Genomic DNA, 57671 nt, shown 5'->3' on the forward strand with positions numbered 1-57671 from the left:
GTTGCGCCGGTGAGAGCGACTCGAACTCGTCGAACACACGCATACACGACAAGAAGTCCGTAATCGGCATCATCCGTCTTCGCTACTGCCTATGTCACGCTCCAACTTCAACGTTCAAAGCTGAGTAGCTTAGAAAGCCGTGCACTTGGTGCACGGTGCGTTGAAATGTTCAGAGTGTACCTTTTCGTTTCCGAATTATGATTTCTCTCACTCGTTCAGCGTGATTTGACTCGGATTGAACGAACGCTGTGAGGATGGCCTCGACGATCTCGGAGCGGCTGGCTCCGAGATCGTCACACTCAGCAACTAATTCGTCCACTTCTTGTACGATCTCTTCGTCAACAGCAACGCCGAATTTCTCTTTGCCCATGTCTATAACCCACTAAAAATGGCGTGCACCAAGTGTACAGCGTTTTGAGGAAGTCAACGAAACCATGAGAACCGTTCTATGACACCCTCCATCTTTGTTTTAGGTCCTTGACGAAAATTATATATATAGTCCTAACGCAACGAAGAATGGATCAACAATGGGGGAAGATCCGGTAATACACAAACGAGTTGCGGGGAGTAGCCTACCACGTGTCACCAAGTCACGTGTCGCAAAGACGGGGGTACTGATCCTCTTTTTGACGGTTCTCGGCCTCGTTGCGGTACAGACGGCCGCCGCCCATGGAGCACCGTCGGATCCAATTGGCCAGGGGTTGGCCTGTTACGAGGAGGTCAAGAATGAGGGAGAGACAAACGAGATGTGTGAGTTTGCACGCGAGCAGAGCGGACAGGCAATCTACAACTGGCAGGGAATTCGCGACGGTGATGCGGGCGGCGATCACCAGGAGAACATCGATGACGGTGAACTCTGTAGTGCCGGAAGCGAAAGATACGCTCCGTACGATGAGCCAGGAGACTGGCCTTCGACGACGATCGAGCCCGGTACGCAGACGTTTACTCTCGATCTGACCGCGCCACACGAAGCCGAGTACTTCAGGTTCTACATGACCAAGGATGGATGGAATCCAGACACCGCGCTTGCGTGGGACGACCTAGAACAGATCCACGAAACGGGTCCAATGAGTCCCACTGAAACGACGGAGATCAGTGGTGTGGACGTCCCCGACCGCGATAACAAGGAACACGTCATCTACATGATCTGGCAGCGATCCGATTCGCCAGAAGCGTTCTATTCGTGCTCTTATGTTGACATTGCCGGCGCTGATGATGGCAACGATGACACGCCAGATCAGCCCGACACGCCAACTGACACGCCAGATCAGCCCGACACGCCAACTGACACGCCAGATCAGCCCGACACGCCAACTGACACGCCAGATCAGCCGGACGTGCCCGCGTGGGACTCCGGAGCCACGTACACGAGCGGCGACCAGGTGACCTACAACGGCAAAACGTGGGAGGCCAACTGGTGGACGCAGGGTGACGAACCCGGTTCCTCCGAGTGGGGTCCCTGGGAGCAGGTCTCAGGCGATGACACGCCAGATCAGCCCGACACGCCAACTGACACGCCAGATCAGCCCGACACGCCAACTGACACGCCAGATCAGCCCGACACGCCAGATCAGCCCGACACGCCCGATCAGCCGGACGTGCCCAAGTGGAATTCGAGTACGGCCTACACAAGTGGAGATCAGGTGAGCTATGACGGCGAAACGTGGGAAGCCAACTGGTGGACTCAGGGTGACGAACCCGGTAGCTCCCAGTGGGGGCCGTGGGAACGAGTAGAGTAGTGAGAAGGTAACATTTCCACCGGAAGAAGCGAATCGACTCCTTTTTTACAGTTGCTGGTCGGGCGGCGAGCGGAAAATCCTATGACTGACTGCCAGTCCCTGTGATTCACGACGGTATCAGCCAGACTTGTCTCTCGATGGATCGACGGTGCGTTCGACGCGTTTGAGCTCTGTTCTCCGGCGTGTGAAGCGGGCCGTCGTTCGTGTGCACAATCGTCCGCTGTGATCCAAATCGATGACGAGCAGTATTGGCTGTACGCCGCTGTCGATCCAGACACAGCTGACGGCTGACTCAGATCGTTCAGCTTTGCATGGAATCAGCGTATCTGAACACTACCTCGACGGGCAAGCAAACGCGGATTTAAGGAGGGCGCGGAGCAAACATGCGGTATGGCTGCTGGACTTTCCGACCGCGTTCGCGAAATCGCCGAGGCTCGGGGCCTTCCCGAGTCCGAGGTTTTCGAGCGCGCGCTCGAACGCGGTCTCGAAGATCTGTGGGAGGATCTCGCACTCGCACAGTACTTCGACGGAGAGCTCAACCGCGAGGAAACCATCGAACGCGTCGGTCGGACGAGGGTCGAGCGTGCCGAACGGGAGCGTGAGGTCGTCGAGGAAGACGTCGACTGGGGCCTGAACGCGTGACGCTCGCGGCCGTCTCGGATGCCGGGCCACTCATTCACCTCGCCGAAATCGACTCACTCGACCTACTGTCAGCGTTCGATAGGCTCCTGATTCCGGAGACGGTCTACGAGGAAGTCGAGACGGGTGGCGTTCCCGAGGGAGTATCCGAATTCTCGTACGAACTCGTCGAAGCAGACGAGACGAGAGTCACATCCGAAGAGCTGGATGCAGGAGAACGTGCGGCGTTAGCAGTCGCACAAGAGTGTGAAGTGGTGCTTCTGACGGACGACTTCGCTGCTCGGGAGGCTGCTTCCGACGCGGGCGTCGAAGTCCACGGTTCCATCGGAGTCGTCGCACTGGGATACGGCCGCGGATTACTGGACAGGAGCCAAGCGGCGTCACTCATGCGAAGACTCCAGCGTGAGACGAGTCTCTTCGTGACCGAGGCGGTCGTAGAGCGCGGCATCCGGATGCTTGACGAGCAGTAACGAAACGAGACGACTCTATAGCCGCGCTAAACACAGTCATCGTGGATAGATTGTGAGTCGTGAGTGCCGGTGCCACACTTCGGTGTCGAGACGGGGACCGCCGTCGTCCGGTCGACTGATACCGTCGACCGTCGCTTCGTGAGAGCCTTCGCCACCGTCGAGTGACGGCGTCGCTCACAGAGTTCTGTCACTGAATGCATAAAATAAATGCTGCCCCCCGTCCGACACACCGACAATGGTCCTCTCGGACGTTTTGCTCGCCCCTCTGGGACTGGCGGCCCTCCTCCTGGCAGTGCCGATCGTGGTGTTGTATCTCGTTCGCCCGGACCCACAGGAGCTCACACTGCCGACGTTCCGGTTTCTCGTCGCCGGTGAACGCCAGCAGTCGTCGACGCCGTTTCTGGAACGGATTTCACGGAGCCTCCTCCTGGTGTTGCAGGTGCTCGTCGTGCTCGTGCTCGCGGTCGGACTGGCGACGCCGTACGTCACCGTCTCCGAGCGGGCGACGGTCGAAGAGACGGTCGTCGTCGTCGATACGAGCGCGTCCATGCAGACCGAGGCCGACGGCGAGACACGCTTCCAGCGGGCCGTCGCGGCCGCCCGAGAGGCGGTGACGGGGTCGACCTCTGTCGTTACCACGACCGACGGGGGAGAGGTGCTGCTCCAGCGGGGCACGCCGACGACGGCTCGGGAGACGCTGGCGGGGCTCGACCCGACAGATGCACCGGGGACGCTCGGCGGCGCTGTCTCACAGGCCGCATCGCTCGCCGGTGAGAACGGCAGGATCGTCGTTCTGAGCGACTTCGCGGGCGAGGAGTGGACGACCGCAGTCACGACGGCGCGGGGACGGGGCCTCTCCGTCGACCTCCGGCAGTTCGACCGCGGCGGCGAGGGGAACGTCGGCTTCGTCGACCGCCGGTTCACCGGCTCGGAGGTGACGCTGTCGGTGAAAAACTACGGCGACTCGACCGTCACGCGGACCGTCCGGCTCGGCGACGCCCAGCGCGACCTGCAGCTCGGACCCGACGACGTCGGCTCGGTGACGATGCCGGTCCCGGCCGGCGGGAGCGAGGCCCGGCTCGGTCCGGGCGACAGCTTCCCGACGGACGACAGCGTCTACGTCGCCGCGCCGCCGGACGCGGCCGTCGACGTACTGGTGGTGACCAACGACCGGAACCGGTATCTCACCACCGCGCTGTCGGTGGTCGACGCGGTGAACGTGACGGTCAGGCAGCCGCCGACGACGATCCAGGCCGAGTACGACGTCATCCTGTACAGCAACGTCGACCCGAACGCGCTGTTGCCCGGCAACGTCGAAACCGGGCGCGAACTGGTCGAAGACGGTGGCGGCGTGGCGGTGCTGGCACAGGACGATCTCCCACAGCGGTACCGGGACCTCCTCCTCGTCGACCCCGGCGAGACCCGAACGGGCGCGACAGTGACGCGGACGGCACAGACACAGCTCACCCGCGGCATCGACTTCCAGCCCCCACAGGAGTACGTTGCGGGCTCGCTGCGCTCGGGCTCGGTCCAGGTGGGGCTGAGCGACGGGACGCCCCTGATCGCGACCGACGACCGAGACGGTGGCCGCGTCATGTACTACGGCTACATCGAGGATCGGTCCAGCTTCAAGTTCAACTATCAGTATCCCGTGTTCTGGAAGCGGGCAGTGTACTACCTCGCGGACAGGGAACCGCTGCCGGCCCTGAACCACGAGACCGGCGAGACGGTGCGGTTCGGAAACACCACCGTGGAGGGGCCGGACGGCCCCGTCACCGGCAACGCAGTCTCGCTCCAGCGAGCCGGCCACTATCGGAGCGAGAGCCGGCAGGAGAGCGCGTCGCTGCTGGACGAGAGCGAGTCGAACACCGCCGTCGAAGCGTTCGATCGGCGCACCGGGACGGCCGGGAACCTCACCCGGACCGAACGGCGGTCGGTGCCACAGCCGTTGACCGAGTACTTCGCACTGGGCGGGCTGGTGCTCGTGCTGGCCGAGATCGGCTATCTTCGCCGACGGGGTGATCTCTGATGAGAGTCTCCGCCACCATCGCGGACGGACTCACCGTCGGCGTCGAACACCTCTGGCCGCTGCTCGTCCTGCCGATCGCGGTCGGCGTCCTCGCGTCTCTGGTCCGGCGTGGGAGCGGCGGGCCCCGATCGGCCTCGAACCGGAGCCGTCGGCTCCTGCTGGCCAGTCGCGTACTCGTCGTCTGCCTGCTCGTCCTCGGGGCGATGGGACCGTACACCGTCCAGACCCGCGAGACGCCGGGCGAGCCGGGCGTGACACTGCTGACAGACGAATCCGCGAGCATGGGGATCTATCCGAACACGACCGACGAACTGGTACGGGACATCGAAGACGAGGGCGTCCCGGTGACGCGAGTGACGGTCGGCAGCGAGTCCGAGTCGCGGATCGGTGACGCCGTGGCGGCGAACCTCCGGGAGAACGGCACGATCGCCGTCGTTTCCGACGGTCGCGCCACGGCGGGCCGGAGCCTGTCGACAGCCGCCGCCGACGCCGACGCGCTCGACGCGACCGTCCACGGCGTCACGCCTCGGTCGCCACGCACCGAGCGAGCCGTGGCGATAGCTGGGCCATCGACTGTGAGCCGCGGCGTCCAGACCAAATACACCGTCTCGATGCGGGGTGTGAGCGTCTTCGAACCCGTGCCCGTGACGGTGACGATCGACGGCGAGACGGTCACTGAGGGCGAGCTTCGACCGGACGGAACGCTCACCGTCGATCACACGTTCGAGGAGCTGGGGGCACACCGCGTGACCGCGACGCTGTCTGGCGAGGACGAGTACGCCCGAAACGACGTGTTCTACAGGAGCGTCCGGGTCGTCGAACAGCCCGACGTGCTGTACGTCTCACGGGGCGAGTACCCCCTCCGGAACTACCTCGACTCGCTGTACAACGTCACGACGGTAGCGTCGGTTCCGTCGGCGCTCGACGACTACGCCGCCGTCGTCGTGCAGGACACGTCGGCGAGCGACGTGGGGAACGCCACCGCGCTCCAGGAGTTCGTCGTCAACGGCGGCGGGCTGGTCGTCGCAGGCGGTGACAACGCCTACGAGAACGGCGGCTACGAGACGTCGCCGATCGGCTCGATGCTCCCGGTCCAGGTCGGGAACGCGACCGGCGGCGAGTCGAACATCGCCGTCCTCGTCGACGTATCCAGTAGCGCCGAGAGCGGGCTCTCGATACAGAAGGCCGTCGCCCTGGACGTGCTCGATCAGCTCGGCGACGAGAACCGGGTCGGCGTCGTCGCATTCAACCACAACGCGTACCGCGTCTCGGAGCTGCGAACGCTCGGCCAGAACCGGGCGGAGACCGCCGAGAAGATACGGCAACTGGAGAGCGGCGGCGCGACGGACATCGCCGTCGGCCTCCAGGGGGCCGACGAGCTGCTGGGCGACCGCGAAGGGACGATCATCCTCCTCAGTGACGGCCAGGACCGCCTGGGCCCGCCAGCGGCCGTCGCAAACCAGCTGGGCCGCGAAGGGACGCGCGTCGTCTCGGTCGGGGTCGGCAAGCGCGTCGGCGTCCCGACGATGCGCCAGATTGCCGACGAGTCGGGGGGCTCGTACTTCGCCGCCGACGAGACCGAGCGGCTGCGACTCCTCTTTGGCGGCTCCTCGCGGCGCTACCGGGGAGAGAACCTCACCGTCGTCACCGAGGACACGTTCATCACTGCCGGCGTCGAGCTGACGGCCGATCCCGGTCGAGCCAACAACGTCCGCGTCAAGCCCGGGGCCGACTACCAGGTCGCTACTGCCGACGGGAAGCCGGCGATCGCCTCCTGGCGGTTCGGTCTCGGCCGCGTGGTCTCTCTGACCGCCTACGACTCGGACAACACGATGGGCGGTCTGCTCGACCGGCCGGACTCGCTGGTCGTCACGAAGTCGGTCAACTACGCCGTGGGCGATCCCACGCGTACGCAGACCGGCGTCACGTCGGTCGACGACGCCCGCGTGGGGCGGCCGACGACACTGACCTACCAGGGCGACAGCCGCCCGGACGCGGCGAACGTGTCCGTCCGACAGGTGGGCGATGGTCGGTATCGCGGCGAGTTCACGCCCCGGAACGCGGGGTATCAGACGGTGCTCGACACCGAGTACGCGGCCAACTACCCCGTCGAGTACGCGTCCTTCGGCCCGAGCGACAGCCTCGACGCGCTCGTCGAACGGACGGGGGGCCAGACGTTCAGCCCGGACGAGGGCGAACAGATCGCCAGACAGGCCCGACAGAAGTCCACCCGCGTCCGCACCGTCCGGGAGAACTGGGAGTGGGTCGCCCTGCTCGGCGCGCTCCTGGTGTTCACCGCCGAGGTCGTCGCCCGGCGCGTTCAAGTGTACCGCGGTCGCACCACCCTGGAGAGTGGTCTCCCGTGAGCGCAATCGGCCGCCGTCTCAACCTCGGGCTCGTGGCGCTCGTCGTCCTCTCGACGGTCGGCACCGGCGCGACGACGGTGCTGTACCAGGACTCCGCGAGCGAACTGCGATCGCAGAATCAGGAACTCAGACAGGAAAACGCCGAACTCCGTGAGAACCTGGACGACACCAGAGGTGAACTCGACTCCACCCAGGCCCGCGTCGACGAACTCGAAGCGCGACTGGAGACGCGATCGAAAGACGTCGATCAGGTCGCGACGAACCTGAACCGGACCGAAGCACAGTTGAACGCCACGGAAAGCCAGCTGGCAGAGACCAGGCAGTCGCTGCGCGAGAGCGAGGACCGCGTCGAAGAGCTGGAGGGGACAGTTGGCTACCTCCGGAACAAGCGGGACTCTCTCCAGACGGAAGTCGACGAACTCGAATCGACGGTCGAGGATCTGGAGACGGAAAACGAGGAGCTGGCCGACGAGCGCGACGAACTCGAAGACCAGGTGTCGGACCTGCAAGCGGAGATCGAGGACCTGGAGTCACAGATAACGACGCTCGAAACCGAGGTCGCGGAGCTCGAAAACCGAAACCGAGAGCTGCGAGACGACATCGAGACGCTCTGTGACCAGCCGGACAATCAGGACAAAGCCACCTGCGAGGACTACTGATGGACGGACTCGACACCGACACCGGCGAACGGAGCGGCCAACCGCCCACAGAAGAACGGGAACGAGCACGCGAGCGCATGGCCGCAGCCATCGCCGAGGTCAGATACGAGGGCAAGAAGGCCGCGTTCGTCTACGCCGTCGTCGACGCGGTGCTGGTCGCTCTCCTGGCGAACGTCGTCCTGACTGCCCTCTCGCCGGCCGGACTCCCGACACGGGTGTCGGTTCCGGCGGCGATGACGGAGCCGATCGGAGCCGCCGTCGGCCGGTCGATACCGGCGCTCTCGCTCCCCGCGGGCGCGGTCGTCGGCATCGCTCTCGGAGGGGGCTGGCTCCTCGGCGAGTACCTGTACCGGGTCCGCCAGCCTCTCGTCGAGCAGTTCGAGGCGGCCAACGCGAACGTCACCGACGCGCTCCGTACGGCCCGAGACGCCGTCGAAGACGGGGCCGAGACGCGGATGGCGGCCCGGCTCTACGAGGACGTGCTTGCGGGTCTGAAACAGAGTTCCAGCACTGCACTGGTCGATAGCCGGCGGCTGGCCGGGACACTCGTCGTCGTGCTCCTGGTGAGTCTGGCGACAGTGCAGGTGGCCGTCGTCGACGTCAGTCTGCTCGACCGCGACCCGGTCGAGACGGAATCGACGGACGACGGACCCGACGAGTACGGGGGGCTCGAAGACGGTGACGCCATACTCGGCGACAGCGAGGACGTCCAGGCGGGCGAGGAGAACCTCACCGCCGAGATCGACTCGACTGGCGGCGACCAGGAGGTGGATCGAAGCCAGGAGTTCTCGTCCTCGGACACCGACGGACCGGGGAGCGCAAGCGGCACGGTCGACAGCCGGCAGGCCGGGTTCGCCGGCCAGGAAGAGATCGAGGACGCGGCCCTCGTCCGCGAGTACAATCTCAGAATCAGAGAACGAGACGCTGACGACGGAGACACCGACCAATGAGCTCAGAGCAAGACATCGACGCACTACAGCGGAAGATCGCGGACGCACGTGAACAGATCGGCACGCGAATCGTCGGACAGGAGGAGGTACTGGAGCAACTGCTCGTCTGTATCCTGGCCGACGGCAACGCCCTGCTCGAATCGAACCCCGGGCTGGGAAAGACGACGATGGTCCGGACGGTCGCGGCGGTGACCGACCTCCAGTTCTCCCGGATTCAGAACACCCCCGACCTGATGCCGTCCGACATCACGGGGACCGAGATCATCCGCGAGACCGACAGCGGACGCGAGTTCGTCTTCGAGAAGGGGCCGGTGTTCGCCAACGTCGTGCTGGCCGACGAGATCAACCGGGCGACGCCGAAGACACAGGCCGCCCTGCTGGAAGCGATGCAGGAGAAGCAGGTGACCGCCGCGGGCGAGACCCACGAACTGCCGCGCCCGTTTTTCATCCTCGCGACCCAGAACCCCATCGACCAGTCTGGGACCTACGCGCTCCCGGAGGCCCAGACCGACCGCTTCATGCTGAAGCTGCTGGTCGATTACCCCGACTACGACGAGGAGCGCACGATCGTCGACATGAACACCGCCGGGGCGGAGCAGGTGCCCGTCGAGCGCTCGCTGACCCGCACGGAGATTCGAGCGGTCCAGCAGCTGGTCCGCGAGATGCCCATCGCCGACGACCTGCGCGACCGAGCGGTCCAGCTCGTCCGCCGGACCCGCGAGGCCGACGACATCGAGTTCGGGGCCAGCCCGCGAGCGAGCATGGCGCTCGTACAGACGGCGAAGGCGCGGGCGTTCCTGCACGGCCGCTCACACGTCGCGGGCGAGGACATCGAGGCACTGGCCGCTCCCGTGCTCCGCCATCGGATCGTCGTGGACTTCCGGGCCGAGCGGGAGGGGCGGACGGCGGACGACCTCGTCGCGTCGCTACTGGAATGAGTTCCCCGGGAATCGCAGTTCCGCGGACGGGCCGGCCACTTCGGGAGGGCGAGCCGTGACTATCGAACCGGACTTTCTGGACGAACTCGGGCGGTTCAGCGCCGCGCTGAACCGCCAGACGACCTCGATTCGACAGGGCGACCAGCGGTCGCCGCGGGTCGGTGACGGCCTCACCTTCAGCGATTACCGCCGCTACTCGCCGGGAGACGACACGCGACGGATCGACTGGAAGCTGTTCGCCCGGACCGAGGAGTACTTCATCAAGCAGTACGAGGAAGAGCGGAGCCTGACCGTCCACCTGCTCGTCGATACGAGCGCGTCGATGGACTACGGGGACGCGTCGAGCCACAAGTTCGAGTCCGCCGCCAAGCTCGCGCTCGGTTTCGCCTACCTCACGGCGGCGGAGAACAACGACTTCCGCTTTTGTACGTTCCGTGACCGGGTGGACCGTATCGACACCGGCCAGTCGAACCGGGGGGAACTGCTCTCTCTTATCGACCAGTTGAACGAGTCGACCCTCGCCGGGCAAGCGGCGTTCGAGTCGTCGCTGGCGGCCTACGCCGAGCGCATCCGCTCGCGGTCGCTCGTCGTGGTGTTCAGCGACTGTTTGACCGAGCCCGAGGAACTGGAGGCCGGCATCGCCGCACTCGCACGCAACGACGCCGACGTGCTACTGGTCCGCGTCGTCGCCCCGGAAGAACGGGACCCCGGCGTCGTCGGTGACGTGCTGTTCGCCGACCCCGAGAGCGACGAGACGCGCCGGTCGTACTTCAGCGGCTCGCTGGCCGAGAGCTACCGGTCGCGCCTCGACGCCCACGTCAATTCGGTGTCGAACCGCGTTACGGCACTGGGTGGAGACCACGTGCTGGTCGAGACCGGCGAGGAGTACTTCGACTCGTTCGCGAGCGTGTGGCTACAGTAGCCAGATGGCGGCAGGGTCGAGACACTCGTGTGGACGCGTTCCGACGGTGTCAGTCGCCACGGACGAGGCGGAGCCCGCCACCGACGGCAATCCCGACGCCGCCGAGCAGCGACACGACGACCCCGATCCCGGCCCCGTCGAGTCCGGCCACGAGGGCGATCCAGTGGCCCGCGACCAGCGCCGCGACCAGGCCCCCCGCGAGTGCCACCCGGCCGGCGGTCGCCGAACCGCGCATGACGGCGACCGTCGCCAGGACGGCGAAGGCCGCGAGGACGGCGACGAAGCCGTTGGCTCCGAGGCCGACCGTCGTCCCCGCGGCGGTGACCTCCCACGGGAGGAGCGCCCCGACGACGACGGCGGCGACACCGAGGACGGTCAGTGCTTCGGGTGCGGGGAACTCGTCGCTCACGATCCCATCCACCTCGGTCGGGTCGGCACGTCGAAGCGGTCGGTCACGACCAGCCCCAGTCCCAGCACGGCGGCGATCCCCACCGGGAGCCAGTTGCCGAAGACGGCGTTGATGGCCCCCCAGAGGATGACGAAGCTCACCATGTCGTCGAGCATGAACGCGCAGGACCGCAGTCGCTCGCCGAGCGTCTGCCAGTCGAACCCCCAGTCGAGCAGCAGGACCGCCACGGTGGCCGAGAGGATCCACCCCTCGTAGTTCGAGCGGGGCACACCGTAGTAGCTCCCGCCGCCGTACTCCCAGAAGCCGAGCGCGACCGCGCCGGGGTCGAGCACCAGATCGATCGCCAGCACGGTCGCGATCACGGCCGGCAGGCGGAGCCACGGGTTCGTCGCCTGCTCCCCGAGCAACAGCGTACACAGCAGGTAGCTGTTGACCACCAGCGGGACGAAGAAGATCGGCAGTCCCAGCGGCACCTCGCCGGCCAGCATGGGCCCCAGCGAGACGCCGTAGGCGAACTCGCCGTAGGGCCAGCCGGTCGCGATACCGACGAACTCGATCGCGTAGGCGTAGGCCGTCAGCAGCGCCAGCGCGACGCCCGCCCTGCGGTCGACGAGGGGCGCGAGTCCCGCCCCCAGCGGGAGCCGCATGACGAGCGTCCCCAGCAGGATCAACAGGGGGTGAAAGGCGAGCGCGTCGGGCAGCCACGGCGGCTGCAAGGCGCTGGCGGTCAGCAGGACCGCGCCGGTCACCGGGAAGACGACGGCGATGGTGAAGCGGTTCTCCAGCACCAGCTCGTCGAGGCGATCAAGCGCCCGCTCGCGGGTCGGCGTCGCCAGCAGGTCATCCATGCAGCATCACCCACAGGCCGACGAGCGTGAACGACATGCCCACCAGCGTGTTGATCGCGGGATACCACCAGTAGGCTCGGTGGACGTCCACGCCGGCCAGCGTGATCCCGAAGATCAAGACTGGGTAGAGTCCGAGCAATGCACCGAAGACCGGGTGGACGAGGCCGAACGTGGCCGCTGCGGCGGCCCAGCAGGTACCGCAGTAGTAGTAGGTTCGGCGCTCGCCGAGCCACGTCGCGGTCGTCCGGATCCCGGCCTCTCGGTCGGGTTCGATGTCGGGGATCGCAGAGAACGTGTGCATCCCCATCGACCAGAGCCACGCACCGACGACCGCGAGCGTCGGCGGCAGCGCGCCCTCGATAGTGGCGTAGGCGATCACCGCCGGCAGGACGTACAGCCCGTTCGACAGCGAGTCCAGCAGCGGCGTCGTCTTGAAGCGTGCCGGCGGGGCGCTGTACTCGACCGAGAGGACGGCCCACGCGGCCAAGACGAGCAGCGCGACGGTCGGCAGGAAGGGGACGAACGCCAGCGCGGCGAGGCCCGACAGCGCGATGGTCCCGAGGACGACCGGGTCGCGCTGGAACCGCACTTCTTTGCCCTCCTCCTCGTCTTTCTTCGGATTGTACTCGTCGACGTCGGCGTCGAAGGCGTCGTTGACGCCGTAGAGGAAGACGTTCGCGGGGACCAGAAAGTACGCGAACAGCGCGACGGCGATCGGCGCGAACAGCTGGGCCGAGGAGTCGGCGGCGTAGGTCACGCCGATGATGACCGGCCCCGCGAGGTAGAGCCAGAAGCGGGGCCGCGAGAGCCACAGGAGATATCCCAGGCGCGACTCCTCGGAGGGGAGCAGGGTCGCCAGCCGGTCGCTGAGAGCGGCGCTCATGGTGGAGTGGTGTCGGGGCGGGGTCTTAGCGCTGGTCCTCGATCAGTTCCGTGGCCGTGTGTTCGCCGCTGATCAGACACATCGGGACGCCGACGCCGGGCCGGGTGAAAGAGCCGGTGAAGTACAGCCCGTCGACGGCCGACGAACGGATCGGCGGGCGCAACAGCGAGGTCTGACGCAGCGTGTGTGCGAGTCCGAGTGCCGTCCCCTCGGTCGCGTTGTACCGGTCGGCGAAGTCAGAGACGGCAAAGCCCTCCTCGAAGACGATCCGGTCCCGGAGGTCGACGCCGGTGTTCTCGGCGATGTCGTCGAGGATCTGCTCGCGGTACTCGGCCCGGATCTCGTCGCCGTCGTGGAGGTCCGGCGCGATCGGGACCAGCACGAAGAGGTTCGAGTGGCCCTCGGGCGCGACGGTGTCGTCGGTCTTCGAGGGGACGCACAGGTAGTAGGCGGGATCGTCGGGCCAGCGCGGGCGGTCGAAGATCGCGTCGAAGTGGTCCGACCAGTCCGTCGGGAACACGAGCGTGTGGTGTTCGAGCGGTTCCACGTCGCCCTCGACGCCGAGGTACATGAGATACGCGGAGGGTGCAAGCGTCCGGTCGTCCCAGTAGTCGTCGTCGTACTGGCTCTCGTGGTCGGGCAGGAGGTCGCGCTCGGCGTGGCCGTAGTCGGCGTTGACGACGGTCTCGTCGGGCCGGTACACGTCGCCGTCGACCGTCTCGACGTGGAAGCTGTCGCGTCGCTTCGTGATCTCGTCGACCTCGCTGTCGGTGACGTACTCGACGCCGAGTTCGCGGCCCAGCTCGACGAACGCGTCGATCACGACACCGATCCCGCCCTCGCCGTCGTCGCCGACAGGGTAGTAGACGCCGAGGTTGAAGTCGACGTGGCTCATGATGTTGTACAGCGCCGGGGTGTTCTCCGGCGAGCCGCCGAGGAAGACCAGCGTGTACTGGACGATCTGTTGGAGCTTCGGGTGCTCGAAGTACTCTTCGACGTGACCCTGCATCGAGCCGACCAGGGAAAGCCCGATCGGCGCGGCCCGCATCACGCTGGGATCGATCCAGTCCCGGAGGCGGGGACGGTCCGTGTAGACGAAGTCCTCCATCGCCGTCTCGTAGTGGTGCTTGCTGGTCGCGAGGTAGTCGTCGAAAGCCTCGCTGGCACCGGGCTCGTAGGACTCGAACGTCGACCGCATCGCGTCGAGATCGCCCGAGATGTCGAGCCGGTCGCCGTCCTTGAAGAAGATCCGGTAGTGTGGATCGAGCCGTTCGAGATCGTAGTAGTCGCCGGGCTCGCGGTCGAAGTGAGCGAAGAAGCGCTCGAACACGTCGGGCATCAGGTACCACGACGGCCCCATGTCGAACCGGAAGCCCTCGGCCTCCAGTCGGCTGGCACGCCCGCCCAGCTGCTCGTTTTTTTCGAGCAGGGTCACGTCGGCACCGGCGTCGGCGAGGAAACAGGCGGCAGAGAGCCCGCCGACGCCGCCACCGACCACGACGATCTCCTCATCAGACAGATCACTCATTACACGAACGAAAGACGGCGTCGGTGTTAAATTGCGGCCCAAACCTGTAGGGGCCTGGTCGGCGAACCGGGACCGCCGGTCGACCGGTGACCGACGGAGTTATTAACGGAGATATTTGTGTTACCAACGTGGCTGCAAACGAAGTATCAAGGTTCACAACGATCCGGGATCGATTCTCGATTCCCGGGATCGCGGGCGTCGTCGCGCTGGCAGTGCTCTCGCCGCTGGCGGTCGCGCTGAACGCGGAGAAGGTCCTGGTCATCGGGTGGGTCGCGTTCGTGGCGATGGCCGTCGGCGCGTGGTTCGGCGGCCGAAGTGAGACCACCAGCGCCTACCGGCTCGTCTGGGGGTACGGACTGGCCAGCGGTGCGATGGTCACGAGCGCGGCGATGTTCCTGCTCCCACAGGCGATGGGGCTGGGACAGGGTGCCGGCTCCGCACGGCTGGGCGGGATCGGCGTCGCCGCCGGCATCGCCGTCGGCTACAGCTCGCACACGATCAGTCACCGGCTGACCCACGTCGAGACCTCCTTCGACGTGACCACGCTGGAGATCACGGCCCACGCGCTGTCGGCCGGCCTGATCATCGGCCTCGTCTACGCCTCGATGCCCGATCCGGGCTACCTGCTCGGGCTCGCGATCGTCTCGCACAAAGGCCCCGCCGGCTACGCCGCCGCCCGGCGACTCGCCCGCGCCGGCAAGTCGACGACTGCGCTGTTGCTCCCTGCGGCGGGCGTCGGACTGACGGCGATCCCCATGGCGTTGCTGTCCGTTCCCGACGCACCGGCGGTCAAGGCGATCGTCTTCGGCTTCGCCGCCGGGATCTTCCTCCACATCGCGATGGACTTCCTCCCGAAGTGCGAGGCCGGCAGCGAGATCGACGAGGTCGTCCAGCTACAGGAAGGCGCACACCACCTGCTGGACGAACTCCGGACCCACGCCGTCGCCTCGACGATCGTCGGCGTCGTCGCGGTCGTGGCCGCGTGGGGACTGGTCTAACCGTCGCCCGCCGATTCACCGTTGCGACGATCACTGCGACAGTCACAGAGACCGCGCCACTGTCGTCGCCGGGAAGCGCACGTTCACAGCTCTCGGTAGGTCTCGGGGTCGTCCAGCTCCCAGAGCAACTCGGGTAAGAATCCGTCGAGGTGCTCGATCACGAGGCGCTCGGAGACGTTCAGCCCCTCGCAGTGCTCGTGGGCGGTGTCGCGGATCGAGACGTGCATGTCCCCGCCCTCGCGAGCGGTCGCGTCGCCCTCCTCGACGGTGACGTGGAGCGGGAACACCGAGCAGCGGGCGGGCTTCCAGTCGTGTTCGTCGTGCAGCGCACAGAGGCCGTCCTCGCGCAGGAAAAAGCAGGCCTGGCCCGCCTCGTCGACGTGCTCCTCGCGGTCTTTCTGTTCCTGGCGGACGAAGTCCTGCCCGCGAAACTGGGTCGTCGACTCGTTGAGGTTCTCTCTGGCGGCCAGCTCCATGAGGTCCTTCTCGTACAGGAGGACGCCGTGGTGACAGCACCACGTACACTCCTCGACGCACTCGAAGGTCAGCGCGGGGTCGAAGTCGATCACGGCCTCCTTGCCGGGGTAGACTTCGACTGTCGTGGGCTGGGTCGACACTGCCGGCCCTTGGCGGCCGGCGAGCAAAAGGGCGACGGCTCAGGACGACGGGGACACGTCCTCGCGGACGCGCGCCCCGGACACGACGATCTGCGACCCCTCGCCCGTCCGCTCCAGGGCCACCTCCCAGCCCTGGACTCGCACCAGCGTTCGCACTTTCGGTAGCGCGAGCCCGGTCTTCGTGTCGGTCAACCCACCGGAGTACTCGAACAGCTCGTCGTCGGCCAGTTCCTCGGGCGGAACCCAGTCCGTCTCGACGACGAACCCGTCCGGTCGGATCGCGACGCGTCCGTCCGTGCCGCCGTTGTGCGAGAGGAACCGGAAGATGCTGACGAACAGTTCGTGGAGCCGCGTGCGATCGGCCTCGATAGTCGTCGCTGGCGGAACGTCGACAGCGACCCCGTCCGGCTGGGCCGCGTCGCGAGCGTCGGCGACGACTTCGTCGAGACGAATCAGCGCCAGTTCGTCGACGGTCCGGCCGTGGCGAGCCAGCGTCGACAGTCCGTCGACGACGGTCTCCATCTCGCGGGCGCGCCGCGAGACCGTCGACAGCGTCTCGCGAGCCTGCCCGACGTTGCCCGCTTCCAGTGCCGTACCCGCCGCCGAGACCTGGCCGCCGACGACCTGCAGGGAGTTGAGCAGTTCGTGTCTGATGCCTGCAGAGAAGTCCTCCAGCTGTTCGTTGTGGCGTTCGAGCTCCTGGCGCTGGCGCTCCAGTCTGGTCACGTCGACGAACACGAGCATCCGACAGATGTTCGACTGGACGCTGGTCAGCGGACTCGCGTTGACCAGAAAGTACCGCGTCTCGTCGCCCTCGACGGCGACGATCTCCTGGCCCGAGAGCTCCTGACCGACCGGGAGTGCGGCCGTGACCGACCGGCCTCGCGTCCCCGACAGCGTCGGGAAGAGCCGGGCCGCGGCGTCGTTGTACTCCCTGATCCGATCGTCCTCGTCGAGGAAGACGACCGGCTCGGGGATGTCGCCGGTCAACTGGATCGCGAGGAACCGGTCGCGAGCGAAGAACAGCACGCCGACGGCGAAGGCCGCGACCCCCAGCGGCGCGTAGATGATGTCGATCAGCGCCGTCGACTCGAAGGCCACCAGGTCCAGCGCGATCGGCAGCACCGTCAGCGCGGTCAGCCCGCCCAGCGACCGCGTGTCGTACCCCGCGTTGGCGAAGGCCTCGAACAGCATGAACAGGCCGACGGCCGCGAGGACGTACGCCAGCCCGGTCGCCAGCCAGTGGACCGTCCCGTGCTGGATCGCGAGGTGCGTGAACGGCTCCTGCACCATCTGGGCCGTGAAGTATCGCTCGTGGATGGGATTGGTGAGTTTGATCCCCACGACCAGGGCGTACAGCCCGAGGCCGACGAGTTGCATCGAGCGGGCCTCGTGGTAGGTCCGGTCGGTGTAGGCCGAGCAGAAGTACAGCCAGGCGAAGACCGTCCCGAAGCCGACGACGAGCCCGGCGGTGTACCACGCCACCTTCAGCGCCGTCGTGGGACTGTAGATGATGCCCAGATACGTCAGCGCCCACAGTCCCGAGGTGAGCAACAGTCCGATCAGTCCGTACCGGGTGTCTCGGTCGTCGACGGTCCGCGCTCTGGCGAGACTCCCGAGACAGGCGAGTGCAGCGACCAGGAAGAAAACGCCGTACACGGCCTTCAGTGAGAACCCAAGTAGAGCCGACATTCGGTCGTTCGACGCTAGTCCGCTCGCAAATAAATAGCCGCGGTTCCAATATCAGAATCTAATAACTACCGGCCAGAGAGAGTGTGTGTCGTCGCGATTCGTATCAGTTGTACTCGCGCCAGCGGTTGCCACAGTCCTAGCGCTTGGCGAAATGATTTAGCGTAAGCACTGCATAAGCTTTATTGGGCACTGTCTAGTTCTGGACCACCTCAGCTGGCGTTCGTCCGTTGAGTGCTTGATTGGGCCGTTCGTGGTTGTAATGGTGTCTGAACCGTCGTAACCACTGTCTGGCACTCGATTGACTGCCCCGCCAGTACGTATGGAAGCGGTCGATTCGCATGGTGACGGTCTGGAACCATTTTTCGATGTGGTTCCGAGTTCGATAGTCAAGCCGACCGCTCAATTTGTGGCGTGCGAGGGCAGTCAGATAGCCGCCAGAATCAACGAGAAACTCTGTGTCGTCGAGATCGTGTTTCTCAGTGAGTCGATGCAAAAACGCCGTCCTCAGAAATCAGAGACTTCTGATGTGCGAACGAGAGCAGCGCTCTCGTTAACGCCGCGGGATCGGTCCCGCGGCGGCTGAATACATCGATTTCGAGCAATAACTTTGAGTTGGTGTCGATCGCAGCGTAGAGCCACTGTTTCTCACCGTCAACCTCGATCTGCTTCTCATCAACCGCGACCCGCGACGGCGACGCCGTCGGCGGGTCGCTCTGTGCTTCAGACGGCTCTATTGAATCGCCATAGGGCAGTCGATTCTATCGAGATAGACGATCAATAGTCGGATTTTGACCGGGAGAGCAGTTGACCAGCTGGGGAGTATATCAACGTCACCTGCGATCTGATCGTGTCGATGTCGATTTCCGTGAACGAAATCAATCGGATCAGGCCATCGAACACCGGAAAATCGACGCTACCCCGACGCTGTCTAGTGATTCAATGGAGCCCTTCAGACAGTGTATGCACCCAATTCCAGACCGCGCCGTGAGAGCGATCGACACCCAACAATGCTAAGATCGCCACCGTCTCCCTGATCGACAGCCCCGCCGTGTGGAGACGCACCCCAAACCGCCGGACGGGTGTCGGGGTGCGCTCGTTCTCCCAAACGTCTTGGCTGTCCATTTCCAACGTCGCTCTTGCTCAAGCTAGCGAAAAGACTCCGTTGTATGGAAAGCATCCCGTCTCCTGCTATCAGCTGTGACCAAACAACCAGCATTCGGCGGGATGCTTCAGCAACTTGTATCGCTTGGCGCTTTGGAGTTTCGGCCCGAGCCGCTCGACGCCATCGTCGAGCGGCTCGGGCCGAAACTCCAAAGCGCCAAGCGATACAAGTTGCTGAAGCATCCCGCCGAATGCTGGTTGTTTGGTCACAGCTGATAACAGGAGACGGGATGCTTTCCATACAACGGAGTCTTTTCGCTAGCTTGAGCAAGAGCGTACTCTCAACTATACCAGTGGATTTCTGGGAGTGCCGACAGCATTGCCACTCAGAGAATCGGCGTTAGCCCAGACTGAGCGGCTATCTACCCGATTCCGGTCTCCTTCTTTAGCAGCGTGAGCGTATTGTCGGCCGTCACGATCGGTGAATGCTCGTACTCGCCGGTCAATACGATCTAGACGAGCAAATCAACCGCTCGCCAGATTGAGTACAGCAGACAGGCGAACGCGAAGTAGAAAAACCGGAGTCCGAAATGCTTCGAGGTTGTCGCGGCCATGAACCGCTTGATACTCTTGTAGCCGCTCTCAATCTCCCACTGGTAACCGTACTCAGTGAGGTGCCCGCTCCCCAGATTCGTCATGAACACCGAGTATTGCCGGTGGTCCTCGTGTTCAGAGTCCTCTTTCCGTCGGTTGATTAGCGTTGTCTCGTGCCACTCGTTCTTCCCGAGGTGGAGCTTCCGATCAGTCTCATATCGATCTTGATCACGGTGGAGCAATCGCTTCGCCTGCGCTTTCTCGCTGGTCTGCATCCGTTTCGGAACGACGTAGGAAAGCCCGCGCTGGCTGAGTATCTCCAGAACGTGTTGGCTATCGAACTCCCGGTCCATCAGGACGTTATCGACATGAATGAGGTCCTCAGCCGAATCCAGCAGGTCCTCGACGATCTCCTTTCGTGACTCTCTTTGCCGTACCGGGCGCGCGTCCATCACGATTGGGACGGCGTTCCCGACCAACTGGACCGTCGCCCACTGATAGGCGTACTCGTCGATCTGCTCTTTCGTCCCGATAATCTCGTCTTCGTGGCCCGTTCGATCGCCCGTGAACGGATCGGCTTCGGTGATGTCGATCGCGACGATTCCAGCTCGAAAGAACGCCTCAGCCTCTGCAACCTCTTCCAGCAGCCCGGCCTCTCGGTACATCTCCCGAACCGCTGGTATCGAAAGACCACGAATGTGGTCGCGATGGGCATGCCCGAGTGGTGTGCGATCACGCGTTGATTCGTGGATGAAACTCCGAGCGCCCTCGTTCGCAGCGAGGTTCTTTTGAAGTCCGAGGTAGGTCTGTAACCCCCAGTACGCGTTCTCGTGAATCTCACATCCCTCACCGCGATTCAGTGAGAATGCAGGGAAGACTATACAACTGAAGTGGTTGGTGATTTTCTTGGTCCGCTTCAGAACGGTCTGATCGTCCGGTGCTGAGTCATCTTGATCATCATTTCTATAGCTGAGCTTTCGGTCTGGTTCTCGTGGAACTATGAGACCCGCATCCTGGGCCTTGATCAGGATCGTTCGAGCTGCCGTTTCGACTGTCTCGCGGAGTTCGGTCGTGAATCGGTGGTGCCAACTGCGCCATAGAGTCGATTGATCCGGCATACGCTCGAAACCGAGATCGCAACGGAGTTCGGGTCGCGTCGAAGGAACGTCAAGAGTGCCGTTTCGTGGTCCCAACCGTGGATCTCTTTGAGCAAGAACAACCGCACCAATTGCGGCATCTGGTACCGCGTGGAGCCAGAATACTCGTCATGCGACCCGAAATAGACGTATTCCAGCGGGTACTGAGAAACGAACTCTCCAATCGAGTCGTGGATGTCGTGTTCGAACCAGACTCCGGCGACGGTTCGAATGTCTGATTGGAGAGCAGATACCGAACTGCGGTCGTACAGCGGTGTCGACCCGTATACAGGCCACTCGACGTGCTGTAACTGTGCAATGGTTCGAAAGACGTCCCGTCGTGATTGCTCTGTTGATGGCATTAGTCGAGAATATTCCGTCCGAGAGACGCTGTAAGGTCTTCTCAGTCAGGAGAGACAGCTATGCTTCGAAGACAGCTAGGGGACCACGTTGCTATGCGGAACGCGGTCGGATGCTACCAGTCGAGGGGACCCCCGCTCTGGTATTCGGTCACCTGCGTCTCGAAGGGATTCTCTTCCTTGCTCAGGTTAACTTACTCGAACATCCATGGGAACGGATTGTCAGTCCCGTACTGTTCCGGTAAGTCGAGCTGTCCAGGGCGCCGGTCGACGATGTGTTCGACGTACTCGGCGAACTGCTCGGTACTCATGCCAAGTATTTCGTCAGGACACATCTCGTAGGTGTGATTTTCTCTAACTCGACCGCTTCGGTGATCAGGTCGACTACCTCGTCGCCGAACTCGTCGATCCACACCCTGGGATTCTCCGACCAAATCTGTTTGATGAAATCCACGCCGAAGCCGTCAAGGACCGAGGCACGCATACACCGAGGGGTAGAGTGGCGTAGTTTACATGGACCACTCTATCATACCGGCCGATGGGAGATCAGCTCTCACAGGCCTTGCATTCGAGGATGTCTCGGCTGAACTTCTGTGCGGCGTTGACACTGTGTTGGTAGTAGAGACTCTTCACCCCTTTCTTCCAGGCCTCGATGTAGAGCTGGTTGATCTCCTTGACGCTCACTTCGCTCGGATCGATCGAGACGTTCAGGCTCTGTGCCTGATCGATGTGTTTCTGCCGCTGGGCTGCCTGGTTGATGATCGCCTTCTGTGGGATCTCGGCGAAGGTCTTGAACACCTCCTTCTCCTCGTCGGTCAAGCAGTCGAGGTGTTGCACGCTCCCGTCGTTCTGTGCGATGCTGTCCCAGACCTCGCGCTCGTCTCTGCCTCGCTCTTTCAGTATCGCCTCAAGGAACCGGTTCTTCTGCGTCGACTTCAGCTTCGCACCGTCGCGGACGAAGTAGTTCGATTTCAGCGGTTCAATGCTCGGACTGACCTGCCCCAGGATGACACTGCTGGATTTCGTCGGGGCCACGCTCATCGTCGTCGCGTTCCGGCGACCGTAGCCCTCGAGCACCTCCGGCTCGCCGAACTCCTCGGCGAGCCGACGACTCTCCTCGTAACTTCGCTCCTCGATGGTGCGGAAGATTGCCTCGTTTTTCTCCATCGCCTCCATGCTGTCGAACGGAATCATCTCGCTCTGGAGGTAGCTGTGCCAACCGAGGACGCCGATACCGATCGCCCTGTGCCGTTTCGCAAACCGCACTGGGCGTTCCATAAACTGCGTCCCCTCCGCCTCTTGGATGAACTCCTCCATGACGGCGTCGAGGAACCGCGTCAGCGTCTCTACTGCGTCGGTATCCTTCCACTCGTCGTAGTGGAGGGCGTTCATCGACGAGAGACAACAGACGAAACTCTCGTCTGGCGTCGCTGGCAGCGCGATCTCGGTACACAGGTTGGAGCCGTTGATCTCGTAGTCCTTGTCCTTGTAGACCTGTGGCTTCCCGTCGTTCATATTGTCCCGGAAGATGATGTACGGGACACCGATGTTGATCCGCGTCTCGATGATTTTTGCCCACGTCTCTCGCTTCTCCTCGTCGCCGTCAACCATCGCCTGGAACCAGTCGTCACCGATGATGACGCCGTAGTAGATGTCCTGTACGGGGTCGCCCTCGGTCTTGATATTGAGCCACTCGTCCAGGTCGTCGTGTTCGACGTCGATGTACCCCGCGAACTGGCCGCGCCGCGTCTCGCCCTGGCTGACGACGTTGATGATCGTGTCGAACAGCTCGGTGAAGCTGTAGCTCCCGTTGCTCTTGCCGTTATTCGTGATCGGGCTGCCTCTGGGCCGGATCTCGCCGAAGTACGCGCTGGTCCCGCCGCCCAGCTTGGTCATCTCGCCCACTTCGGCCTGCGTGTAGAGGATGCTCTCCATATCGTCCTCCATGTAGCTGCCGAAGCAGCTGATGGGCAGGCCTCGGTCCAGACCGAAGTTCGACCACACCGGACTCGCGAGGCTGTAGAAGCCCCGACTCATGTAGTCGTAGAACTTGTCCGCGAAGCCGTCGTCGTCCAGGATCTCCTCGGCCCGCTCCGCGATCTCCCTGACCCGCTCCTCGGCCGTGACGCCGTCGAGCAGGTATCCCTCGTCGAGGAACGCCCTGCTGTCCTCGTTCAGCCAGTAAAACGGTTCCTCGTGCTGCTGGTTGACCTCGTCGAGTGCTGGTTCTGTTTGTGCCATTGTTAGAACATGTCCTCCGCGGTGACGCTCTGTGCATGTTTGTTGTACGTGGTCGACCGCTTGCTGAAGAAGTCGTTGTCCTTCGTCATCATGATGTCCTCGTCGAACCACCGCGTCTCCTCGAGCAGGTCATCGTCCGGGTCGAATATCGGCTCGACACCGACGTTCTCGAGGCTCTGGTTGAACCGGTCCCGCAGGAACGCGTCGACGTGCGCCCGGGGAAGGAACTCCAGTTCGCCCTCACCGAAGATCCAGTCCAGTATCTTCATCTCTGCCTCGAACGCCTGCTGACAGGCCGTTTGGACCTCTTCTTCGAAGTCCTCGTCGAAGAGGCCCGGATTCTCCTCGCGAATCGTCTCCACGAGTTCGACACCGAACAGTCCGTGAATCTGCTCCTCCTTGCTGGTCGCTTCGACGGCGTTCGCGATCCCCTTGAACTTCTTCTCGTGTTTGTCGAAGCTCGTCATGATGAGGAACTGCGAGAACAGCGAGACGTGCTCGACGAACGTGGAGAACAGCAGGAGACTCATCACGTACTCCTGTGTGTCGTCGCTCTCGCTCTTCTCGAGGTACTCGTCGAGGTAGTCGATCCGCTCCTCGATTGCGGGGACATCGGTCACCTCCTCGAAGTCGTCCGTGATCCCCAGGATGTCGAGGAGGTGGCTGTACGCGTCCATGTGTCTGACCTCGCTCTCGGCGAAGGTCATGCCGACGTTCCCGATCTCCGCTTTGGGCATCTCGTCGTAGATGTCTGCCCAGAAGGTCTTGACCTGGACCTCGATTTGCGCGATGGCCAGCATCGTCCGCTTGATGACGGTCTTCTCGGCCGGAGTCGTGTTGACCTTGAAGTCTTGAACGTCTCCTGAGAAGTTGAACTCCGTGTGAACCCAGTAGCTGTTCCGTATCGCGCCTTTATACTCGAGGACATCGGGGTACTCGTACGGTTTGAGCTGCGTTCGTTCGGAGAAGATATCGGTCTCGTGATCTCCGCCCGTGGTTTTGTTTTCATTCATTGGCACGTACTCGGGAGGAATCGTCCTCTGTTGGTTGGTTTCTGTTTCCGTCGTTTTCTGTACGTCTGGACGTGAGTTATGCTCGCCCGGTCAAGGCTTGACCGAACATTCGTTTGATATGCGTATGTTTGTATCATAGTGAGCTGTCCGAGGCATCGAAGTCATCGAGTTCTGCATCCAAGACTGCGTCAAGTTCTCTCAGGAATTCCTGCGGCTCAGAGAATGCTTTGTAAACGGAGACAAATCGAATGTAGGCTACCTTATCGAGCGTGCGGAGGTTCTCAGAGACGAGTTCGCCGATGAGACTCGAAGAGACGATACGTGCCTCTCGACCTTGCAGTTCGCTCTCGATATCGTCGACGAGAGCAGTCACTGTTGTCTCGACCACATCTCGCTTCTCAACGGCTCGCTCGATCCCTGCGCGGAGTTTCTGTCGGTCGAACGATTCGATGGTTCCGTCGCGTTTTTTCACCTGGAGTGACTCCCACTCTGGACGTTCGTAGGTCGTAAAGCGGAACGAACAGCGTTGACATTCGCGGCGCCGTCGGACGGAGGTTCCGTCAGCACTGGTCCCTGTATCGATGACGTGTGTTCGCTCGTTCCCGCAGTCCGGGCAGTTCATAGTTGTCACTACTTAATTCTCCAGGATCTTAACCCCAGATGTGGGACCTCTCAATTTTGACCGCAATATCTGGTGGTGGGGACTGTCACATAAAACTTACCCAATAGGATTGATGTAGTACAACTAAACTTGATTAATGGGCGTAGATGATTGGGATCATATGCATTGAGTGACCTGGTCTCAACTACTGTCGGACCTCGTTCTGTGCGGCGTCACTCCTCGCCGAGTTCCGAAAGTCGAGCTTGGATTTCCTCTGCATCCGCCTCAGAGAGCGCTTCGACACCGAACTGGACGAGGAGCGGGTAGAAGTGGCGGTTCTTCTTGAACTCGTCCTGGCCAGCCTTTCGGAGCTTTAGCTGGGATTCGAGGTAGGTATCCTCCATTTCGTTGAGGACACCATCGGGAATGTAGATCGTCCGCCCGTTCCACTCGTCTTTGATGTTGGTCTTCGTTTTGCTCGTTTCGTTCGTTTCACTCGTTGATATCGATTCGGTCGATGAACTGGTTTCCACCGTTTCACTCACCTCACTCGTTTCGCTGGAATCAGCCTCATCGTCCTCCTCTTCGTAGTTGCCCTCGATGCCGGAAGCATCGCCCCAGCCGTCAGTCATGCTTCCACCTCCTCAGGCGCAGTCTTCTCGAACGTCTCGTCGAACAGGTCGGCGATCTCGTTGAACAGATCCCGAGCGTCCTCGACGCGCTTATTCTCCTTTCCGAAGCCGAAGACAGACACGCCTTCCCCGATTGATTGGGAAAGGTCCGTACGCTTCGGAATCTCGAACACTGGAAGAGAGTACGCCGATTTGATCTCCTCGATGGTGTCGCGGTGTTCGGTGTTCTGCTCGACACGGTTACAGACAATCGCGAGCCGATTGATGTCTCCGTACGCCTGTTCGAGAGAGCTCAGCTGCTTGGCGAAAATCTGGAGGCTGTTGGCGTTGAGCTTCTCGGGAATGACGGGAATGACGACGTTGCCGGTCGCGACGAGGGCGTTGTCAGTAAGGACGTTCAGGGATGGCGGCGTGTCTACGATGATGTAGTCGTAGTCGTTGTCGAGCTCGTCGAGCGTCATTTCCAGCCGCTCGCGGCTCTTCGGCGCCTCAAGCAGCGTCTGGATGTTCTTGTTGTTCGCGAGCTTCTCGCTGGCGGGAAGGATGTCGAATTCCTCGTGCTCGACGATGATGTCGTTCACCGACTCCATCTGATCGAAGTCGAGGACGTCGAACAGCGTCGTGCGATCGGTGTCGTAGTACAAATCGTTGTAGCCGAGCGAGCAGGTGAGCCCTCCGTGATAGTCGATATCGACCAGGAGGCCGTCGTGGCCTCGAGCGGCGAGTGCGCCGCCAGTATGAATGACGTCAGTTGTCTTCCCCGCGCCTCCCTTCTGATTCGCCACCGTGATTCGTGCGGTATTGGTGTCTGGCATTGTATTCGTTTCGTTCGTTTTGGTCGTTTAGTTCGGTGCGTTCGGTGCGAGTGTTTCGCTCGGTGAATGGAAGACTATCCTCTTAAAGCCCATCTTTCGTTCCACTCGCTGAACGAAACAAGTTCATTTCAGTCAATGCGCTCGTTTCGCTAATTTTGTTCATTACTCGGTTGGAGTCCTCGAACCCCGTCGCGGAGTTCACCGAACTCGTTTATTTCAATTAGTTCATTTCGTTCATTTCGTTCGTTTTTTTCGGTGCATTCGTTTTGGACGACATGGCGGCCAAGATCATCCAAGCCATCGCGAGTGGCGATTCTATCTGTCGCGACGCACAGCGTCTTCACACCTTGAGAGACGGTTAGGCAGGTAGCCAACAGACCCGAAAGCGTGGGACAGGCCCGGTACGACCGGCCTCAGCGGTATCATTGTTCGCGTGCGCAACGCAACGCGCGAGCGAGTCGCTATGAGCGCTGGCGTCAGTTCACCATCGATCGAGAAGGCGTACATCATCCCTAGTTCGGTGACTGGTCGTTCGCATTCAAACGAATCGACGCTATCTATGACTGGACCCGCAGTAGCTACCAGGTCGCTCGCGACCCAGAGAATCATACGCTGTTCAGCACTGTTCGCGAGCAGGATGTCGGCGCCTAGGAAACGTTCTCCACCCGTTGGGGCTACCGACCGCCTTCGAGCGCCACCCAGAGACGAACTGGCTGATCCGCTGTAGATTGTCCCCGGTGGCCGCTCGCGATGCTCGGCCGCTTGTACGAGGATCTCTATCTCAGTGTCGCCTACCGAATTCGAGGACATGAATTTCAGGGGCGTGTTTAGGGTAGTGTTCAGATAAGCCGCTGCATTTGCTGAGTTGGGCCGTGTTTAGACGCTCCTCGATCGGCGAGTCACGGACCGTAGCGGTTGTCTAAAATCTGTCCTGAGTGCCTCATTGTGTCGATCTGTTCGCGGAGCATACGCCGCAAGAGCCGATTTGTACTGCGTCTAAACAAGGCCCTGAGTTGTAGACACCGAAAGCCCTCGGCACGCTCCGGGGTTCTGTGGCGGATATCCTCACTCCGTTCGGATAGTGCCACCGCAGAACCCCGGACCGCGCCTCGCCCTTTCATCCGCCAGGGTTCAGACTGTGCGGCAGCCGAAACCTGGCGTCTGTGCAAACGGCGTGAGCACAGGCTCAGGAGAGCGTGCTCTCCTGGCGGATGGAGGGACGAGGCTCGGTAGCCCGATCTGGGGCGGCACTATTCGACCGGAGAGAGAGAGAGAGAGAATATCCGCCACAGATCGGGCTAGCGGGCCGAGGGCTTTCGGTGTCTGCAACTCAGCCAGCGCGGTCGCTTCTCTGAACACTACCGTATTTAGACGCTATAGTAACAATTGAAACGATTTACACACCGATCGCACTGCTGTCGTGCGATCAGATGTGCATTGACTTTTAACGGCTACTATAGTAAGAGTGGCTAAATGTCTAACTTACTAGGAAGTGAAGCGAGAAAACGGGTTTGTGTCCAGCAAACTCGCCCGCTTCACTGATCGGGTTGTCTCGCTTGCTCAAAAAGCCGTCGTCGGCGAACCGGATCCAGCGTAGAAGGGGGAAACGGCTACGCAGATTGGGTGATCGTAGCGATTCACGGCCTCCGCAAGTATCTTGATCACACGTATCGGCGGTTGCTGGACGTTCTCCACGAGATGCATGGAATTGTCGCCAAACTCGACCCAGCGGTTACTGATCTGCCTAGTTTCACGACCGCGTGTACGCGCAAGCAGGATCTGGAAATGCGAATCTGGCGCGTCTTGCTGCGGCTGTCGGTGGAGTTGCACGATCTCGGTGATGTGCAGGCGATCGACGCAACCAGCATGAATCGGATAGCCACCAGCCAACACTACGCAAAACAGACGAACGCACGATCTAGCCGGGTTCCAACGCGATATCTTGTACGTGATTGCAGGGCCGAGGAGCCACACGGGTTCGCAGTCAAGGACGAGTTTGACGACGACTACGAGCAAGAGATCAATTACGGGCGACTCTATCCGAATCTCGACGACTCCGTCGATAAATCCCATTAACTCTCTCGCTGTTATTACTAATAATAGCTAATTTGGAGTAGAATATTAATACCTCGAACTCGGAACTCCATATATGAGCTATCGGAAAGTGAATTACGAGGACGTCGAACAGGTTTCAGATGCGAACATTTCCTGAGTGAACCGCTCGGCTGTCGACAGGTCGGCGTGACCTTCTCCCGATGTCCACCAGAATGGAACAGCGAGCCACACGATCACGTTGATGACGAGCACGAGGAGGTCTACGTGCTGGTTAGTGGGACTGCCGAAATTCGGGTTGATCAAGAATCGGTGCCTGTTGAAAAGGGAGATGCTATCTGGATTGCACCCGAGGCAACGAGGCAGATCCGGAACGGTGAGGAGGAGAGTGCCTTCGTCCTGATCAGTGCTCCCGAATTCGATTCCTCCGGGAGTTCAGATGAAGCGTGGAATCTCACTGGGTTCCAGGGATAATTCCGGACGAAGGGTCTCTGACACCCGGCTATACCGACGTTCTGCGCCCGGCGTCGTGTATCGACGACCACTGCTCGCGGGTCACGAACCTACTGGAGCGCTACGAGTTCGAAACGCGAGCGTCATGGTTTCGGTGGTCATCGCTCAGAAGAGCACGGCACCACCCCAACCGATGAGTAGCGAGAAGCCGATTGCAGCAGCCGCCTGCCGAAGCATCATTGTCAGCGCCCATCGAGGTGAGACCTCGCGGGCGACGGTAAACGCCGTTACCAGACACGGCAGCAAGACACCGGCCAGATAGACGACTACGAGCACCTGTACCGGCGAGAACGCGGCCGCCGTCGACGCGCCGTCAGCAGTCAGGAGGGCGATCCCGTCCTTCCGGATCGACGCCAGCACGACCGTGAGCGCGGCGTCCGCCGGGAGATTGAACAGGGCCATCGCCGGTCCGAGCACCGACCCCAGCGCGTCGATCACGCCGAGACGGTCGAGCGCGGCGGCGACGAAGGTGATGACGACGAAGACGGGCAGTGCCTTCATGAAGAACTCCCGGAGCGCGCTCCAGGCTTCGCGGGCGACTGCCTTCGGGTCGGGCCACTGGAGGAACGTTCGGCGGTCGACGACGGTGGTCGACTGTCGGGCTTCGGCAGGTGCGATCAGCCCGACGTAGATGAACGTCGTCGCCGCCAACACGAGCAGGTAGGGACCGACGAGCCAGCCCATGCCGACCGCCGCGAACACCGCGAGCGTCGCGGGGAACTGGTACGAACAGGCCGAGCCGAACGAGATCGCCGAAATGGTCGTACACCGCGTACAGTCCGAACACGAGCGGGTGTTGACCACCGCGGGGACGTTACAGCCAAAGCCCATCACGACGCGGATGAGATCCCGCCCAGAGAGGCCGATCCGTCGCATCGCCGGATGCAGCGCAACGGTCATGCGGGTGACGACGCCCGTGTTCTTATACACGCCGAGGATCACCGCGAAGAGGAGCATCGTCGGGCCGGCCCAGACGAACAGAAACGGCCCCATCGACAGCAGGCCGTACTCGTTCGTCAACAGCACCGTGAGCGGCTCCGGAAGCCCCTCGGCGGCCGCGGCCAGCGGCTCGAATGCGGCCCCCACGACCGGGTCGAGTTCGCCGGCGAGCGTGTTGGCGAACCAGACCGCTGCGCCGGCCGGGACCAACAGGAGCAACAGGCTCACCAGCGGACCGACGACCGGCCACTCGAACACCGTTTTCGGCGGCTCGATCCGCCGCCCGACCTGCTTGCGCGCAGCGTCAGGGAAGATCCCCGGCTGGGCCAAGGCGTCCATGATCTTCCCGTAGGCGTCGGTCGATGTCCCGGAGCTCGACTCCGGAGTTCCGCCGTCAACCATCGGTCGCTCGACCGTGCGAGCGTCGACGGGGACGACCGGAACACCGATATCGGCGCTGAGTTCCTCGAGTGCTCGGCGAGTTTCGGTTCGCTCCTCGACTTTGTCCCAGAAGGTGACGACCACAGCGCCGAGATGGGATTCGACCAGCGGCAGTAACGCATCGAGGTCGTCGTCGACGTCCGTCGCCGGAACGACGAGCAACACCGTCTCGTCCTCGTCGACCTGCGCCAGTGCGTCCCGCGTTCCTTCGGTGTCAGTATCCAGGACGATACCGGGCGTGTCGACGAACTCGTACTGATCGGTCGTGTACCGCTCACTACGGGTGGTGGTGCCGCGGAAGTTCCCGCTGGTCGGCCGGTCGCCCGTGAGCGAGGAGACGAGTTCGGACTTCCCGACGCTCTCCTTCCCGACGACCACGACGGTCTCTCTGTCTCCATTCCCCGCAGCCGGTGTGTCGGTCGACTGAGTTTGTCCCTCAGTCATATTTTTCGAATCCCATCTTCGGGGCCAGTTCGCGGAACGACTGCCGGCAGAGCCAGATGTCGTACTTGCCGACGAGACCCTGTTCGCGGCCCGTCATCCGGCAGACGTGGCGGTCGTCGTCGCTCGCCTCGTTCGACCCCTCGGTTCCACTGTCTTTCTGCGGAGTCTCTCGTGTCATCGTTAGCAGTCGCACATATCGGGTTCACAGCAGGACAGGTCCTCGAGGAACATGTTCTTCTCACGGTACTCGTCGAGGGGGGTTCGATCGATGTCGAGTCTCGCGGCGATCTCGTCGGCGACGACGGCGAAGCGCTGTCTGAATTTGTAGATGAAGCAGAACTGTTGGCCGTTGTGCGCGACTTGCGGACCGGCGAGGAACAGGCCAGATGTGGTGGTCGACTCGTCTCGTTCGGTCAACTGGGGCTGGCCGTTCTCGAATTCGAAGTGGTCGTCGACGAGACCGAGTCCGCTCTCGAATCCAGTCGCGAGCACTGGCCGATTCCGTGTCGTAAACGACGCTCCGCCGGTACCGATCACCTCGAACGTCTCCGCCTCGATCTCGATGCACTCGACTCGAACTCCGTCTTCGAGGGCGATCGGTGCGTCGTCTTCGAGCGCCTCCCGCAGTCGCTGGCTGGTATACGGGGAGAGAACTTCGCTCGGATCCGGCCCCCGGAACTGCCACGGCCCTTCCTCGTCGACGACGAGCACTTCCTGCCCTCGGTCGGCGAGTGCGAGTGCCGCGTCGATACCGCTCTCGTACCCGCCGACGACGACGATTGGGTCCTCGACACACCCGTCGGCGAACGCACTCCAGGACCCGATTCGAGAGTTGTGGACGCAGTGATTCGCACCGGGGAACGGATCGTCGTTCGGCTGTCCAAACTGTCCGGCCGCCCAGACGACGTATTGACTCTGGATGACGTCAGTCGACGTATGAAGGACGAATCCGTCCTCGTGTCGTTGTACCGACTCCACTTCTACCCCGGTTCGGACGGGTAAGTCGTGGAACTCGACGACTCCCTGGAGATATTCGGCGTACTCTCCGCCGGTCGGGTGTTCACGGTCGAGCGCGAACGCGGGCGACGTGTCGGTGGTGACGGCGTTCAGGTCCCGGCAGCCGAAGCTGTTGCTGGGGAACGATGGCGTGATGAGACGCATCTCCGCTGGCCACTGTTGGAACGACGACCCGACTTCGTTTCGCTCGAGAATGGCGTAGGAGTCGAGACCGAGATCCGCGAGGACGGCCCCGAGACCGACGCCAGCGGCACCTGCCCCGACGATTACCACGTCGAGCCACTCGTGCTTATGGGTTTCTTCTGGTGTCACTGTTAACAATATATAGTAGTAGATAGCCAATTATAAATAATATACACTCTAGTCTTAATAACAGATGAGTCGAGAGACGATTCCCGTCACCGTGCTGAGCGGCAACCTCGGCGCGGGCAAGACGACCGTACTGAACAACCTCCTGAACGCGCGAACGGATCTAGATATCGCGGTCCTCGTCAACGACATGGGCGAAGTGAACGTCGACGCCGAGCGCGTCGCCGAACACTCCGACATCTCGGAGGACGACGAGGACCTGATCGAACTGTCGAACGGCTGCATCTGCTGTGAGTTGCGCGGCGACCTGCTGGACGCGCTCGCGAAGCTCGCACAGGCCCGCGAGTTCGACTACCTCGTCATCGAATCGACGGGCGTCGCCGAACCGTTACCCGTCGCCCAGACGCTCACCATGGGATTCGACCAAGGTGACCTCGACCCCACTGAGTTCTACGAAGAGACCGGTATCGAGGTGATGGACTACTACGAACTCGACACGACGGTCACCGTGGTCGACGCCCACCAGTTCTGGACGACGTTCGATTCGAAGGAATCGCTGATGGACGGCGACACCGAGAAAGACCTCGGCAGCCTCTTGGTCGAACAGATCGAGTTCTGTGACGTCCTCCTGTTGAACAAGTGCGACCTCGTCGACGAGGAGACGCTCGACGAGATCGAAGAGATGGTCGAGGTGTTGCAACCGCGCGCGGAGATCATCCGAACCGAACACGGCGCCGTCGATCCGGACGCGATCGTCGATACCGGTCGATTCGATTTCGAAGAAGCGAGTCAGTCCGCGGGCTGGATGCAAGAACTGCAGGAGCCGCACGAGTCTGCCGAGGAGGAACACGGCGTCACCTCGTTCGTGTTCGAGTCCCGCCGCCCGTTTCATCCCGAACGATTCGCCGAGCTGCTGGACGAATTCCCGACGAACGTCGTCCGGTCGAAGGGCCACTTCTGGCTCGCGGGGCGTGAGGATATGGCGCTCGGAATAGATACTGCTGGCCAATCTATCCGAATCGCGCCCGCAGGTGGGTGGATTGCGGCCCTTCCGACTGAAGAGCGCGAGGCCTACTTCGAGGCCAATCCACAGCTAGAGGAGGTGTGGGACGAGAAATGGGGTGACAGAGGAACCCGACTCGTCCTCATCGGTACCGATATCGACCACGGGACACTCCGTACCGACCTCGAGACCGCTACGTTGACTGACGAGGAGATGGATGCGAGCTGGGACGCCTTTGAGGACCGTTTCCCGCCGTTCAAAGGCGTCGAAAACGCCGAGGAGGCTACTACTCAGGAGACCCAGCGCACCGATGATAGTGCCGAGGAGGTCGGCCTCGCTGAGTGACGATGTCGTCACTATGCTCGCGCTTTCGGACAGTCTTACTCAAGTGGGTCATTCTGACCCGTTCTTTGGCGACGAGAAACCCGTAGTTTTACAAACTCAATTTTACTACTACAAGTTAGATTGCTCATGAGAAGACTATATTCCGATCGATTACGGAATGATGTCATCAATCGCGAGCGGTCGAGAACCGCGTCCGTTCGCCGAATACCGCTTTGCACCGGGTGGACTGAAACGAGCGGCCGCGGCAACAACTGCGGCAGTTCGGGACGTCGCAGCCGACGACGTATCGATTTCGCCCGCCACTCGCGTGACTCCGTTCGAACGCAATCGTCAGCCCCTACCCGGTACTAACCCCGATGCTGCGTGCCCTCCTCGTCCGGCTCGGATCACTGTCGTCGGTCCTCCTCGGCGTCTCGCTGATCACGTACGGGTTCATGTTTCTCACGCCCGGAGATCCGGCGTACACGATCCTCAGAGAACAACGCCAGAGCCCGCCATCGGAATCCCAGGTGGCGAGCTTTCGTGCCGAACACGGGCTGGACGACCCGTTCCTCGTCCAGTACGTCTCGTGGCTCACTGACGCGCTGCAGGGTGATCTCGGCACGTCGTACTACCAGTCTGAATCCATCACGTCACTGGTACTCGCGTCCCTGCCGAACACGCTCGAGCTCGCGCTGGCGGCGACGGCTGTCTCGCTAGTGCTTGCCGTTCCCCTGGGCGTACTCAGCGCCGTCCACCGCGACACGTGGATCGATCGGACGAGCCAGATCGCCGCCCTAATCGGTGTCTCGATGCCGAACTTCTGGCTCGGCTACCTGCTGCTTCTCGTCTGTTCGCTCTGGCTCGGACTGACGCCCGTCGGCGGCGTCGGTACGTTCGGTCATCTCGTCTTGCCCGCGATCACGCTCGGCTCCGGGATGGCCGCGATCGTCACCCGAATCGTCCGCACATCCATGCTCGAGGTTATCGAGGCTGACTACGTCGATACTGCGCGATCGAAAGGCGTCCGCAACCGACTCGTGATCTACAAGCATGCGCTCCGGAACGCTCTTATTCCGGTCGTAACGATCGTCGGCCTCCAGTTCGGGTTCGTGATTAACGGCGCAGTCATCGTCGAAGCCGTCTTCCAGCGGCCGGGACTCGGGACGCTGCTCGTGGACGCCGTCTTCGCCCGCGACTACCCGATCGTTCAGGGCGTCGTGTTGGTGACGGCCATCGCGTTCGTCGTCACGAACCAGGTAGTCGATCTCGCATACGTCGCGCTTGATCCGCGCGTCGAACGAGGTGAGCGCTCGTGAGCGAGCAAAACCGACTCGAGTGGCGTCGCCGCCTCGATCGGTGGCGGCCCGAAATCCGAACAAACACCACGATCCGACTCGGTGGCGGGGTCGTCGGATTGCTCGCAATCGTCGCCCTCGTCGGCCCGCTCGTCTCGCCGTACGAGCCGACGACACAGGCGCTCGAGAGTCGCCTGCAGGGACCGACACTCGCCCATCCACTCGGGACCGACGCGCTCGGGCGCGACGTGGCGACCCGACTCACGTACGGCGCACGCGTTTCGCTCGCGCTGGCGGTAGTCGCGACGACGATCCGCGTCGCTATCGGGACGACGATCGGGCTGCTCGCGGCCACCGGCGGTCGGTTCATCGACGCACTCCTGATGCGGCTCGTCGACGTCCAGCTGGCGTTTCCCGGACTCGTGCTCGCGCTGGTGATCGCCGGCGTGCTCGGCCCGAGCCTGCGAAACGTCGTGATCGCGCTCTCGGTCGTCGGCTGGGCATCCTATGCGCGGGTCGTTCGCGGGAGCGTCCTCGCGATCAGAGACCGGCCGTTCGTCCAGTCGTCGAAGCTCTACGGGACGCCACGCCGACGCCTCGTCCGTCGACACCTGTTGCCACACGTCGCCAGCCCGGTGCTCGTGCTGGCGACGCTGAATCTCGGCACTGTCGCCCTCGCGGCTGCCGGCCTCTCGTATCTCGGTCTCGGCGCGCAGCCGCCGACAGCCGAGTGGGGCACGATGATCGCCGGTGGTCGGAACTACCTGCGATCCGCCCCTTGGCTCGTCACCGCTCCCGGCGTCGCGATCATGTTGACGGTCGTCGGCTTCAACCTGCTCGGCGACGGCCTGCGAGACGCGCTGGATCCCGACCACATCGACGATCGCAAACGACGGCGAACTTGATCGAAACGACGACTCCAAAAATGACTATGACACGACCAAACACGCTCGAGATCGAGAACCTCCACGTTCGCTTCGACACCGGTTCCGAGACCGTCCGCGCGGTCGACGGCGCAACGTTCGCGATCGAACCCGGCGAGATCGTCGGCCTGGTTGGCGAAAGCGGCTGTGGCAAGTCGGCCACCGCGCGCTCGATCGTCCGCCTCGAGTCGCCTGGCGAGATCGTCGACGGGAGTATCCGGTACGGCGACCGAGAACTGACGACGGCCGGCGAGCGGACGCTCCGCCGGCTCCGCGGCCGGGAACTGGCGATGGTCTTCCAGGACCCGTCGACGACGTTGAATCCGGTGTATTCGATCGGCGAGCAGATCGCCGAGGCGGTTCGGGTCCACCGGGAACCGGATCGACAGCCACTCCTCCGAGAACTCGCCCGCGGCGCGAGTTCCCGTCTCCGCTCCTCGGAGATTCGGTCGGAAGTGCTCGAATTGATGGACACAGTCGGCATCCCTCGACCGACCGAGCGGATCGACGCCTATCCCCACCAGTTTAGCGGTGGGATGCGCCAGCGGGCCATGCTCGCGATCGCACTCGCCCGACAGCCGTCGCTGTTGATCGCCGACGAACCGACGACCGCGCTGGATACGACGACCCAGGCGGCGATCCTCGAGCGACTGGCCGCGCTCAACGCCGACCACGGAACGGGGATGCTGGTGATCAGCCACGACTTCGGCGTCGTCTCACAGCTCTGTGACCGGATCGTCGTCATGTACGATGGCGTCGTCGTCGAGCGAGGACCGACCGAACAGCTCAAATCGAGCCCGAAACACCCCTACACCAAGGCGCTGCTTGACTGTCTCCCTCGCCACGCCGATCCCGACGCTCGGCTCCCGACGGTCGACGGAGCACTGGCGAGTAGGAACGCACCGCTCGATGGGTGTGCGTTCGCCGATCGCTGTCCGTTCGAGGTCGCGGAGTGTCGTGCGGTCGATCCTCCGAGCGTTTCTGTCGGCCCCGACCGCGACGTGCGGTGTGACGTACCCGAGGCGCTCGAGGCAATGCGAGACCAGCGATCGCAAGCGGCTACCGCGACTAGTGCGGGTGAGATTTCGACCGAATCGAGCTCGCTGGCCGTCGACGGCGGCGTAACCGGACCCGCAGACCCGACGAACGCTTCGCCGAGTGAACAACCGAGTTCCGGCACCGAAGAGGGCGCGGAGCCGGTCGTCGCCCTCGAGGGCGTCTCGAAATCCTTTCGAGCATCCGACACGCTCCTCGGTCGCGTCTTCGATACCGACGACCGTATCCCGGCCGTCAACGGCGTCTCGATCGAGCTCCGGTCCGGCGAGACCGTCGGGCTGGTCGGCGAGAGCGGCTGCGGTAAGTCGACGCTCGCGAAACTGGTTGCCGGCCTCGAGACGCCCGACGAGGGTACTGTTCGTCTCCGCGGTCGGCCGGTCGACGGCGTCGGCGACCGGACAGACGCCCAGCTATCCGAGATCGGCGTCGTGTTCCAGCATCCGGGTGCAAGTCTCAACCCCAAGCAGACGGTCGGTGAGGTGATCGCCGAACCGCTGGTCGAGGCCGGCTGGTCGCGCTCGCGCCGAGAGACGCGGATCGCGACGCTTTGCTCACTGGTCGGCCTCTCGCCCGAGATCACCGACCGGTACCCCGGCCAGCTGTCCGGCGGTCAGCGCCAGCGGATCGCGATCGCGAGGGCGATCGCGCTCGAGCCGTCCGTGCTCGTACTGGACGAGCCGACGGCCGCACTCGACGCCTCCACGCAGGCGACGGTTCTGAACCTGCTTGGCGACCTGCAGGCTGACCTCGGCCTGACGTACCTGTTCGTCTCACACGACCTCGAGATCGTGCGCCACGTCGCGGACCGCGTCGCGGTGATGTACTGCGGGCAACTCGTCGAAACGGGCCCGGCCCGAGCGACGCTCTCTCGGCCGACCCATCCGTACACGCAGACGCTGTTGAACGCGATTCCGGGAGCCGAGCGCAGCGAGGGATATGCGGACCGAACGGATGCGCTCGCGGGCGATCCACCGAGTCCCGCAGCCCCGCCTTCGGGCTGTTCGTTCCATCCCCGCTGTCCGGTCGCCGAAGACGACTGTTCGCGGATCGAGCCGGCTCTCGAGACCGTCGACGGCGACGGCGATATCCGATCGCGCTGTCCGTACGCGGGCGATTGGCGTAACGAGCACGATCCGAATGGAGCGTGCAACGCGCACCTCGAGGCCGCCCCGAGCGCGTCCGATGCCGCTTCCGACACCGATGGCTCGGCGATCGACTCGACCGAAACACTCGAAATCGACTAATGAAGGAAACGAGATTCACGATGGACCGACGTACCGCACTGCAAACGACGATCAGCGCCGCGACGCTTGCCGTCGCGGGCTGTCTCTCGAAGGATCCAGACGACGACGCCGATTTTCGCATCGGAGGCCCGTGGAAACCGAGCCGCGATCCGCTCGACGGCGGGAGCCAGCTTCGCCGCCTCGGCATCACCGAGGCACTGGTTGGTGTCGACTACGACGCGAACCCGACGCCGGAGCTCGCGACCGAGTGGGAGCGCCTCGACGACTACCGCTGGGAGTTCGCGCTCCGAGAGGGCGTCCCGTTCCACGACGGCGAGTCCCTGGACGCGGCGGCCGCCGTCGAATCGCTCCGACGGACCGCCGACGCCGCCGCGTTCGCGGACGTCCCGATCGACGCGATCGAGGCCGTCGACGAGGCGACCGTCGCCGTCGAGACCGAGACGCCGTTCACGCCGTTGCCGGCCCACCTCTCGCGCAACGAGGCAGTACTTCTCAGCCCCGAGGCGATCGGTGAAGACGGCTCGGTCACCGAACCGGTGAGCACTGGCCCGTTCGCCGTCGACACGCTTCAATCCGGCACCGAGCTACGAGCCGTCCGCAACGACGACTACTACGGGGAGCGACCCGAGATGGAGATCGTCCGCTACGAGGTCGTCAGCGACGACCAGACGCGGCGGATGAAACTCGAGAACCGAGAACTCGAGATGGCCCGGATTCTGCCCCACGAGATGGTCAGTGCGCTCGAGTCGACCGACGAGATCGATGTCTACAGGCATGAGGTTCCGCGAATCAGGTTCCTCACGTTCGACACCCAGTCGGAGCCGTTCGACGACGATCGCGTTCGGCAGGCAGTCGATCACGCGATCGATCGGGCGGCGATTACCGAGGGACCGCTCAACGGCGTCGACGATCCCGCCGTCGGCCCGTTCTCGCCCGACGTGACCGAGTGGGCAAACCCCGACCTCGAGACGGACCGCTACGATCCGGATCGCGCCCGATCGCTGTTGTCCGAGGCCGACTGGACGGTCGACGGAGGCGACAGTGTTCGAACCCGTGACGGCGACGAACTCGCCGTCGACGTGTTCACCTTCGATGCCCGGAGTTTGCCGTTGATCGCCGAAGTGTTGCAGGACCAACTTGCAACGGTCGGGATCGATCTCGATGTGACGGTCATGGAGTACTCAACAATGGTCGATCGGGTCGGTCAGGACTCGTTCGACAGCTATCTCACGTCCTGGGGGACGCTGTGGTATCCCGATCCCGACCGGCTTTCGGACATGTTCCACTCAGAGGCCGCGTCGCTCCACCACGGCTACGAGAACGAGCGTGTCGATACCTTGCTCGAGGAGGGGCGCGAACTCCGAGACCGCGACGCGCGCCGGGAGCGCTACCACGACATCCAGTCGCTCGTCCTCGAGGACGCGCCGATCGCGGTGTTGACGAACTACGCGAACGTCGTCGCGACCACGAGCGCGATCAGCGGCTATGAACCCCATCCAACGGAGTTGCACTACGGACTCGATTCGATGACGCTCGAGGAATGATGACGGAATCCGAGCGAACAGAGGACGGAGTCAAAGCCGCCGTCCGAGAGTACTGGGACGACCGGGCCGACTCGTTCGATGACGACAGTCAGCACGGCATTCACAGCGGTGCCCAACGCGACGCGTGGCTGTCGGTGCTGTCCGTGGCGGGTGAACCGACGAAGCGTATCCTCGATGTCGGCTGTGGCACCGGGGTGATCTCGCTGCTGTTAGCGGAACTCGGACACGATGTCACGGGTGTCGACTTCGCCCCGGAGATGCTCGAGCAAGCGCGAACAAAGGTCGAGCAGTCGGAGCTATCCGCGGCGTTCGAACACGGAGACGCGGAGAATCTAGCCCGGTCTACTAACGCGTATGACGTCGTGACGGCACGCCACCTCATCTGGACGCTCCCCGAACCGGAGCGCGCGATCAACGAGTGGCGACGCGTCGTCCACCCTGGCGGACGGCTCGTCCTGATCGAGGGGCACTGGGATTTCGACGAGACGTTTGCGGGCTACGAGGGGATCCGCGACGATCTGCCGCTGTACGACGGTCGCCCGCCCGAGGAGCTGGCAGCGTTCCTTCGAGAGCGGGGCATCGAGAACGTCGAATACGAACCTCTAGCGGACGCTGATCTCTGGGGACAGGAGCCGAACTACGAGAAGTATGTCCTGGTCGGCGACGCGCCCGAGTGAGGGTCGAAACCCGCTCCGCCGACCTCGGGAGAGTCCGTCCTGAAACCGACCGGCACCTGGCCGGGTTCCCCCTGTGTGGGGAAGCCGCGCCGTTTACCGCGCGGAGGGTGTCACTCCCCTCTTTTGCGGTCCGTTAGGCGTTCCGGACCCGCTCGGGGAACGAAACAAGCGCGTCGAGGGCCGTTTCAAACACCACTTTCCCCTGCTCGGCCGAGGCGTCGGTCGCATCGCCGACCGCGCCGTTCTCGCTAAATTCGTCGGTGAACTGGTGAACGACGCCCCCGTCGACCGTGTCGGTCCATGCGGCGGCGTCACCGGCAACTGGCTCACCGACGTTGTCCGGACAGCAGTGGAGTAGCACGCCCGTCTCGAGTTGCATGAACAACACCACCGAGAGGTCCGATTAAGCGACTTCGATTTCACCGCGATGAGGGGCGTTTCACACTCACAGCAGTAGTTTTCGATTTCTTCCGATGAAGGACGGTTTCGAGGAGATGTTCTGTGGTTGTTCATCCACGTCTCGGTGTCGTCGATCGCTCGGTTCGGTCGTCCGAGCGTCTCGAGTGCCTGTAACCAGAAGGCGAGCATGGGATCGTTCGACGGCACTTCATACGGAAAGTTGTAGTTGCTTACCGATGAGCGTCGCCACGGGGGAGACGCTCACCGATAAATTCCTACCACCGTCCGTATCAGGATCCCCCTCTGTGTGTCGACGGCGCTCTCTTCGACCCGGCCCCGTGTCGCGATGCGAGGAGGCGTTCTGCGACTCGACGGGCACCGACGATATTCCGGGCGAAGGGACCGACGCTGGGTTCTGCAAGCGCCCCGGAAACGTGCACTGCAGAACGGGTACCGTCGGTCCCTCGCCACGCGAGCGTCCGGTCGTCGAGGACGGGGAAGCGGTTCGCTCCGCGTTCGAGTGACAACGACTCGGCGACGGATCCGACGAGTGGATGCTCGGGGACCGGATCGAGTCCGGTCGCGAGGACGACCTGCGCATTCGTTGCGGTCGTCCCGTCGTCGAACCGCATCAGTAATCCGTCGTCTGTCGCGTGCGCACACGTGATTTCCCCGTGTCGGATTTCGAGGTCGCCACAGTCGCGAGCCTCGTCGAGTCGCCGTTCGACGTACGGGGGAATCGTCGCGTCGTTGCGGGCGGCCCGAATCCGGTCAAGGCGGGCCTCCGATCCCGGCGGGAGCGTGTGAACCTCCTGTTCGATGTGTCGCCAGTTGATCCAGTACGGGTCAGCTTCGGTCAGCTCGATTTCGAGGTCGTGACGCGAAAGGAGCGTCACGTCCGTGTGTTTCGAGAGGCTGCAGGCGAGTTGCCCAGCAGTGATACCGCCTCCAACGACGAACGTCTGTCCCGCGAATTCCGCTGTCGTCGTCGGGTCGAACTCGTCGTCCCAGACGTGAACGAGCGGGGCGTCGTCCGGGAGTGAGGCCCCCCACGTCGGGACCGTCGGCCGGGCACCGAGCCCGATGGCCAGAACGACGTGACGGGCTTCGAGCGTCCCCACATCCGTCTGTACTTCGAGTCGGTCACCTGCCTCACCCCGGGTAACTCCCGTCGCCATCGACCTGAGGTGACACTCGTCGATATCACGCCGGTCGATGACGTATCGAGCGTGGTCGAGAAAGAGTTCCAGCGTCGGCCGATTCGGATAGTTCTCCGTCGAGACGAGTTCGGCCTCTCGACGCGCACCTTCCGCGAACGATTCGAGCGAGAACGGCTCCGTGTCGATGTGGTGGACGAACGTCGACCGAAGCGTCCGCATTCCGCACTGGCGAGCCTTCGTCGCGAACGACGCGAGTAACTGCTCGCGCGGTTCGACGAGACGGATGTCCTGGTGGCTGTACTCCCCTTCGGCGAGGAGATAGTTTGCCAGACAGGTTCCGTGAATACCGCCCCCGATGATCACGTACTCGTGGGGCTGGTGGCCGCTCGACGTGTTATCGGCGTCGGGTTCGTCGACGGTCACTCTCGCTCGCCTCCGTCGGCTTCGATCCCGTCTCGATGCTGGTCGGGTCGTTGGTCGCTGAGCCTTCGCACGGTCGGCATCCGGTGTAGTAGTTTCCGGGTGCTGAGAGCGACAACGTACACGCCGATGGCCGCGACGACGATCGAGCCACCGGCCGCGAGCCCGTAGACGTACGAGAGAGTCACACCGGCTATCGCCGCGAACTCGGCAGCGAGAATCGCCAGCAGGATGGACTGCTTGAAGCTCCCAGCGACCTGCGACGCGGCGGCGACCGGAACGACGAGCATCGCGGCAACCAGGATGACGCCCATGATCTGCATCGCGCTGACGACGACCAGTGCCGTGAGCACGACCATGAGACGTTTGTACAGGCGAACGTTCAGCCGCGCCGCGCGGGCGGCCGTCGCGTCGAACGTGACGTACAGGAGTGGCCGATACGCCAGCGTGACGAGGCTGCCGACGAGGGCGCTCATCACCACGAGGATGCCGACGTTTGCCGTCGAGACGGTCGAGAGACTACCGAAGAGGTAGGCGTCGATGCCGACCGCGATACCGCCGTCGGTTGCAGTGATGAGGATACTGCCGACGGCGAACCCACCCGTCAGGACGATCGCCAGCGAGGTGTCGCTGTACGCCCCGGCGTGTTCGACGAGCAACTCCACGAGTAGTGCCGTGACGACTGCGACCACGAACGCGGTGAGCAGTGGGGACAGCGTGAGCGAGAAGGCCGAATTGAGGAACAATCCGACGGCGACGCCGGCGAAGGCAGTGTGTGCGAGGGTGTCGCCGATCATCGCCATCTCTCGATGGACGAGGAACGTACCGACGACTGGCCCGATGACAGCGATACACACCGCAGCGAGGAAGGCTCGCTGCATGTAGGGATATCCGAGCATCGGCGTCCCGAGTAGATCCGCCAACACGTCCATCCCGGCACCGAAGATATGGTCGAGGAACCACTCGATGCCGTCGATGAGTCTGCCACCGATCCATAGGACGGCAGTCACTTCGTCGAACGGCACACCCGCGTCCAGAGCGGAGGGTTGCATCATGGTCAGTGGTCGTGATCGAGGACGTGTTGGTCAGTCCCGTACGCTTGCGCGAGGGCGTCCGTTTCGACGAACTCAGTGGGATCACCGTCGAAGTACAGCTGGCGGTTGAGACACGCGATATCTGTCGCATTGGTGGTGACGACGCCGATGTCGTGCTCGATGAGGATGACGGTCAGTCCGGTCGCGTTCAGGTCGTGCAGGAGGCTGTAGAACTCCTCTCTGGATTCGGCATCGACGCCGACAGTCGGTTCGTCGAGTGCGAGCAGGTCGGCCTCCGAGGCGAGCGCACGGGCGATGAAGACCCGTTGTCGTTGGCCGCCGGACAGGCGGCCGACCCGCCGAGATGCGAGATCCGAGATTCCGACCTGTTCCAATGCCGCTTCGACTGCTCGCCGATCCTCTGGCGAGAACCGGCCGAAGAGTCGCCGCGGGTACCGCCCCATCTCGACCACTTCTCGAACCGTGACCGGCATATCACGCGCCGCCTTCGTCGCGTCCTGTGCGACGTAGCCGATTCGCTCGCCGGCGTCGACCTCGTGGGCGGGTTCGCCGAACAGCGAAACCGTTCCCTCGTCTGGTCGTCGAAGTCCGAGCATCAGATCGAGCAGCGTGCTCTTGCCGCTCCCGTTCGGGCCGACTAACCCGAGGAAGGACCCGGGTTCGACGTCGATCGATACCGACTCCAGAACGGGGACCTCTCCGTAGCCGAACGTGACGTCGTCGACGCTGATGAGGGGGTCCGCAGACCGTTCCTTCTTCGTCGTTGCTGTCGTCATCGGTAGTCGTCGAGGTCGACGAACGAGTCCCCGTACGCCGTAATCCAGGCCGTCGTCCGATACGGAACGGCCACGTCCGGTGGATAGATCGTACAGACGGGTCTCTCTGCCGGGCCGACGACCAGTGCCACCAACCCCGAACGGGGACCTTCGGATGGGCCGGGCTCGGCGTCCCCGTCCCACTCCGGTTCCGTGTCGCCAGACGTGGTATCGCTCATTCTGCGTCGAGGGCCCGCTTCAGCGTCTCGAGATTGACGTTCTCCATGATCTCGACGTAGCCCCAGTCCTCGTCGGCCCACTCCTGGGTCTGCCCAGGAATCGGCGTCAGCGGCAGGACTTCGGTGGCGTCGGTCTCTTCGACCAACTGGGTCGCTGCCTGCTGGGATTCGAGCGGGTCCGCACAGACGTACTGGAGGTCGTGCTCGGCGATGATCCCCTGTGCCCGCTCGATGTCTTTCGGGGTCGGCTGGTCGTCCGGTGACAGTCCCGTCAGCGTCCGGACTTCGAAGCCGTAGCGCTGGCCGAGGTACTGGAAGGCGTTGTGGCCGGCGACGAACACGACATCCTTCGAAGCGCTCTCCAGCGCGGACTGGAACGACTCATCGAGTTCGTCGAGGCGGCTACGGTACGCCTCGGCGTTCTCGGCGTACGCACCGGCGTTGTCGCTGTCGACGTCGACGAACCCGCTCCGGATGTTGCCGACGGCTTGCTTCGCTCGCTCTGGATCGAGCCAGAAGTGGGGGTCCGTGCCGCCGGAGTGGTCGTGGCCGTGTCCCTCCCCGCCTTCGTGATCGCTTTCTCCCTCGTGCTCGTCTTCGTGTTCCTCTCCGCTCTCGTGGTCATGTTCACCTTCGTGCTCGCCATCGCCCTCGTGTTCGCCCGCACTCTCGGTCACCTCGGGTTCGATGGCCGAGCCACTGCCGTCGGTGAGCGTCGCGTCGAACTCCGCGGGAGCGTGCTGGGCGAAGAGGACGTAGTGGCCCTCCGCTTCGACATCGAGGGTGAACGTCGTCTCGCCGGAGTCCGCGAACCGGAGGTGGTACAGCGATTCACTGGGCGGCTCGAACGTCGCTCCGCTCTCGACGGGCGTGTGGGTGTCGTGGTCGCCGTAGAGAGTTGTTGCAGTCTCCTCGACGTGGCGAATGCCGTGGTCGCCGCCCTCTTCGGTTGCGATGACGGCCAGCTGCATCTTCGGATCGGGGCCTTCGTGGAACGTGTACGTGTAGGAACCGGCTTCGAGGTGGTAGAGGCCCGCCCACTCCCAGGGAGTCTCTCCGCTGTGGCCGTGTTCTCCGTCACCGTCGTGGCCCTCCTCGTGGTCCCCCTCGTGCTCTTCTTGCCCGTGGTCGTGACCGCCTTCGACGAGGTCGATACCAGCACCGGCGGCGACGATTTCGACGTCGGCGTCGTCGTCGCGGAGACTCGTCACGAGGTCGTCGGCCCACGGCTGGAAGCCCTCCATCCCGTAGAGGAAGAGGTCAGATTCGAGGACCGTTCCCTGAATCTGTGGCCCTGGTTCCCACCCGTGGCCGTGTTGGCCGATCGGAACGAGCGTCTCTGCGGTCGCGGTGTCGCCTGCAACCTGACTGGCCAAGTCCCCGAAGACGAAGAACGAAGACTGGGCTTCCGGTCTGCCTCCGCCGGACTCATCGGAGCCGGCGGTGTTCGAGAGACAGCCAGCGAGAGAGCCAATGGTGGTGAATCCGATTCCAGTTGCGACGAGGCGTCGTCGGGTGTATTGGGGCATCTGTTGTTAATAGAGATCTCCCAGATAATAAGAGCTATGATTTTAGATAGAGATTTTAATAATAACTCACTAGGTAGAGAGGAGCATTAGTAATTGATGCCAGAATAACTAATTTAGTCCCTGGAGTTGCCAATCATTACCGCTTCAAATACGGTATTACATACGTCCGAGAAGCGTGCTAACAGGCGTTTTGTAGCTGTGGCACCCACATACGGTTGCAATGTGTCACTGTTTCAACGAGCTGACCGAAATGAGCGACGAAGAGCGAGCGGAGATCGTCGACGAACACTCGACCGAGGAACTCCGCGCCGAATACTCCACCGAAGAACTTGAGACCCTCGGCGTCACCGCCTGAGGTCACTGCACGTAGCGCTTGCCCGGACAACACGCGTTCGTACTTGCTCCCACGAGAGCCATCTGAACGCTTCGCCGAAGCCCGGAAGTTCGCGGTCGTTCTGGATCACTGTCGGTCACCGACCACGAGGCGTTGTTCCATCGGGGGCTTCGACCACTCCATCGTCCCTGGGAACGGATTTTCGAACGCATCCCAGTCCTCTTCCATCTCTGTCTCCGATACGAGACAGTCGTCGAGAGCGTCGGCGATACTGGATTCGTCCATCCCAGCGCCGATGAAGACGAGCTTCACTTCACGGTCACCCCACTGTTCGTCCCAGTGGCGGTCAGATCGCGATTCGCGGTAGGACTCGCGCTGGAACTCGGGGAGCGTGACCGCCCACCGGCCGTTGACCTCGACGTGGGTCTGTGTTCCCGCCTGGCTCAAGTCGAGCGCGTAGCGCTCCCGTCCTGCGACCCACAGATGCCCTTTCGCTCGGACGACAGAATCGGGGAACGAGCGGAGCCACTCGCTGAACCGTTCTGGGTGGAACGGTCGATGGCGCTCGTAGACGAACGAGTCGACACCGAACTCCTCAGGCGGGTGACGGTGGTCGTGCGCTTCGTCGTGGCTGTGGTCGTGGTCCTCGCCATGTCCGTGTTCGTGACTGTCGTCGTCCGTCTCCGTCTGTCTCTCGTGGTGACCGCCTCGATCACCGTCTGTCCCGTCTCCGTGATCGGGCGAGAGCGCCTGTTTCCACCGGGCGGAGTTACTCGCCTCGTCTTGATCGAACCGGCCCGTTCCGAGAATTCGGTCCGGTTCGACGTCGGATTCGGTCGTTCGAACGATGTCGACGCCAGGGTGAAGCGTTTCGAGGACGCGTTCGACCGCCTCACGTTCCTCCTCGGAGACGAGGTCGCACTTGTTCAGGACGAGCACGTCGCAGAACTCGACCTGTTCGGCGAGGAGGTCCGATAGCGGTCGGGCGTCGTCGTCCGTCGACTTGAGTGGCTGGCCGTCGACAAACGCCTGATGAAACTGTGCGGCGTCGACCACCGTGACGGTCGTATCGAGATCGTACAGTGTCGACGCACGCGCGGGGGAGACGAACCGCTGGGCGATGGGAACGGGGTCACTGATACCCGAGGCTTCGATGACCAGATAGTCGAACTCTTCGTCGACGGCGAGGCGTTGCAGTTCCTGATCGAGTTCGTTCTGCAGCCCACAGCAGATACAGCCGTTCGACAGCTCCGTGACACCACCGTCCTCCATCGACAGTTCGGAGCCGTTCTCGATGCGGTCCGCGTCGACGTTCACCTCGCCGACATCGTTGACGAGGACAGCGATGTCGTACTCCTCGCCGCCGACGGTGAGAAGGTGGTTGAGCAGGGTCGTCTTTCCGGCTCCGAGCCCGCCACTGAGGATCGTGACCGGGGGTTGGTCGTCGACGGCCATCAGTCGTCGGCCAGTGCGAGTTCGCGCTGTTCGTCGGCGGTGAACGGATCCGGATACTCGCTCCAGTCCGCTTCCATCTCTGCGGCCGAGAGGACACAGTCGTCCAGTCGCTCGACCAGTGTCTCCTGGTCGAATTCGCGACCGATGAACACGAGCTCCGATCCGCGATCGCCCCACTGGTCGTCCCAGTCCTCTTTGATGCCGGGACGAGCGGCGAAGTAGCGCTCCTGTTGGGCCTTCGGAAGCGTTGCGATCCACGTCCCTTTCGGGCCAGCCCGGACCGATTGGCCTGCTTTGTCGAGCCCCATCGCGATGTCTTCGCGACCAGCAGACCAAAAAAAGCCCTTCGCGCGGACGATTCCGTCCGGGAGAGCAGCGAAGAGACGAGCGATTCGCTCGGGGTAGAACGGGCGGTCGGCGTCGAAGACGAACGACGTGACCCCGTGTTCCTCGGCGGCTGACTCGTGATGGTGTCCGTGCTGGAGTTCACGCTTCCATCCGGCAGACTGACTGGCACGGTCGAAGTCGAACCGACCAGTGTTGAGAATTTCCTCGGGATCGACTGCGCCGTGTTCCGTTCGAACGATTTCCGCCCGCGGTTGGAGCGTCTTTAGGACCGCCTCGATCTCTTCGAGTTCGTCGTCCGGGACGAGGTCGCACTTGTTCAACAGGAGGACGTCGCAGAACTCGATCTGGTCCATGAGTGCTTCTTCGGGGACGCGATTGCCCTGCGGCTCCATATCGTCGTCAGTGAGCACTTGTCCGGAGTCGAATCCCTTCCAGAAGCTGTGTGCGTCGACGACGCTGACCATCGTGTCGAGTTCGTAGACTCCCGTGGGGTCGAACTCCGCGTCTTCGAACCCGCGGGCGAACGTCTGAGCGACTGGAATCGGTTCGCTGATTCCGGACGATTCAACGAGGAGGTATTCGAAGTCTCGCTCTTCGGCCAATCGCCCCACTTCGTCGAGCATGTCGCCACGAAGCCGGCAGCAGATACAGCCGTTCGACATCTCGATGATCTCCTCGTCGTTCTGTGTGAGATCCGACTCGCGCTCGACGAGGTCGGCGTCGACGTTTACCTCTCCCATGTCGTTGACGAGTACGGCAGCGTTCAGTTCCTGCCCGCTACTGAGAATGTGGTTGAGGGTCGTCGTCTTTCCGGCACCGAGGCTTCCGCTGAGGATCGTCACCGGGATCGGGTCGTTCCTGGACAGCATACCCAAGTTATGAAACTGCATTACTAAAATACTAATTATTACGCTGTAAGGGAACTAGTCATAACAGAAACTAATAACTTAGAATAAGATATTAGTATATGAGCGTCGTTAGCATCTCGATGCCGGAGGCGTTACTCGAACGCATCGACGAGTTCGCCGACGAACACGGGTACAGCGGTCGGAGCGAGGTCGTACGCGAAGGCACACGCACACTGCTCGAAGAGTTTCAGGGGCGAAATATCGACGGGCAAAAGCACACGTGTACGGTGATGGTGGTCTTCGAGTACTGTCAACCCGCGGTTCAACAACGTCTCACGGGAGTCCGTCACGAGTACGATGCTATCGTCTCCGCGACCACCCATGCACACGTCCGGGAGCAGTACTGTATGGAGCTGTACGTCCTGGAGGGAACGACGGAGGCACTATCCGGATTCGTCAACACCGTTCGGGCAGTACCAGATGTCCGAGCGGTGAATTACTCGATCGCGTCATTCGGCAGAGATCCCATTGGTCAGCACATCGAGTAGCGAGTACGGCTTAGTGCTCCACAAGGAGCATCAGTTTGACTCGACTCACCGCATCGAAATCGCGCAATCGATACGTGAGGTCTCGGACGCGTGGTGCAGGCCCGCTGCAGAAGAGCGTCTCGAGACACCACTCTCCTTCGTGAATATGATTCGTGGTCGTGATGACGTCCTGAAACTGGTGTTGCACGGTGTGGATGTCTTCGATGACTGCTTCGTGTTCGTAATCGAACGCGATGATGACGACGACGTCGCCTTCGATATCCTCCAATCTACTGTGGGCCTCGATGTACTCCTGCATCGCCTCGCGGACGCCGCGCGAACGCGAATCCAATCCCTCTGCCTGCCACGTTTCATCAAACTCGGAAAGGAGGTCGTCGGGGATGTTGAAGCTCGTGCGCATCGTGTGTTAATCAGAATTTGATGCATATGAGTTCCTAGTAATTGTGGTTTCCAGATTATGATTTTCTTCGGGATTTATATATCACGACCTATGGAACCCGAAATCGATGCACACGCCAGATAGCTTCTTACACCCGTGGATGGCAGGCGCGTTCATCATGCTCACCGGCGCAGTATTGGCCGTCGCCGCAATGCGAGCACGTGACTGGGTGACCGAGTATCGGATTCAGCTGTTCGCTATCGTCGCGGCAGCGGTGTTCGCCGCGCAGATGCTCAACTGGCCGATCCCTGGCGGGACAAGTACGCACTTCGTCGGCGGTGCGTTCGCCGCGATCGTACTCGGCCCTCTCTTGGGGACACTCGCCGTCGCTCTCGTTGTTGCCGTTCAGGCGCTCGTCTTCGGGACGACGGCGCGCTTGCACTCGGAGGGGCGTGTTTAGACGCTAGTAAGAGCGGCTAAATGTCTAACTTACTAGGGAGTGAAGCGGGAAGAGGAGTTTGTGTCCAGCAAACTCGCCCGCTTCACTGATCGGGTTGTCTCGCTTGCTCAAAAAGCCGTCGTCGGCGAACCAGATCCAGCGTACGAAGAAGGAGAAAACGGCTACGCAGATTGGGTGATCGTGGCGATTCACGGCCTCCGCGAGTATCTTGATCACACGTATCGACGGTTGCTGGACGTGCTCCACGAGATGCATGGAATTGTCGCTAAACTCGACCTAGCGGTGGCTGATCTGCCTGATTTCACGACCGTGTGTACGCGCAAGCAGGATCTGGAAATGCGTATTTGGCGCGTCTTGCTGCGGCTGTCGGCGGAGTTGCACGACCTCGGTGATGTTCAGGCAATCGACGCAACCGGCATGGATCGGATTGCTGCCAGCCAACACTACGCAAAACGGACGAACTATACGTTCGAGGCGGTGAAAACGACCCTTCTGAGTGACTGCAAGACTGGTGCGATCCTCGATATACATTGCTCGATGAAACAACCGCACGATTCCAAGGTCGGCTGGCAGATGGTCAAACGTAATCTCGACAAACTGAATATTCTCACCGCCGACAAAGGCTACGACTGGTGGTTACTTCGCCAAAGACTGCGTGCAGAAGGCGTTAAACCGGTGATCAAGCACCGCGAATTCGGCTGGCACGGCATCGCCAACAATTTCTTGCAAGATGATACGATCTACCATCAACGCTCGAACGCCGAATCCACGTTTTTCGCGCTGCGACGCAAATACGGCGAGATCGTTCGGGCTCGAACCTGGTTCGGTCAGTTCCGCGAACTCGTTCTGAAATGTGCTGTCAGAAACATCGAACTCAGCGTCAGCCACTCATGACCGTGAAATCACGCGTCTAAACAAGGCCCTGAGTTGCAGACACGGAAAGCCCTCGGCCCGCTGGCCCGATCTGTGGCGGATATTCTCCCACCGGTCGAATAGTGCCGCCGCAGATCGGGCTACCGAGCCTCGCCCTTTCATCCGCCAGGAGAGCACACTCTCCTGAGCCTGTGCTCACCCCGTTTGCACAGACGCCAGGATTCGGCTGCCTCACAGTCTGAACCCTGGTGGATGAAAGGGCGAGTGCTGCGTGACGGCGGAGCCGTCACGTTATAGCCGGCCGGTGGAACCGGCCGGCCCTTGCGGGAACCCCGACGAAGGTGAGCCGAACGAAGAGAGGCGAACGTCGAGAGAGCTTGCTCTCTCGGAACAAGCACGCGAAGCGCGCGCAGCGAGTTCTTCGCGAACGAAGTGAGCGAAGGCCAGCGAGAGCCTGTGGCTCTCGCGAGGCACGGGACCGCAACTGCACGAGGGCTTTCCGTGCCTGAATGACGTTACTCTCTATCTCTTATCTGAACACCGCCCTCAGCGCTCCCAGCGGAAGCGGCCGTCTTCGAGCACGGCTTCGCCGTCGATCAGCAGTCGGCCGTCCTCGCGGAGGTCGGTGATGAGGTCGACGTGGATCGCGCTGTCGTTACCGCCGTCGGGAACGCAGGCGTCGTAGGCCCGGCCGAGCGCGAGGTGGACGGTCCCGCCCATCTTCTCGTCGAAGAGGATGTTGTCCGTGATCCGGTCGATCCCGCGGTTCATCCCGATCCCGAGCTCGCCCAGTCGGCGAGCGCCCGCGTCGGTTGCCAGCAGTTCGCCGATCGTCGACTCGCCCTGAGCGGCGCTGTAGTCGACGACCTCGCCGTCCTCGAAGACGAGCCGTACGTCTCGCACGCGCGCCCCGTCGACGGTCATGGGCACGTCGAAGGTGACCGTTCCCTCGGTGGCGGTCGGTGCGGTGAACACCTCGCCGGAGGGGAGGTTGTGCGAGTCGTAGGCCACGGAGGCCGCGGAGTTGACGGCCACGCGGTCGGCGATCGACATCGTGAGGTCCGTCCCCTCGCCCAGGAGGCGGACCTCGCTGCCCTCGTCCAGCAGCGTCTTGAGCTGGCTCATCTCCTCGGCAAGCGACTCCCAGTCTCGCAGCGTCGCGTCGTAGACGAAGTCACGGTAAGCCTCGGAGGAGAGGCCGGCCTGCTGGGCCATCGCGCGGGTCGGGTGCTGGGTGGAGACCCAGTCGGTGTCCATCCGGGCCGCTCTGATCTCGGTGCGAGCCCGGCGGTAGGACTGCCGGCGGTCCCCCGATACGTCGCTGGCCGCGGCGGTGTTGCGCGATCCGCCCAGCGAGAGGACGCTGTCGGCCCGCTCGTAGAGCGCGCGCTCGAACTCGGGGTCGGCGTCGAAGTCGCCGTCGTGGGCCCGGAGGTAGGCTCGCGTCATCTCGTCGGAGCCGTAAGTCGCGAGCAGGTTCGCTCCGCGCTCGCCCAGCGCCGCCGCGACGGCCACCCCCAGGTCGTGCGCGCCCTCGTCGACCCGGACGATCACGTCGTCGCCCGCTTCGATCCGTGCGCTCCAGTCGACCAGTACGTCGGCGTGTTCCCGAACTCGGTCGTCCATATCCCGGCATCAGTTGGCGTCGATAAAACGCTACTGCCACGGCGCGGCCGCGAGAGCGGGTTCGAAGCGGTGAGCCGCTTACTCGCCGTCCACGGCTGCGGGCTCGCCCGTCTCGGCGCTCTCGTAGAGGGCGTCGATGACGGCCATGTTGTCGACCGTCTCCGTCCGGTCGACGGGCGGCGTCTCGTCGGCCGCGACGGCGTCGGCGAAGCTCTCGACCTGGCGGCGGTAGTGGTCGACGCCGTCGATGGTCTCGGTGTGTCGCTGGCCGTCGACCTGATAGGTGAGCGATACCGACTGGTCGGGGGCCACGTCGAATGCTTCGGGGACGTGGAGCCAGCCGTCGGCCGTCATGATCCGGTACTCGTGGGTCATCGGCGTGTCGAAGCTGCTGGTGATCTGCGCCGTCACGCCGTCGTCGTAGGTCAGCAGGCCCGAGAGCTGGGAGTCGACGCCGGTGTCGTAGGTGTCGGCGGCGTGAGCGAACGCGCGGTTCGGCTCGCCCAGCACGTTCCGGACCGCGCTGACGGCGTAGCAGCCGATGTCCATGAGCGAACCGCCGTCCAGTGCCGGATCGAGCCGGATGTCGTCGGTCCGGTCGCCCAGTCCGAAGGTAAAGGTCGCCTCGACGTGGCGCACCGCGCCGAGTTCCTCGCGGACGATCTCGCGGGCGCGCTCGGTGCGAGGATGGAAGTGGTACATGAACGCCTCCATCAGCGTGACGCCCTGCCGGTCGCAGTAGTCGAAGAGCGCGCGGGCCTGCTCGGCGTCGGGTGTCAGGGGCTTCTCACAGAGGACGTGCAGTCCGTGATCGGCAGCGCGGCGTGTCCACTCCGCGTGGAGGCTGTTTGGCAGCGGGTTGTACACGGCGTCGATCCCCTCGTCGTCCAGCAGCGCCTCGTAGCTGCCGTACGACCGATCGATGTCGAGTTCGTCGGCGATCGACCGGGCGCGCTCGGCGTCGCGTGAAGCGATCGCGCCGACGGCGTGTTCGCTGGCCTGGATCGCCGGGATCACGTCTTCGCGGCCGATCGCCGCCGTACTGAGAACTCCGAATTCCATACGTGAGAGTGCGATCGGGACGGGCATAAACGCTGAGTTCCGCGGCGACCCGGACGATCCCCGTCAGTGGCCCTCTATTGTGATAGTAGGTAGCACTACACACACATTTGGTTAGTCACCCCGCCTATCAAAACAAAAAACGCGGCACGTGGAGTTAAGAGCCGAACTTCTGGTACGTATGAGTATGGATCTGAAGGTAAAGTTGGTCGTGCTGATGTTGGCGATCTCGCTGTTGCCGCTTGGCAGTGTCGGAGCCCTGGCGACACAGAACATGGGGTCGCTCAATCAGGACGCCCAGGATCGGAGCGCACAGGAGTTGCGCGGGGCGATGACCGACGACCTGAACAACAGCGTACGGGCGCGGCAGTCGTCGCTACAGAACCAGTTCGACCAGCGGGAGGTCGACATGCGCTCGCTCGCCCAGTCGGGCGCGATGGACAACTATCAGGCCGCTCGACAGGGGAAGATGCAACTCGTCCAGGAGGCCAGCCAGCGACAGGTCGGCTACACGGCCCTGGAGATGCGCAACGCCATCGAGAGCACGACCCAGACCGTACTCGATACCGAGTACGACGGGCGCGAGTGGGAGGAGCTGTCCCCCCGCGAGCAGCGCGCGGTCAAGCAGCGCGTCGAGCGGATCATCGCCGGCACTGCCGGCGACGGGACGACCGCCGACGGGACGATGAACGAGACGTTCCAGCCCGGCTACATCGGCGAGACCGGCTACGCCTACGTGACCGACCTTGACTCGAACGTCGTGATCCACCACCGTCTGGAAGACGGGCACAACTTCGCCGACGACTCCGGCGAGAGCCTGACCGTCTTCGACGACATCGAAGCGAACATCGAGTCGACGCCCGCGCTGCGCAACGGCGAGACGTGGGGTGTCGCCGAGTACGAGTGGGAGGACACGACACAGGACGGCAACCCCACGGAGACCCAGCTGGTCGCCTACACCTACTACGAGCCCTTCGACTGGATCGTCGCTCCCAGCGTGTACTACTACGAACTCCAGGAGCGAGCCGTCGCCGACAGCGAGGCGCGGCTGGCAGACTCCTTCGAGCGGTACCTCGAAACCCGGACTGTCAGCGTCGACCGGGAACAGCGCTACGCCTACGACGAGATCATCTTCGTCGACAAGCGGGGCCGAGAGGTAATCAGTGCCACTCGCGAAGGCGAACGGGCGGTGACCGAGCGCGACGGTTCGGGGTGGCACGCCGACAAGAGCTGGTTCACCAGTGCCGGTGCCGTCGCCAACGGCGAAGTCGCGTTCAACCGAATCGAGAGCGAGAACGGCAGTCAGCGGATGTACGTCTCGACGCCGGTGTACCAGGACGGACGGTTCCGGGGCGTCGTCGTGGCCCAGTTCAACTACTCGATCGTCACGGAGATCACGAACGGCGTGTCGGTCGGCGAGACGGGCTATCTCTACGTCGTCAACGACCGCGGCGAGATGGTGAGCCACCCCAACGAGACGAAGGTGACACAGCGTGTCGACGTGGCCGGGGGTGAGTACGGCGAGGCACTCGGCAACATCACCACCGAACAGATGCTGGCCGCCCGGTCGGGCATGGCCACGCACACGCGAACGGTCGGGGGCGAAGAGACGACCCGATACGTCGTGTACGCGCCCCTGCAGGTCGGAGACAGGCAGTTCTCGCTCGTCGGCACCGTTCCCGAGAGCGACATCGAGGGGCCGATCACGGCGCTGGGAGACGCGCTCCAGCAACGCACCGACGACGCCCGCAACCTCATCCTGTTGCTGTCGGGCATCGCGGCGCTGGTCGTCGTCGCCGCGGGCTACGCCGTCGCGCGTTACGTCGCCAGTCCGATCGAACAGATGCGCGACCGGGCCACGGAGATGGCACAGGGGCGGTTCGACGGCGAACTCGACGTGGACGACCGCGACGACGAGATCGGGGAGATGGTCGAGGCCTTCGAGGAGATGGAGGCGAACCTGACCCGTCAGATAACGGAGATCGAGGCCGTGTCGGCGTCGCTCAGCGAGGGCGAGATCGACGACGACCTCCACACGGACCTGCCGGGCTCGTTCGGCGACATCATGACGGACCTCCAGGACGGCATGACGCAGCTGCGGACGAGCTTCGCCCAGATCAGCCGGGCCAGTGAGAACGTCCGGACCGGCAAGCTCGACCAGGAGATCGACAGCGACCTCCCCGGAGAGTACGGCGCGGTGATGGACGAACTCGACGCGGGACTCCAGCAGCTCTCCGAGAGCTTCGACCGGCTCCGGACGGCGAGTACGGCACTCAGCGAGCGCCGGCTCGACGAGGACCTCGGTACCGACCTGCCCGGCGCGTACGGCGACGTGATGACCAACATCGACGCGGGCCTCGACGCCGTCGAGGAGAGCATCGCGCGGGTGCAGTCGATCGCACGGGAGGTGAGTTCGGCCACTGACGACGCCGCGGACAGCGCACAGGAGGTCGAGCGGGCCAGCCAGGAGGTCGCCGAGTCCGTGCAAGAGATCTCTCACGGCGCGGACCGCCAGTCCGAACAGCTCCAGGAGGCCGCCGCGGAGATGAACGACATGTCTGCGACGGTCGAGGAGGTCGCCTCCTCCGCGGTCGACGTGGCCAACACGTCAGAACGCGCCGCGGACCGCGCCGAGGCCGGGAGCGAGCGGGCGAGCGAGGCCTCCCGCGAGATCGAGGGGATCGAAGCGGAGACCGAGCAGGCGGTCGAGCAGGTCGCGGCGCTCGAATCCGAGATCGACGAGATCAGCGAGATCGTGAGTATGATCACCGACATCGCCGAGCAGACGAACATGCTGGCGCTGAACGCCTCTATCGAGGCTGCTCGGGCCGGTGAGGCCGGCGAGGGCTTCGCCGTTGTCGCCGACGAGATCAAGGGGCTGGCCGGCGAAGCCGCCGCGGCGACAGAGGAGATCGACGGTCTCATCACCGAGCTACAGGCGACGACCGGGGAGACCGTCGACGACATCGAGTCGATGCGCGACCGCGTCGAGAGCGGTGCCGACACGATCGAGGACGCGATCGCCATGTTCGACGAGATCGCCGAGAGCGCAACCGAGGCCGAGCACGGCGTCCGAGAGATCAGCGAGGCGACCGACGACCAGGCCGCCTCGACCGAGGAGGTCGTCGCGATGGTCGACGAGGTCAGCAGCGTCAGCCAGCAGGCCGCGGCCGAGGCGACAAGCGTCTCCTCGGCGGCGGAGGAACAGGCCGCATCGGTCAACAACATCTCCCAGAACGTCCGCTCCGTCGCCGACATGGCCGACGATCTCGAGGCGCTGGTCGACGCCTTCGAGGTCCAGCAGTCCGCGGCCGACGGCGACGCGAGCGCAGCGGGAGCCAGCGCCGACGGCGGCTGGTCGCCCGACGACGGCGCGGAGTAACGCCACGGAGCCGTCAGGACGCCGTCCACGGCGCGCACCGCGGACACGGGTAGCTTTTTTCGCAGGGCCTCCGAACGTCGGTCAATGACGGAGTCGTTCGACATCGTCTCGCCCGAGCAGATTCGCTCGGGTCGGGCGACCGACGCCTACTTCGACCGGACGATCGAGGCACTGGACCACGCCGGCAAGAACCCACACGTCGTCGCGGAGGTGACCGCAGACCAGTTCCCGACCGGCGAGTGGGAGCTGCTCGCGGGGCTGAGAGACGCGGCCCACCTCTTCGAGGGACGAGGCGTCGACGTGGACGCGATTCCGGAGGGGCGGCTGTTCGACGGCGGCCCTGTCGCACGGATCGAGGGGCCGTACCGAGAGTTCTGTCGGCTGGAGACGGCCCTTCTCGGCTTTCTCTCTCACGCGACCGGCGTCGCTACGCGAGCGCTGGAGGCCCGCCGTGCGGCCCCCGACTCGCAGGTCCTCTCCTTTGGCTCTCGGCACGTCCACCCCTCGATCGGCGCGATGGTCGAGCGGTCGGCGCTGCTCGCCGGCCTCGACGGCATCTCGAACGTCGCCGCCGGCGAGGTGCTGGGCCGGGCGGCCGGCGGGACGATGCCCCACGCGCTGGTGATCTGCTTCGGTCGCGGCAATCAGGAAGACGCCTGGCGGGCTTTCGACGAGGCCGTCGACGCCGACGTGCCCCGGATCACGCTGTGTGACACCTACAGCGACGAGGTCGACGAGTCGCTGCGGGCGGCCGCGGCGATCGAGGACTTAGAGAGCGTCCGCATCGACACGACCGGCTCCCGGCGTGGGGACTTCGAGCACATCCTGAAAGAGGTGCG

At 63.1% G+C, this 57671-nt stretch carries 47 protein-coding genes and 9 pseudogenes (1 of these 56 only partly in view); 26 read left to right on the top strand and 30 right to left on the bottom strand.

Features of this window, described 5'->3' with window-relative positions:
- Window positions 1-169 precede the first annotated feature (169 nt).
- Window positions 170-370, bottom strand: coding sequence for a ribbon-helix-helix domain-containing protein (locus tag HALKA_RS0102045; RefSeq protein ID WP_018256434.1), 201 nt, complete (start codon window positions 368-370; stop codon window positions 170-172).
- Window positions 371-527: 157 nt separating this feature from the next.
- On the opposite strand from HALKA_RS0102045, the gene HALKA_RS19900 reads away from it, so the two are divergent.
- The 10 genes and pseudogenes from HALKA_RS19900 to HALKA_RS0102095 all read left to right on the top strand — a co-directional run bounded on the left by HALKA_RS19900 (window position 528) and on the right by HALKA_RS0102095 (window position 10712).
- Window positions 528-1739, top strand: a complete 1212-nt coding sequence (locus HALKA_RS19900; RefSeq protein WP_049919912.1) for a lytic polysaccharide monooxygenase — start codon at window positions 528-530, stop codon at window positions 1737-1739.
- A gap of 186 nt (window positions 1740-1925) precedes the next feature.
- A pseudogene (locus HALKA_RS22305) lies at window positions 1926-2018 on the top strand (IS6 family transposase); the annotation flags it as partial.
- 111 nt (window positions 2019-2129) lie between these two features.
- Window positions 2130-2381 carry a hypothetical protein gene (locus tag HALKA_RS0102055; protein WP_015762338.1) on the top strand — a complete coding sequence of 84 codons (252 nt, stop codon included), beginning with the start codon at window positions 2130-2132 and terminating at the stop codon, window positions 2379-2381.
- Window positions 2378-2848, top strand: a complete 471-nt coding sequence (locus HALKA_RS0102060) for a PIN domain-containing protein (protein ID WP_015762337.1) — start codon at window positions 2378-2380, stop codon at window positions 2846-2848. The genes HALKA_RS0102055 and HALKA_RS0102060 overlap by 4 nt, the downstream gene beginning before the upstream one ends.
- A 235-nt stretch (window positions 2849-3083) precedes the next feature.
- A complete protein-coding gene (locus HALKA_RS0102070; RefSeq protein ID WP_018256436.1) occupies window positions 3084-4877 on the top strand; it encodes a BatA domain-containing protein in 1794 nt (597 codons plus the stop codon).
- Window positions 4877-7243, top strand: coding sequence for a vWA domain-containing protein (locus HALKA_RS0102075; RefSeq protein WP_018256437.1), 2367 nt, complete (start codon window positions 4877-4879; stop codon window positions 7241-7243). The genes HALKA_RS0102070 and HALKA_RS0102075 overlap by 1 nt, the downstream gene beginning before the upstream one ends.
- Entirely contained in the window at window positions 7240-7902 is a 663-nt protein-coding gene (locus HALKA_RS0102080; RefSeq protein WP_018256438.1) for a chromosome partition protein, read from the top strand. The genes HALKA_RS0102075 and HALKA_RS0102080 overlap by 4 nt, the downstream gene beginning before the upstream one ends.
- Window positions 7902-8852 carry a DUF7502 family protein gene (locus HALKA_RS0102085; protein ID WP_018256439.1) on the top strand — a complete coding sequence of 317 codons (951 nt, stop codon included), beginning with the start codon at window positions 7902-7904 and terminating at the stop codon, window positions 8850-8852. The genes HALKA_RS0102080 and HALKA_RS0102085 overlap by 1 nt, the downstream gene beginning before the upstream one ends.
- A complete protein-coding gene (locus HALKA_RS0102090; protein WP_018256440.1) occupies window positions 8849-9790 on the top strand; it encodes an AAA family ATPase in 942 nt (313 codons plus the stop codon). The genes HALKA_RS0102085 and HALKA_RS0102090 overlap by 4 nt, the downstream gene beginning before the upstream one ends.
- 55 nt (window positions 9791-9845) lie before the next feature.
- Window positions 9846-10712: a DUF58 domain-containing protein gene (locus tag HALKA_RS0102095; protein ID WP_018256441.1), complete on the top strand. Its 867-nt coding sequence runs from the start codon at window positions 9846-9848 to the stop codon at window positions 10710-10712.
- 49 nt (window positions 10713-10761) lie between these two features.
- Here the strand turns inward: HALKA_RS0102095 and HALKA_RS0102100 are convergent, their stop codons facing one another.
- The 4 genes from HALKA_RS0102100 to HALKA_RS0102115 are packed head-to-tail and all read right to left on the bottom strand — an operon-like array spanning window position 10762 to window position 14380.
- Window positions 10762-11121, bottom strand: coding sequence for a hypothetical protein (locus HALKA_RS0102100; RefSeq protein WP_018256442.1), 360 nt, complete (start codon window positions 11119-11121; stop codon window positions 10762-10764).
- The gene (cruF, locus tag HALKA_RS0102105; protein ID WP_018256443.1) at window positions 11118-11969 is read right to left on the bottom strand and encodes a bisanhydrobacterioruberin hydratase; all 852 of its coding nucleotides are present in this window, start codon (window positions 11967-11969) and stop codon (window positions 11118-11120) included. The genes HALKA_RS0102100 and cruF overlap by 4 nt, the downstream gene beginning before the upstream one ends.
- Entirely contained in the window at window positions 11962-12852 is an 891-nt protein-coding gene (locus HALKA_RS0102110) for a prenyltransferase (protein WP_018256444.1), read from the bottom strand. Before HALKA_RS0102110 ends, cruF begins: the two co-directional genes overlap by 8 nt.
- Before the next feature lie 25 nt (window positions 12853-12877).
- Window positions 12878-14380, bottom strand: a complete 1503-nt coding sequence (locus HALKA_RS0102115) for a bifunctional phytoene desaturase/3,4-desaturase (protein ID WP_018256445.1) — start codon at window positions 14378-14380, stop codon at window positions 12878-12880.
- 128 nt (window positions 14381-14508) lie between these two features.
- On the opposite strand from HALKA_RS0102115, the gene HALKA_RS0102120 reads away from it, so the two are divergent.
- The gene (locus tag HALKA_RS0102120; RefSeq protein WP_018256446.1) at window positions 14509-15378 is read left to right on the top strand and encodes a ZIP family metal transporter; all 870 of its coding nucleotides are present in this window, start codon (window positions 14509-14511) and stop codon (window positions 15376-15378) included.
- 83 nt (window positions 15379-15461) lie between these two features.
- On the opposite strand, the gene HALKA_RS0102125 is transcribed toward HALKA_RS0102120, so the two are convergent.
- From HALKA_RS0102125 to HALKA_RS0102140, 4 genes and pseudogenes are all read right to left on the bottom strand, one after another.
- Window positions 15462-15995, bottom strand: a complete 534-nt coding sequence (locus HALKA_RS0102125; protein WP_018256447.1) for a YkgJ family cysteine cluster protein — start codon at window positions 15993-15995, stop codon at window positions 15462-15464.
- A 39-nt stretch (window positions 15996-16034) separates the two neighbouring features.
- Window positions 16035-17687, bottom strand: a complete 1653-nt coding sequence (locus tag HALKA_RS0102130) for a histidine kinase N-terminal 7TM domain-containing protein (RefSeq protein ID WP_018256448.1) — start codon at window positions 17685-17687, stop codon at window positions 16035-16037.
- Between the two features lie 193 nt (window positions 17688-17880).
- A pseudogene (locus HALKA_RS18955) lies at window positions 17881-18412 on the bottom strand (integrase core domain-containing protein); the annotation flags it as partial.
- Between the two features lie 229 nt (window positions 18413-18641).
- Window positions 18642-18809, bottom strand: a pseudogene (locus tag HALKA_RS0102140) (IS6 family transposase); the annotation flags it as partial.
- Between the two features lie 75 nt (window positions 18810-18884).
- Here HALKA_RS0102140 and HALKA_RS22310 point away from each other — a divergent pair.
- Complete coding sequence (locus tag HALKA_RS22310; RefSeq protein ID WP_155119350.1) at window positions 18885-19064, top strand: hypothetical protein; 180 nt, start codon at window positions 18885-18887, stop codon at window positions 19062-19064.
- Window positions 19065-19210: 146 nt separating this feature from the next.
- On the opposite strand, the pseudogene HALKA_RS18960 reads toward HALKA_RS22310, so the two are convergent.
- The 7 genes and pseudogenes from HALKA_RS18960 to HALKA_RS0102185 all read right to left on the bottom strand — a co-directional run bounded on the left by HALKA_RS18960 (window position 19211) and on the right by HALKA_RS0102185 (window position 26179).
- Window positions 19211-20880: pseudogene (locus HALKA_RS18960) on the bottom strand (transposase).
- A 113-nt stretch (window positions 20881-20993) separates the two neighbouring features.
- Window positions 20994-21340, bottom strand: a pseudogene (locus tag HALKA_RS22315) (ribonucleotide-diphosphate reductase subunit beta); the annotation flags it as partial.
- An 83-nt stretch (window positions 21341-21423) separates the two neighbouring features.
- Entirely contained in the window at window positions 21424-23118 is a 1695-nt protein-coding gene (locus HALKA_RS0102165) for a ribonucleoside-diphosphate reductase subunit alpha (RefSeq protein ID WP_018256453.1), read from the bottom strand.
- 2 nt (window positions 23119-23120) lie between these two features.
- Entirely contained in the window at window positions 23121-24131 is a 1011-nt protein-coding gene (locus HALKA_RS0102170; RefSeq protein ID WP_018256454.1) for a ribonucleotide-diphosphate reductase subunit beta, read from the bottom strand.
- A 133-nt stretch (window positions 24132-24264) separates the two neighbouring features.
- Window positions 24265-24753, bottom strand: a complete 489-nt coding sequence (nrdR, locus tag HALKA_RS0102175) for a transcriptional regulator NrdR (protein ID WP_026190119.1) — start codon at window positions 24751-24753, stop codon at window positions 24265-24267.
- A 212-nt stretch (window positions 24754-24965) separates the two neighbouring features.
- The gene (locus tag HALKA_RS0102180) at window positions 24966-25364 is read right to left on the bottom strand and encodes a DUF8160 family protein (RefSeq protein ID WP_018256456.1); all 399 of its coding nucleotides are present in this window, start codon (window positions 25362-25364) and stop codon (window positions 24966-24968) included.
- Window positions 25361-26179, bottom strand: coding sequence for a ParA family protein (locus HALKA_RS0102185; protein WP_018256457.1), 819 nt, complete (start codon window positions 26177-26179; stop codon window positions 25361-25363). Before HALKA_RS0102185 ends, HALKA_RS0102180 begins: the two co-directional genes overlap by 4 nt.
- 1492 nt (window positions 26180-27671) lie before the next feature.
- Between HALKA_RS0102185 and HALKA_RS19905 the strand changes: the two are divergent.
- The 3 pseudogenes from HALKA_RS19905 to HALKA_RS20140 all read left to right on the top strand — a co-directional run.
- Window positions 27672-28138: pseudogene (locus tag HALKA_RS19905) on the top strand (IS5/IS1182 family transposase); the annotation flags it as partial.
- Window positions 28119-28246, top strand: a pseudogene (locus tag HALKA_RS21760) (PadR family transcriptional regulator); the annotation flags it as partial. The pseudogenes HALKA_RS19905 and HALKA_RS21760, both read left to right, overlap by 20 nt.
- Window positions 28247-28328: 82 nt before the next feature.
- Window positions 28329-28705: pseudogene (locus tag HALKA_RS20140) on the top strand (cupin domain-containing protein).
- A gap of 144 nt (window positions 28706-28849) precedes the next feature.
- Here HALKA_RS20140 and HALKA_RS0102200 read toward each other — a convergent pair.
- Genes HALKA_RS0102200 through HALKA_RS0102210 form a run of 3 tightly spaced genes read right to left on the bottom strand, consistent with a single transcriptional unit; the run spans window position 28850 to window position 31897 of the window.
- Window positions 28850-30568, bottom strand: a complete 1719-nt coding sequence (locus tag HALKA_RS0102200; RefSeq protein WP_018256459.1) for a nucleoside recognition domain-containing protein — start codon at window positions 30566-30568, stop codon at window positions 28850-28852.
- The gene (locus tag HALKA_RS22320) at window positions 30561-30746 is read right to left on the bottom strand and encodes a 30S ribosomal protein S14 (protein WP_018256460.1); all 186 of its coding nucleotides are present in this window, start codon (window positions 30744-30746) and stop codon (window positions 30561-30563) included. The genes HALKA_RS0102200 and HALKA_RS22320 overlap by 8 nt, the downstream gene beginning before the upstream one ends.
- A gap of 2 nt (window positions 30747-30748) precedes the next feature.
- Window positions 30749-31897: an NAD(P)/FAD-dependent oxidoreductase gene (locus tag HALKA_RS0102210; RefSeq protein ID WP_018256461.1), complete on the bottom strand. Its 1149-nt coding sequence runs from the start codon at window positions 31895-31897 to the stop codon at window positions 30749-30751.
- Window positions 31898-31961: 64 nt separating this feature from the next.
- On the opposite strand from HALKA_RS0102210, the gene HALKA_RS0102215 reads away from it, so the two are divergent.
- The 6 genes from HALKA_RS0102215 to HALKA_RS0102240 all read left to right on the top strand — a co-directional run bounded on the left by HALKA_RS0102215 (window position 31962) and on the right by HALKA_RS0102240 (window position 39963).
- A complete protein-coding gene (locus HALKA_RS0102215; RefSeq protein WP_018256462.1) occupies window positions 31962-33242 on the top strand; it encodes a GTP-binding protein in 1281 nt (426 codons plus the stop codon).
- Between the two features lie 356 nt (window positions 33243-33598).
- Window positions 33599-34540 (top strand): nickel ABC transporter permease, encoded by a 942-nt coding sequence (gene nikB, locus HALKA_RS0102220; RefSeq protein ID WP_018256463.1) that lies wholly within the window; start codon window positions 33599-33601, stop codon window positions 34538-34540.
- Window positions 34537-35424, top strand: a complete 888-nt coding sequence (gene nikC / locus HALKA_RS0102225) for a nickel transporter permease (RefSeq protein WP_018256464.1) — start codon at window positions 34537-34539, stop codon at window positions 35422-35424. Before nikB ends, nikC begins: the two co-directional genes overlap by 4 nt.
- 26 nt (window positions 35425-35450) lie before the next feature.
- Window positions 35451-37742, top strand: a complete 2292-nt coding sequence (locus tag HALKA_RS0102230) for an ABC transporter ATP-binding protein (protein WP_018256465.1) — start codon at window positions 35451-35453, stop codon at window positions 37740-37742.
- 20 nt (window positions 37743-37762) lie between these two features.
- Window positions 37763-39286, top strand: coding sequence for an ABC transporter substrate-binding protein (locus HALKA_RS0102235; protein ID WP_211206011.1), 1524 nt, complete (start codon window positions 37763-37765; stop codon window positions 39284-39286).
- Window positions 39286-39963 carry a class I SAM-dependent methyltransferase gene (locus tag HALKA_RS0102240; protein ID WP_018256467.1) on the top strand — a complete coding sequence of 226 codons (678 nt, stop codon included), beginning with the start codon at window positions 39286-39288 and terminating at the stop codon, window positions 39961-39963. The genes HALKA_RS0102235 and HALKA_RS0102240 overlap by 1 nt, the downstream gene beginning before the upstream one ends.
- Before the next feature lie 133 nt (window positions 39964-40096).
- Here the strand turns inward: HALKA_RS0102240 and HALKA_RS18975 are convergent, their stop codons facing one another.
- The 8 genes from HALKA_RS18975 to HALKA_RS0102285 all read right to left on the bottom strand — a co-directional run bounded on the left by HALKA_RS18975 (window position 40097) and on the right by HALKA_RS0102285 (window position 48526).
- Window positions 40097-40342 (bottom strand): creatininase family protein, encoded by a 246-nt coding sequence (locus tag HALKA_RS18975; RefSeq protein ID WP_018256468.1) that lies wholly within the window; start codon window positions 40340-40342, stop codon window positions 40097-40099.
- Between the two features lie 310 nt (window positions 40343-40652).
- Entirely contained in the window at window positions 40653-41945 is a 1293-nt protein-coding gene (locus tag HALKA_RS0102250; protein WP_018256469.1) for an FAD/NAD(P)-binding protein, read from the bottom strand.
- Window positions 41942-42994 (bottom strand): metal ABC transporter permease, encoded by a 1053-nt coding sequence (locus HALKA_RS0102255; protein WP_018256470.1) that lies wholly within the window; start codon window positions 42992-42994, stop codon window positions 41942-41944. The genes HALKA_RS0102250 and HALKA_RS0102255 overlap by 4 nt, the downstream gene beginning before the upstream one ends.
- A gap of 5 nt (window positions 42995-42999) precedes the next feature.
- Window positions 43000-43773, bottom strand: coding sequence for a metal ABC transporter ATP-binding protein (locus HALKA_RS0102260; protein WP_018256471.1), 774 nt, complete (start codon window positions 43771-43773; stop codon window positions 43000-43002).
- Window positions 43770-43991: a DUF7511 domain-containing protein gene (locus tag HALKA_RS0102265; RefSeq protein WP_018256472.1), complete on the bottom strand. Its 222-nt coding sequence runs from the start codon at window positions 43989-43991 to the stop codon at window positions 43770-43772. Before HALKA_RS0102265 ends, HALKA_RS0102260 begins: the two co-directional genes overlap by 4 nt.
- Window positions 43988-45520 carry a metal ABC transporter solute-binding protein, Zn/Mn family gene (locus HALKA_RS0102270; RefSeq protein ID WP_018256473.1) on the bottom strand — a complete coding sequence of 511 codons (1533 nt, stop codon included), beginning with the start codon at window positions 45518-45520 and terminating at the stop codon, window positions 43988-43990. The genes HALKA_RS0102265 and HALKA_RS0102270 overlap by 4 nt, the downstream gene beginning before the upstream one ends.
- 460 nt (window positions 45521-45980) lie before the next feature.
- Window positions 45981-47309: a GTP-binding protein gene (locus tag HALKA_RS0102280; protein WP_018256475.1), complete on the bottom strand. Its 1329-nt coding sequence runs from the start codon at window positions 47307-47309 to the stop codon at window positions 45981-45983.
- Window positions 47309-48526, bottom strand: coding sequence for a GTP-binding protein (locus tag HALKA_RS0102285; RefSeq protein WP_018256476.1), 1218 nt, complete (start codon window positions 48524-48526; stop codon window positions 47309-47311). Before HALKA_RS0102285 ends, HALKA_RS0102280 begins: the two co-directional genes overlap by 1 nt.
- A gap of 98 nt (window positions 48527-48624) precedes the next feature.
- On the opposite strand from HALKA_RS0102285, the gene HALKA_RS0102290 reads away from it, so the two are divergent.
- The gene (locus HALKA_RS0102290) at window positions 48625-49053 is read left to right on the top strand and encodes a CopG family ribbon-helix-helix protein (RefSeq protein WP_018256477.1); all 429 of its coding nucleotides are present in this window, start codon (window positions 48625-48627) and stop codon (window positions 49051-49053) included.
- A gap of 10 nt (window positions 49054-49063) precedes the next feature.
- On the opposite strand, the gene HALKA_RS0102295 is transcribed toward HALKA_RS0102290, so the two are convergent.
- On the bottom strand, window positions 49064-49453 hold the full coding sequence (locus HALKA_RS0102295; protein ID WP_018256478.1) for a CopG family ribbon-helix-helix protein: 390 nt from the start codon (window positions 49451-49453) through the stop codon (window positions 49064-49066).
- Between the two features lie 106 nt (window positions 49454-49559).
- On the opposite strand from HALKA_RS0102295, the pseudogene HALKA_RS18980 reads away from it, so the two are divergent.
- Together HALKA_RS18980 and HALKA_RS0102305 are read left to right on the top strand one after the other, a co-directional pair.
- Window positions 49560-49856 (top strand): annotated as a pseudogene (locus tag HALKA_RS18980) (energy-coupling factor ABC transporter permease); the annotation flags it as partial.
- A gap of 75 nt (window positions 49857-49931) precedes the next feature.
- Entirely contained in the window at window positions 49932-50786 is an 855-nt protein-coding gene (locus tag HALKA_RS0102305; protein WP_018256479.1) for an IS5-like element ISHmu1 family transposase, read from the top strand.
- Between the two features lie 525 nt (window positions 50787-51311).
- Here the strand turns inward: HALKA_RS0102305 and HALKA_RS0102310 are convergent.
- Window positions 51312-52391: an aminopeptidase gene (locus tag HALKA_RS0102310; RefSeq protein WP_018256480.1), complete on the bottom strand. Its 1080-nt coding sequence runs from the start codon at window positions 52389-52391 to the stop codon at window positions 51312-51314.
- A gap of 78 nt (window positions 52392-52469) precedes the next feature.
- Window positions 52470-53453, bottom strand: a complete 984-nt coding sequence (locus HALKA_RS0102315) for a Gfo/Idh/MocA family protein (RefSeq protein ID WP_018256481.1) — start codon at window positions 53451-53453, stop codon at window positions 52470-52472.
- 184 nt (window positions 53454-53637) lie between these two features.
- On the opposite strand from HALKA_RS0102315, the gene HALKA_RS0102320 reads away from it, so the two are divergent.
- Together HALKA_RS0102320 and HALKA_RS0102325 are read left to right on the top strand one after the other, a co-directional pair.
- The gene (locus HALKA_RS0102320) at window positions 53638-56832 is read left to right on the top strand and encodes a methyl-accepting chemotaxis protein (RefSeq protein WP_018256482.1); all 3195 of its coding nucleotides are present in this window, start codon (window positions 53638-53640) and stop codon (window positions 56830-56832) included.
- 84 nt (window positions 56833-56916) lie between these two features.
- Window positions 56917-57671: the 5' portion of a nicotinate phosphoribosyltransferase gene (locus tag HALKA_RS0102325; protein ID WP_018256483.1), read on the top strand. Its footprint extends 415 nt past the window's final position; 755 of the gene's 1170 nt are visible here — the first part of the coding sequence; it begins with the start codon at window positions 56917-56919; the stop codon falls past the right edge of the window.

The organism is Halomicrobium katesii DSM 19301 (genome assembly GCF_000379085.1).
In the GTDB taxonomy this organism is placed as follows: Archaea; Halobacteriota; Halobacteria; order Halobacteriales; family Haloarculaceae; genus Halomicrobium; species Halomicrobium katesii.

Coding starts and splice junctions, on each gene's coding strand:
- HALKA_RS0102115 (WP_018256445.1), bottom strand. CDS start 14,380: ATGAGTGATCTGTCTGATGAGGAGATCGTCGTGGTCGGTGGCGGCGTC.
- cruF (WP_018256443.1), bottom strand. CDS start 11,969: ATGGATGACCTGCTGGCGACGCCGACCCGCGAGCGGGCGCTTGATCGC.
- HALKA_RS0102285 (WP_018256476.1), bottom strand. CDS start 48,526: ATGCTGTCCAGGAACGACCCGATCCCGGTGACGATCCTCAGCGGAAGC.
- HALKA_RS0102045 (WP_018256434.1), bottom strand. CDS start 370: ATGGGCAAAGAGAAATTCGGCGTTGCTGTTGACGAAGAGATCGTACAA.
- nikB (WP_018256463.1), top strand. CDS start 33,599: ATGCTGCGTGCCCTCCTCGTCCGGCTCGGATCACTGTCGTCGGTCCTC.
- HALKA_RS0102185 (WP_018256457.1), bottom strand. CDS start 26,179: ATGCCAGACACCAATACCGCACGAATCACGGTGGCGAATCAGAAGGGA.
- HALKA_RS0102270 (WP_018256473.1), bottom strand. CDS start 45,520: ATGCCCCAATACACCCGACGACGCCTCGTCGCAACTGGAATCGGATTC.
- HALKA_RS0102200 (WP_018256459.1), bottom strand. CDS start 30,568: ATGACTGAGGGACAAACTCAGTCGACCGACACACCGGCTGCGGGGAAT.
- HALKA_RS0102230 (WP_018256465.1), top strand. CDS start 35,451: ATGACACGACCAAACACGCTCGAGATCGAGAACCTCCACGTTCGCTTC.
- HALKA_RS0102070 (WP_018256436.1), top strand. CDS start 3,084: ATGGTCCTCTCGGACGTTTTGCTCGCCCCTCTGGGACTGGCGGCCCTC.
- HALKA_RS0102240 (WP_018256467.1), top strand. CDS start 39,286: ATGACGGAATCCGAGCGAACAGAGGACGGAGTCAAAGCCGCCGTCCGA.
- HALKA_RS0102260 (WP_018256471.1), bottom strand. CDS start 43,773: ATGACGACAGCAACGACGAAGAAGGAACGGTCTGCGGACCCCCTCATC.
- HALKA_RS19900 (WP_049919912.1), top strand. CDS start 528: ATGGGGGAAGATCCGGTAATACACAAACGAGTTGCGGGGAGTAGCCTA.
- HALKA_RS0102215 (WP_018256462.1), top strand. CDS start 31,962: ATGAGTCGAGAGACGATTCCCGTCACCGTGCTGAGCGGCAACCTCGGC.
- HALKA_RS0102320 (WP_018256482.1), top strand. CDS start 53,638: ATGGATCTGAAGGTAAAGTTGGTCGTGCTGATGTTGGCGATCTCGCTG.
- HALKA_RS0102075 (WP_018256437.1), top strand. CDS start 4,877: ATGAGAGTCTCCGCCACCATCGCGGACGGACTCACCGTCGGCGTCGAA.
- HALKA_RS0102295 (WP_018256478.1), bottom strand. CDS start 49,453: ATGCGCACGAGCTTCAACATCCCCGACGACCTCCTTTCCGAGTTTGAT.
- HALKA_RS0102110 (WP_018256444.1), bottom strand. CDS start 12,852: ATGAGCGCCGCTCTCAGCGACCGGCTGGCGACCCTGCTCCCCTCCGAG.
- HALKA_RS0102085 (WP_018256439.1), top strand. CDS start 7,902: ATGGACGGACTCGACACCGACACCGGCGAACGGAGCGGCCAACCGCCC.
- HALKA_RS0102130 (WP_018256448.1), bottom strand. CDS start 17,687: ATGTCGGCTCTACTTGGGTTCTCACTGAAGGCCGTGTACGGCGTTTTC.
- HALKA_RS0102310 (WP_018256480.1), bottom strand. CDS start 52,391: ATGGACGACCGAGTTCGGGAACACGCCGACGTACTGGTCGACTGGAGC.
- HALKA_RS0102180 (WP_018256456.1), bottom strand. CDS start 25,364: ATGACTGACGGCTGGGGCGATGCTTCCGGCATCGAGGGCAACTACGAA.
- HALKA_RS0102235 (WP_211206011.1), top strand. CDS start 37,763: ATGGACCGACGTACCGCACTGCAAACGACGATCAGCGCCGCGACGCTT.
- HALKA_RS0102055 (WP_015762338.1), top strand. CDS start 2,130: ATGGCTGCTGGACTTTCCGACCGCGTTCGCGAAATCGCCGAGGCTCGG.
- HALKA_RS0102315 (WP_018256481.1), bottom strand. CDS start 53,453: ATGGAATTCGGAGTTCTCAGTACGGCGGCGATCGGCCGCGAAGACGTG.
- HALKA_RS0102255 (WP_018256470.1), bottom strand. CDS start 42,994: ATGCAACCCTCCGCTCTGGACGCGGGTGTGCCGTTCGACGAAGTGACT.
- HALKA_RS0102290 (WP_018256477.1), top strand. CDS start 48,625: ATGAGCGTCGTTAGCATCTCGATGCCGGAGGCGTTACTCGAACGCATC.
- HALKA_RS0102265 (WP_018256472.1), bottom strand. CDS start 43,991: ATGAGCGATACCACGTCTGGCGACACGGAACCGGAGTGGGACGGGGAC.
- HALKA_RS0102170 (WP_018256454.1), bottom strand. CDS start 24,131: ATGAATGAAAACAAAACCACGGGCGGAGATCACGAGACCGATATCTTC.
- HALKA_RS0102165 (WP_018256453.1), bottom strand. CDS start 23,118: ATGGCACAAACAGAACCAGCACTCGACGAGGTCAACCAGCAGCACGAG.
- HALKA_RS18975 (WP_018256468.1), bottom strand. CDS start 40,342: ATGCAACTCGAGACGGGCGTGCTACTCCACTGCTGTCCGGACAACGTC.
- HALKA_RS22320 (WP_018256460.1), bottom strand. CDS start 30,746: ATGACACGAGAGACTCCGCAGAAAGACAGTGGAACCGAGGGGTCGAAC.
- HALKA_RS0102090 (WP_018256440.1), top strand. CDS start 8,849: ATGAGCTCAGAGCAAGACATCGACGCACTACAGCGGAAGATCGCGGAC.
- HALKA_RS0102280 (WP_018256475.1), bottom strand. CDS start 47,309: ATGGCCGTCGACGACCAACCCCCGGTCACGATCCTCAGTGGCGGGCTC.
- nrdR (WP_026190119.1), bottom strand. CDS start 24,753: ATGAACTGCCCGGACTGCGGGAACGAGCGAACACACGTCATCGATACA.